Below are 56,029 nucleotides of genomic sequence, written 5' to 3' on the forward strand. Positions count from 1 at the left end.
GGCCCAGTCGTCCAGCTCGGCGACGGCGCGGGCGCGCTTGTCGCGGATGGTGTGCGTGGCGTGCCTCAGATTGGCGCGCAGGGTGGTGTTGCGCACGGCTTCGCGCGCGGCCTCGGGAAAGGCCGGCATCCCGACGAACGTGCCGCTCATGACAGGGGCTCCTCTTCCGTGCTCGCCAGGATCTCCGCGATGTGGACCGGGCGTACACCGCTCCTGAGGCGGGTCATCGTGCCCCCGATGTGCATCAGGCAGGAGTTGTCCGCGGCGCACAGGGTGTCGGCGCCCGTCGACTCGGCGTTGCGCACCTTGTCCGTGCCCATCGCCGACGAGACATCGGAGTTCTTCATCGCGAAGGTGCCGCCGAAGCCGCAGCACTCGGCCGCTCCCGGCAGCTCGCGCAGCTCAAGGCCCTTGACCGCCTGGAGCAGCCGCGTGGGGCGGTCGCCCAGGCCAAGACTGCGCAGGCCGTGGCAGGTGGGGTGGTACGTCACCGTGTGCGGGTAGTACGCCCCGACGTCGGTCACCCCGAGGATGTCCACCAGGAACTCGGTGAGTTCGTACGTCTTGGGGATCACCGGTGCCAGGGTGGTCGCGAGGCCGTCACCACGGCCCTCGGCGCGGGCCCGTTCTCCCATGCGGGGGTACAGCTCGCGGACCATCGCGCCGCACGAGCCGGAGGGCGTCACGATCGCGTCGTACTCGTCAGAGCCGAAGACATCGGAGAAATGGCGGGCGAGCGGCTCTGTCTGGTGGCGGTAACCCGTGTTGTAGTGCGCCTGCCCGCAGCAGGTCTGTGCCATCGGGAAGTCGACGTCAACCCCTAGCCTGGTCAGCAGTTTCACCACCGCTCGGCCCGTATCGGGATAGAGCGTATCGTTGACACAGGTCAGGAACAGAGCGACACGCATCGCGGGTTCCTCCTCGTCGATCATCGGATGGATGCAGCGTAAGCGCTAGGTGCGCTCTGCGGGAGTCATGCTGTCGGGACGCGTCATGCGGCGACGCGGCGTGCTGCCTCGTCCCACGCGACCCGGCGCGCGGGGTCGCCGGTCGGTTCGTAGCGGGTCAGCTGCTGGGTGCGAACCAGCAGGGCGCGCATCTCATGACGGTCCCGTATGACGCCCTGCGCTCTCGCCTGCACGAGTACGTTGCCGAGCGCCGCCGCTTCCGCGGGGCCCGCGACGACCGGCAGCCCGCAGGCGTCGGCGGTCAGTTGGCACAGCAGCGCGTTGCGGGCGCCGCCGCCGACGATGTGGACGACGTCCACGGACCGGTCCGTGAGGCGCTGGGCGTCCTCGATGGCCCGGCGGTGGGCCAGGGCAAGGGAGTCGAGGATGCAGCGCGTGGTCTCGGCGGGGGTGCCGGGGGCGGGCTGGCCCGTGGCCGCGCAGGCCCGGGCTATGCGCTGTGGCATGTCGCCGGGGGCCAGGAAGGCGGGATCGGCCGCGTCGACCAGCGAGCGCAGGGCGGGGACGCCGGCCGCCTCGTGCAGGAGCGTCTCCAGATCCGCGGCCCCGGACCCGGCGCCGGTACCGGTACCCGAATTCGGGGTCTCGGTGGCCCAAGTGCGCAGGCACTCCTGGAGCAGCCACAGACCCATGATGTTACGGAGGTAGCGAACGGTGCCGTCGATGCCCAGTTCGTTGGTGAAGTTGGCTTCGCGGCTCTCCTCGGTGCGGACGGGAGCGGTCAGCTCCAGGCCCGCAAGAGACCAGGTGCCGGTGCAGATGTAGGCGAAGTTCTCCGTCGTGGCCGGGACGGCGGCGACCGCCGAGGCGGTGTCGTGCGAGGCGACCGTCGTCACGGGGACGGGGGAGGCCAGGCCGGTGTCGTCCAGGACCTGCGGGAGCAGGTGGCCCGCGGAGTCTCCGGGACGCCGCAGGGGCGGGAACAGACCGAGGTCGATGCCGAGGCGCGACGCCACACCACGGGACCAGTCTCCTGTGCCGGGGTCGATGAGCTGCGTGGTGGAGGCGTTGGTCAGCTCCGTGCCCAGTTCGCCCGTGAGCCAGTACGTCAGGAGATCCGGGACGAGCAAGAGGTGCTTGGAGGCGCCCAGTTGAGCCGAGCCCCGGGCGGCCAGGAGTTGGTAGAGGGTGTTGAAGGGGGCGTACTGGACGCCTGTCGTCGCGTAGAGCTCGGTGGCCGGGACCGTTTTCCACGCCCGGGCCGCGATGCCTTCGGTGCGGGTGTCCCGGTAGTGCACGGGGTTGCCGAGGAGGTTGCCGTCGGCGTCCAGCAGGCCGTAGTCGACTGCCCAGCCGTCGATGCCGATCGAGGTGAGGGGAGCGGAGCCCGCGGCGCGCAGGCCGTCGAGGACTCCGGCGTACAGGGAGAGGACATCCCAGTGCAGGGTGCCTGCCGTGCGGACCGGGCGGTTGGTGAAGCGGTGTGCCTCCCGGAGGTCGAGGGTGTCGGGGCCCGCGCGGGCCACCATGACGCGTCCGCTGGAGGCGCCCAGGTCGATCGCGGCGAAGCGGTGGTGTGACCGGGGACGGGAGCGGGGTGCGGGGTTGAGGTTGGGCATCGGGGCTCGCAGGGGTTGGAGGGCGAGTGCGGGGCAAGGGGGCGGGGGCGGGGCGGGGCGGGAGGAGTGTGGGTGCGAGGGCGAGGGCGAGAGCGAGGGCGAGAGCGAGGGTGCGGGTGAGCGGTGAGCGGTGAGTGGTGGGTGGTGGGTGGTGGGTGGTGGGCGACGCGTCGTGGCTGGATCGTGCGGGGTCGTGCCGGTCCGTCCGCCCACGCCATCTCGGCACGCACGCCTCGCTGCTGCGCACCGAATGCTGTGCCCGGGCGGCGCGGCACCGGAGCGCCGTGGCTGGGCAGCGCGGCACCGGAGTGCTGTGCCGGGGTGGCGCGGCACCGGAGCGCTGCTTGGGTGGCGCGGTACCGAAGCGCTGTACCAGGGCGGCGTGGCACCGGAGTGCTGTGCCAGGGCGGCGCGGCACCGGAGTGCCGCGTGCCGTGCTCCGGGCGGGCGTACCGGCACGTCCGCGCCTCCCCCCCCCGGTTGCGCGGCCGTGGGCCGGAGGATCATCTCCGTTCGTCCCGGCAGTGAGACGCGGACGTCCCTCCGGTCGGGAGTGCGGTCGCCGACCGGAGGGGGCTGTGGTTACCTCAGGAACGCCGCCGCGACACCCGCGTCGACGGGTATGTGCAGGCCCGTCGTGTGGGTCAGGTCGCCCGCCGTCAGGGCGAAGACCGCGTTGGCCACGTGCTCGGGCAGCACCTCGCGCTTGAGGAGGGTGCGCTGGGCGTAGAACTCGCCCAGGTTCTCCTCCTCGATCCCGTACGTCGCCGCGCGCTGAGCGCCCCAGCCGCCCGCGAAGATCCCCGAGCCGCGGACCACGCCGTCCGGGTTGATGCCATTCACGCGGATGCCGAACTCGCCCAGTTCGGCTGCCAGAAGGCGGACCTGGTGGGCCTGGTCCGCCTTGGTGGCGGAGTACGCGATGTTGTTCGGGCCCGCGAACACCGCGTTCTTGGACGTGATGTAGATGATGTCGCCGCCCAGGGCCTGGTCCCGCATGACGCGGGCCGCCTCGCGGGAGACCAGGAAAGAGCCGCGGGCCATGATGTCGTGCTGCAGGTCCCAGTCGCGGGCCGTGGTGTCGAGCAGCGGCTTGGAGATGGAGATGCCCGCGTTGTTCACCACCAGGTCGACTCCGCTGAAGGCGAGAACCGCCGTGGCGAAGGCGCCGGCGATCTGCTCCTCGGACGTGACGTCCATGGGGATGGCGACGGCCTTGTCCGGGCCGCCGAGCTCGTCCGCCACCGCCGCGGCGTTCTCCGCGTTCAGGTCCGCCACCGCGACGCAGGCGCCCTCCGCCACCAGGCGGTGCGCGATCGCCTTGCCGATGCCGCTGCCCGCGCCGGTCACCAGGGCGACGCGGGTGGCCAGGGGCTTGGGCTTGGGCAGGCGCTGCAGCTTTGCCTCCTCCAGCGGCCAGTATTCGATGCGGAACTTCTCCGACTCGTCGATGGGCGCGTAGGCGGAGACGGCTTCCGCGCCTCGCATGACGTTGATCGCGTTCACGTAGAACTCGCCGGCCACGCGTGCCGTCTGCTTGTCCTTGCCGAAGGAGAACATGCCCACGCCGGGGACGAGGACGATCGCCGGGTCGGCGCCGCGCATCGCGGGGGACGACGGGTCGGCGTGCCGGGTGTAGTAGGCCGCGTACTCCTCTCGGTAGGCGGTGTGCAGCTCCTTGAGGCGGGTGACGGTCTCGTCGAGCGGCGCGGTGGGCGGCAGGTCGAGGACCAGGGGCCTGATCTTCGTGCGGAGGAAGTGGTCGGGGCAGGAGGTGCCCAGGGCCGCCAGGCGCGGGTGCTCCGTGGCGGCCAGGAAGTCGAGGACGGCGTCCGTGTCGGTGAAGTGGCCGACCTGGGGGCGGTCCTGCGAGGCCAGCGAGCGGATGTGCGGGGCCAGTTCGGCGGCCCGCTGACGGCGCGCGTCGGTGGCAAGGGGAGCGTATGCGTCCAGCGCCGGGCCGAACGGGGCGGGCTTTCCGTGCTCGGCGAGGAACGCCTCCGCCGTGCGGATGATGTGCAGGGAGTTGCGCTCGCACTCCCCGGCCGTGGCACCCCAGGCCGTGATGCCGTGACCGCCCAGGATGCAGCCGATGGCGTCGGGGTTCGCCTCCTTCACCGCGGCGATGTCCAGGCCCAGCTGGAAACCGGGGCGGCGCCACGGCACCCAGACCACAGTCGGGCCGAAGCACTCGGCCGTCAGCTTCTCGCCGTCCGCGGCGCAGGCCAGGGCGATGCCCGAGTCCGGGTGCAGATGGTCCACGTGCGGCGCGTCCACCAGGGCGTGCATGGCGGTGTCGATGGAGGGGGCCGCGCCGCCCTTGCCGTGCAGGCAGTAGTCGAAGGCGCCGACCATCTCGTCCTCGCGGTCCGGGCCCTCGTACACCTCCTTGAGTGCGTGCAGGCGGTCCAGGCGCAGGACCGCGAGGCCCGCCTCGGTGAGGGTGCCCAGGTCGCCGCCCGAACCCTTGACCCACATCAGTTCGGTGTCCGCGCCGGTAACGGGATCGGGGGCCATGCCCTTCGCCGAGGCGTTGCCGCCCGCGTAGTTCGTGTTGCGCGGGTCGGCGCCCAGGCGGTGCGCGCGGTCCAGAAGTTCCTTGACCCGTTCGTGAGTCTGTTCGTGAGTCTGCTCGTGCTGTGTCATGTCGCTCATGCCCCCCATCCGGCCTGCTCGCCGCCCACGCGGTCCTTGACGATCTGCTCCTGCCAGCCTGACTCCCGATAGGCCCGCATGGGATCCGGGTCGAGCCCCGAGTCCTCCCTGACTTCTGCCAGTAGGGGACGGACGTCGGTGTTGAAGGCGTCCATCAGGACCGCGTTGGCGGCAAGCACGTCACCGGTCCGCTGTGCCTCGGCCAGCGCGTCGCCGTCGACGAGGAGCGCCTTCGCCGTGGCCTCCTGCACGTTCATCACCGAGCGGATGATCGCGGGGATCTTCGCCTCGATGTTGTGGCACTGGTCGAGCATGAACGCCGTGTCGGGAATCAGGCCGCCGCCGCGGATGACCTCGTACATGATCCGGAAGAGCTGGAAGGGGTCGGCGGCGCCCGCCATCAGGTCGTCGTCGGCGTAGAAGCGCGAGTTGAAGTCGAAGCCGCCGAGACGGCCCTCGCGCAGCAGCGTGGCGACGATGAACTCGATGTTGGTGCCGGGGGCGTGGTGGCCGGTGTCCACGACGACCTGCGCCTTGGGGCCGAGCTTCAGGCAGTGGGCGTAGGCCGTGCCCCAGTCGGAGATGTCCGTCGCGTAGAAGGCCGGCTCGAAGAGCTTGTACTCGATGAGCATGCGCTGGTCGTCGCCGAGGCGGTCGTAGGTGGTGCGCAGGGCCTCCTCCAGGCGGTCCTGGCGGCTGCGGATGTCGTCCTGGCCGGGGTAGTTGATGCCGTCGGAGAACCAGAGCTTCAGGTCACGCGAGCCCGTCGCGTCCATGATGTCGACGCACTCCAGGAGATGGTCGAGTGCCTTGCGCCGGATCGTCGGGTCCGGGTTGGTGACCGAGCCGAGCTTGTAGTCGTCGTCCTGGAACACGTTGGTGTTGATCGCTCCGAGCCGCACCCCGCGCTCGGTGGCGTACTCCGCGAGGGCGGCGTAGTCGTCGACCTTGTCCCAGGGGATGTGCAGGGCCACCCGGGGTGCCACGCCGGTGTGGGCGTGCACCCGGGCGGCGTCGTCCAGCTTTTCGCGGGTCGTGCGGGGGACACCTGGCTGCGCGAAGACCTTGAAGCGCGTACCGGAGTTGCCGTACGCCCAGGACGGGGTCTCCAGGGCCTGGGTGGTGAGTGCCGTTTTCACGGCGTCCTTGCTGGGTCCGGCGGTCATCGCGCAGCCTTCCGAAAAGAGCGGTCGTTTGGTGTCAGTTGGTGAAGCGGTGAGTGCCGGAGGCCGCGGCGAAGACGGCGCAGCCGTCCTCCATCCGCAGGAAGTCCGCCGCGTCGTGCGTCACTTGAGTGCGCCTGTCGGCGGGTATCCACACCTCCGCCGTGGTGTTGGCGGGCAGGGTCAGGGTGAGACGGAATCCGTCGGCGTCCGTCTTCCAGTGGGTGGTGACCGGGCCGTAGAGCGCGTCGAAGCTGCTCTGCGCCTCGGTCACGCCGCCGCCGGGGCGCGGGCGGACGAGGATCTTGCGGAAGCCCGGGTCGGCCGGTGCGATGCCCGCGATGTTCGCGTACATCCACTCGCCCACCGAGCCGTAGGCGTAGTGGTTGAAGGAGTTCATGCCGGCGTCCTGGAAGCTGCCGTCCGGCTTGATGGAGTCCCAGCGCTCCCACATCGTCGTGGCGCCCTTGTCGATCTGGTAGCCCCAGCCGGGGAAGGACTTCTGGACGAGGAGGCGGTAGGCGACGTCCGTGTGGCCGGTGGCCGTCAGCACGGGCAGCAGGCGCGGGGTGCCCAGGAAGCCCGTCGAGAGGTGCCATTCCTTGGACTTGATGAGCTCCACCAGGCGGGCCGCGGCCGGTGCGCGGTCGGCGTCCGCGAGCAGGTCCATGGACAGGGCCAGGACGTACGCGGTCTGCGTGTCGCCCTTCACCCGGCCGCCACCGGTCACGTACGCGGCGCGGAAGGCGTCACGGACACTGCCGAAGAGCTTCTTGTAAGGAGCCGGGTCCTTGCCCAGCGCTTCGGCGGTCCTGGCGACCAGGTCGGCGCTGTGCGCGAAGTAGGCGGTGCCGATGACGTCCTTGGGGGTCTCGTCCTGGATGTTGAGCCAGTCTCCGTAGCCCTCGGCGGGGCGCAGATAGCCGCTGCTGTGCTTCTCCAGGTAGTCCAGCCACTTCAGCATCGAGGACCAGGACTGCTCCAGGACGCGCTTGTCCCCGTACGCCTGGTACAGCGCCCACGGGACGGTGACGCCGGCGTCGCCCCAGCCGGCCACGCCCTTGCCGAGCGTCCCGACGGACGGGGCGACATCGGGGAAGGCGCCGTCGTCGGGCTGCCCGTCGCGCAGGTCGTCCAGCCACTTGGTGAGGAAGCGCGCCGACTCCATCGTGTAGGCGGCGGTCGGCGCGAAGACGTTGATGTCGCCGGTCCAGCCGAGCCGCTCGTCGCGCGCGGGGGTGTCGGTGGGGACGGAGAGGAAGTTGCCGCGCTGGCCCCAGGTGATGTTGCTGTGCAGCTGGTTGAGCATGGGGACATTCGTCTTGAAGTCCATGGTGAAGGGCGCGGAGGTGTGGATGACGCGGCCTTTCACCGCGTCGAGCGGCGGTTTGCCCGGATAGCCCGTCACCTCGACGTAGCGGAAGCCGTGGAAGGTGAAGCGCGGCTCGTACGTCTCCTTGCCGCCGCCCTTGAGGGTGTAGGTGTCCGTGGCGCGCGCCGACCGCAGATTGGTGGTGTAGACCGTGCCGTCGGGATTGAGGACCTCCGCGTGACGCAGCCGGACCTTCGTGCCGGCCTTCCCGGAGACGGTCAGGCGGACCGCGCCGACCATGTTCTGCCCGAGGTCGAAGACGAACACGCCGGGCTTCGGCTCGTTCACCTCGCGGGCGGATATCTCGCTCTCCACGCGCGCGTGCCCGTCGATCTGGGCCACGACGGCGGCCTTGACCTTGTCGGCGGCGTCGGCGGCGAGCCACTCGGAGTCGTCGAAGCCCGCGCGTGTCCAGCCCGTGGTCTCCAGGCGGGCGTCGTACTCCTCGCCCGACAGGAGGTCGGCAGCGGTCACCGGGCCCGTCGCGGCGCGCCAGTCGGTGCCGGAGAGCACCCGGTCGACGGAGCCGTCGGTGTACGTGATCTCCAGCTGGCCCAGGAACGCGGGCCGTTCGCCGTACTGGTGCGGGCCGAACATGCCGACGTTGCCCGCGTACCAGCCGACCGCGAGCGTCACGCCGAGGGCGTTGGCGCCGGACTTGAGCTGCTTGGTGACGTCGTACGTCTGGTACTGGACCCGCTTGTCGTAGTCGGTCCAGCCGGGCGCGAGGCGGGCGTCGCCGACGCGCTCGCCGTTGAGCCAGGCGTCGTAGAGGCCGAGGGCGGTGGAGTACAGGCGGGCTCGCGCGACCTTCTTGCCGACCCGCAGGCGGAACTCGTGGCGCAGTTGGGCCGCGGGGGTGTGCTCGGGGGCGACCTTGCCCCACGGGCCCGAACCCCAGGGGGCGAGGACCTTCGAAGCGGCCCAGGAGCCGTCGTCGTAGCCCGTCGCCCGCCAGTCGCCCGAGGGCTCCTTGTCGGTGGTCTTCCATGTGCCGTCGGTGGTGAGGGTGCGTACGCCGTCGGCGGTCGTCAGTTCGAGCACGCCGAGCAGACCGGCGGGCCCGGTGGTGGCGTTGGTGGCGGAGACGGCGATGACCGAGGCGCCGGGGCGCAGTTGCCCGGTGACGTCGACGACCGCGGGGCGGCGCCAGTTGTCGGCGGCGCTGTCCGCCTCGGTGTGCGCCACCTGCGTGCCGTTCACGTACGCGGTGTAGCCGTCGTCCGCCGTCATGACCAGGCGCGCGGAGGTGACCCCTTCGGGGACGTCTACGCGGCCGCGGAACCAGCGGGTGGCCGCGGGGGCGCTGGTCGCGGGGTCGCCCTCGGGGAACCAGATCCAGGAGGCGCCGTTAAGGGCGGGCGCCCCGACGAGGGAGGCGGGCGCGCCGATCCACCGCGCCGCCCAGTCCTTCGGCGCAAAGAGCCCGGTCTCCCACCAGGAGGGCTCGCTCCACTCGGAGGCCTTGCCGGCGGCGTCCCAGACCCGCACCGACCAGTAGTAGCGCGTACGGGACGCGAGGGCGGGGCCCGCGTAGGGGACCAGGACGGAGTCGCTGGACGCGACCTTGCCGCTGTCCCAGACGTCGGGCTCGGCCAGGCGGTCGCGTGAGGTGGCCACGCGCACCTGGTAGGCGGTCTGGGACTGGCCCTCGGCGGCGGACGCCAGGGGCCAGCTCAGCCTCGGGCGCGGCACGTCGAGACCGAGGGGGTGTCCCATGTACTCCACGGTCGGTCTGGTCACGCGCAGGGAACGCCGCCCGGCGGACGGGGCGGCGGTGGCGGTGGCCGTGGGAACGGCTCCGGCGGCCACCGCCGTTCCCAGGGCGGCGGTGGCGGTGGTGCTGAGCAGTCGTCTTCTGCTGATCACAACTCGACTCCGTAACGACTCGACGATGAATCGTTTCACAGGAGGCGAAACTAGGTAGCGCGCTGGTTGCTGTCAAGAGGCCCCAGTCGCCCGGCTTTTGGTGCATCGGCTGCTCGGCCTTGTTGCGACGCGGGGCGACCGGATTTTTCAAGGCACGCCCATTGACGCCGCAGTTGGTGCGGGTTTAGCTTCCCTGGAAATTGATTGAAACCTTTCACGTCAGGTGTCCGCCGGGTGACTCCCGAAGACGCCCACCCCTGATCTCCGCAGTCAGAAGCCGCATGCCCTTCGTGACCGATCGGTGCTACCTATGAGAGAGCCCCCCGTCCTTGCCGTACAGGGCCTGAGCAAGTCCTTCGGGGCCGTGCGCGCCCTGCACGACGTCTCCCTGGAGCTGTACGCCGGTGAGGCGCACGCCCTCGCGGGCGAGAACGGCGCAGGGAAATCCACCCTCATCAAGACCCTCGCCGGGGTCCACCGGCCGGACGCGGGGGAGCTGACGCTCGACGGGTCCCCCGTCGTCTTCCACGGCCCCGGTGACGCCAGGGACGCGGGTGTCGCCGTCATCTACCAGGAGCCGACGCTCTTCCCCGACCTCTCCGTCGCGGAGAACATCTTCATGGGGCGCCAGCCCCGCCGCTCGTTGGGCCGCGTCGACCACAAGGCCGTGCACGCCGCCGCCGACGCGCTCTTCAAGCGCCTGGCCGTGGACCTCGACCCCGAACAGCCCGCACGCGGACTCTCCATCGCCGACCAGCAGATCGTCGAGATCGCCAAGGCGCTCTCCTTCGACGCCCGGGTCCTGATCATGGACGAGCCGACCGCCGCGCTCACCGGCAGCGAAGTGGCCCGCCTCTTCGGCGTCGTGCGCACCCTGCGCGAACAGGGCGCCGCGGTCCTCTTCATCTCGCACCGTCTGGAGGAGATCTTCGAGCTGTGCCAGCGCGTCACCACCCTGCGGGACGGCGGTCTGATCGCGAGCGAGCCGCTCGAAGGCCTCACCGAGGACGACCTCGTACGCCGCATGGTGGGCCGTGACCTCGACGAGCTCTACCCGAAGCAGGACACCGAGGTGGGCGAAGTCGCGCTCAGCGTCCGCCGGCTGACCCGTGAGGGCGTCTTCACGGACGTCTCGTTCGACGTGCGGCGCGGCGAGATCGTCGGGCTCGCGGGGCTCGTCGGGGCCGGGCGCAGCGAGGTCGCGCGGGCCGTGTTCGGCGTCGACCGGTGGGACGCCGGCACGGTCGAGGTGCAGGGGAAGGCGCTGCTCAACGGCGCCCCCAGCACCGCCATGGCGGCCGGGCTCGCGCTCGTCCCCGAGGACCGGCGGGCGCAGGGCCTGGTGATGGACATGTCCATCGAGCGCAACATCGGGCTCACCGGGCTGCGTACGACGGTGCGCGCGGGCCTCATGGACCGCGGCGCCGAGCGCAGCCGCTCGCTGGACTGGGCGGTGCGGCTACAGGTGAAGTACGCGCGCATCGCCGACGCCGTCGGCACCCTGTCCGGCGGCAACCAGCAGAAGGTCGTCCTGGCCAAGTGGCTGGCCACCAAGCCGCAGGTGCTCATCGTGGACGAACCCACCCGCGGCATCGACGTCGGCACCAAGGCCGAAGTGCACCGGCTGCTCTCCGAACTCGCCGCCGAGGGAGTCGCGGTCCTGATGATCTCCTCCGACCTGCCCGAGATCCTCGGTATGGCCGACCGGGTGCTGGTCATGCACGAGGGGCGGCTCACCGCCGAGATCCCGCGCGCGCGGGCCACCGAAGAGTCCGTGATGGCGGCCGCCACCGGGAGGACCGCATGAGCGTGACCACGCAGAGTCCGGCCCCCGCCGTCGATCCCGGGAAGGCCGCGGGTACGCGCCTGGTGGACCGCGTCTTCAAGATGCGCGAACTGGCCATCCTCCTTGTCTTCCTGGTGATGATCGGCATCACCCAGGCAGGCAACAGCGAGTTCCTCTCCGAGCAGGGCATCAAGGACCTGCTCCTGAACGCGACCATCCTCGTGCTCGTCGCCACGGGGCAGGCCCTCGTCGTCATCACCCGCAACGTCGACCTGTCGGTCGGCTCGACGCTGGGAATCAGCGCCTTCGCGGCGGGCAACTACCTCCAGGGCGGCGGCAACTCCACGGTCGCGATCCTCCTCGCGGTCGCGCTCGGCGTCGGCTGCGGACTGCTCAACGGAGCGCTCGTCAGCCTGGGCCAGGTGCCCGCGCTCGTCGTCACGCTCGGCACCCTCTACATCATCCGGGGCATCGACTCGATCTGGGTCGGCTCCCGGCAGATCACCGCGTCCGATCTGCCGGACGGCTTCGTCGACTTCGGCTCCGGCGGCATCTCGGCGGTGCCCTACCTGGCGCTGATCGCCCTCGCCGTCCTGGTGGTCGTCGCGTACTACCTGCGGCACTTCGGCGGCGGACGCGAGCTGTACGCGCTCGGCTCCAACCCCGAGGCCGCGCGCCTGGCGGGCATCCCGGTACGCAAGCGCATCCTGGCCGCCTACACCGCCTGCGGCGCGCTCGCCGGACTCGCGGGCGCGCTCTACCTGGCCCGCTTCGGCAACGTCGACTCCGCCACCGGCAACGGCTACGAACTCACCGTCGTCAGCGCCGTCGTGGTCGGCGGCGTCGTCTTCACAGGCGGCTCGGGCAGCGTCTACGGGGCGGCACTCGGCGCCCTGCTCCTCACGTCCATCAACAGCGTGCTGCCCGCCCTCGGCGTCAGCTCCGTGTGGGTGCTCGCCATCAACGGCGTGCTGCTCGTCCTGGCCATCGCCGTCGACCGGATCGTCGCCCTGCGCGTCGCCGATGCCCTGAAGAAGAGGAACGCCCGCCATGGCTGACTTCAAAGCTGACCCCAAGGCCCCCCGGCTCACGCTCACGCGCGCCGTCCGCTGGGACACCGTGGTCGGCGCTCTCCTTGTCGTGCTGCTCCTGATGTCGTTCTCCTTTGTCGACGGTTTCGGGAACGCCCTCAACCTGTCGTTCCTCATCGGCAATACGCTGCCCATCGCGCTGATCGCCCTGCCGATGACCCTTCTCGTCGTCTCCGGAGAGATCGATCTGTCGGTGGCCTCGACGGCGGGGCTCTCCGGAGCGGTGATGGGCGCGCTGTGGAACGCGGGCATGGCCATCGAGACGATCATTCCGCTGGTGCTCCTTCTCGGAGTCCTCTGCGGTCTGGTCAACGGCCTGCTCGTGACCCGTCTCGGGCTGCCCTCGCTCGCCGTGACCATCGGGACCATGGCCGCCTACCGGGGCATCGCGCAGATCGTCCTCGGCTCGGACGCCGTCACCGACTTCCCCTCGCAGTACCTGGACTTCGCGGCCGGACGCATCGGCGACACCTTCCTGCCGTACGCGTTCCTGCCCTTCCTCGCGCTGCTCGCGATCGCCGTCCTCGTCCTGCACGCCACGCCCTTCGGGCGCTCGCTCTTCGCCATCGGCGCCAACGAGGAGGCGGCGCGCTTCGCCGGTGTCCGCGTCAAGCGGCACAAGCTCTGGCTGTTCGTCGCCACCGGGCTCATGGCCGCGCTCACGGGCATCTTCTGGGCCCTGCACTACGCGAGTGCCCGCTACGACAACGCCACCGGGCTCGAACTGTCCGTCGTCGCCGCCGTCCTGCTCGGCGGCATCGACTTCGACGGCGGCAAGGGAACGCTGGGCGGCGCGATCGCCGGAGTCTTCCTGCTCGGCGCTCTGCAGAACGCGATGAGCCTGCTCAACGTCTCCGCCCAGTCGCAGATCGTCGTCACCGGCGTGCTGCTCGTGGTGTCCGTGCTCGGGCCGCGCGTGGCCCGCCAGATCGCCGTCGCCAGAGCGGGCCGCCGCGCCGCTGCTCCCGCCCGCTGACTCCTCGTACCGTCGAACACGTCCGAAAGGGACCAACGATGCTCTCTCCCCGCCGATCCGTCCGCCGTGCCGCCCTCGCCCGCGCCTGTGTGACCCTGGCCGCCGTCACCTCCCTCGCGCTCACCGCCACCGCCTGCGGAGGCACCACCAAGGAGTCCTCGAAGAACGACGACGCGGGCAAGGCCTCGAACGCCAAGGCCGACCCGAACGCGAAGACCAAGAAGGGCTTGACCGTCGCCTTCCTGCCCAAGCAGGTCAACAACCCCTACTTCACCGTCGCCGACAAGGGCGGCGAGAAGGCGCTCGAGGAACTCGGCTCCTCGTACAAGGAGACAGGCCCCAACAGCGCCACCGACACCAGCGGGCAGGTCTCCTACGTCAACACCCTCACCCAGCAGCAGGTCGACGCCATGGCGGTCTCCGCGCAGGACCCCGGCGCCCTGTGCACCGCCCTCAAGCAGGCCATGAAGAACGACATCAAGGTCGTCACCTACGACTCGGACACCAACCCCGGATGCCGTGACGTCTTCGTCTCGCAGTCCAGCGCCGAGGCGCTCGGCCGCACCCAGGTGGAACTGCTGGGCAAACAGCTCGACTACACGGGCGAGATCGCGATCCTCTCCGCCGCCCAGACCGCGACGAACCAGAACACCTGGATCGGCTACATGAAGAAGGAGCTGAAGAAGCCCAAGTACAAGAACATGAAGCTGGTCAAGACCGCCTACGGCAACGACGACGCCCAGCAGTCCTTCCAGCAGACCCAGGGCCTGCTCCAGGAGCACCCGAAACTGGCCGGGATCATCTCCCCGACGACCGTCGGCATCAAGGCCGCCGCCCAGTACCTTTCGGGATCGAAGTACAAGGGCAAGGTGAAGCTCACCGGCCTCGGCACGCCCAACGACATGCGCCAGTACGTGAAGAACGGCACCGTCGAGGGCTTCGAGCTGTGGGACCCGGCCAAGCTCGGCGCGCTCGCCGCGCACACCGCCGTGGCCCTGAAGTCCGGGCAGATCACCGGCAAGGAGGGCGAGAAGTTCGAGGCGGGCGACCTCGGCAGCTTCACCATCGGCGCCAAGGGAGTCGTCGATCTCGGCGAACCGACCGTTTTCGACAAGAAGAACATCGACCAGTACAAATTCTGAGGGGATCGCGTGCGGCGGTGCACGAGGCACCGCACGAGCAGAGGAACAAGGGGACGCATGGTCGGCATCAAAGACGTGGCCAAGCACGCCGGCGTGTCGGTGGGCACGGTGTCGAATGTGATCAACCGCCCGGACGTGGTCTCCGAGGAGACCCGCCACCGGGTGCGGTCCGTGATCGAGCGGCTCGGCTACGTCCGCAGCGAGTCCGCACGCCAGCTGCGCGCGGGCCAGAGCCGCATCATGGCGCTGCTCGTGCTCGACATGGGCAACCCCTTCTTCGTGGACGTCGCGCGCGGTGCCGAGCGGGCCGCGCGCGACGCGGGGCTGCGCGTCATGATGTGCAACAGCGGACAAAGTGCCTCCGAGGAGGCCGAGTATCTGGCGCTCTTCGCCGAGCAGCGGGTACGAGGCGTGCTGCTGACCCCGGCCGACGCGACGGGACGCAACATCGAGGCCTTCCGCAGGCACGCCATCCCCTTCGTCCTGGTCGACCGGGTCGCCGAGGGCGCCACCGAGTGCTCCGTCTCCGTGGACGACGTCCTGGGCGGTGCGCTCGCGGTGCGCCATCTCGTCGACACGGGGCACCGCAGCATCGCGTACGTGAGCGGCCCGCCCGGACTCAACCAGGTCAAGGACCGCAGGCAGGGAGCGCTGCAAGCCCTCGCCGAGGCCGGGCTGCCGGCGTCGGCGCTGCGGGAGCTGCCCACCGAACGCCTCGACGTGGCCGCGGGCCGCGACGCGGGCGCCCGCGTCCTCGGTCTCGCCGAGCGGCCCACGGCCGTCTTCTGCGCCAACGACCTGCTCGCACTCGGGGTGCTCCAGGCGATGTACGCGGCCGGGGTCAGCGTGCCCGAGGACATCGCCATCGTCGGCTACGACGACATCGAGTTCGCCGCCGCGGCCGTCGTCCCGCTCACCTCGGTGCGCCAGCCCGCCATCAAGATGGGCGCCATGGCCGCGGAACTGCTCCTGGAGGAGACCGAGTCGGACGCCGACCCGGAAGAGCACGGCCATCGGCGCGTGGTGCTCCAGCCGGAACTCGTGGTGCGGCGCTCCAGCCTGGTGCCCCGCTGACGGCCCCCGGGGCAGGTGTGCTGAACTGGGGCGAAGCGTCCCGTTCCGTATGCACCCAGGAGCCCTCTTGACCGCCACCGCCTCCTACCGCCAGCCCGGTGTGGTCCTCACCGACCACCGCTTCTCCGTGCCCCTCGTCCACGACGACCCGGCGGGGGAGCGGATCGAGGTGTTCGCCCGGGAGGCCGTGGCGAGCGCGCACGCGGACGGCGCGGGCCTGCCGTGGTTGGTGTATCTGCAGGGCGGCCCGGGATGCGGGGCCAACCGCTTCGTGGGCAAGGAGGCGTGGCTGGGCAGGGCCCTTCAGGACTACCGGGTGCTGCTCCTCGACCAGCGCGGAACGGGCAGCTCCACTCCGGCCACGCGCCAGACACTGCCCCTGCGCGGCGGCCCCCGGGAGCAGGCCGACTACCTCACGCACTTCCGCGCCGACTCCATCGTCCGCGACTGCGAGCTGATCCGGCGCGAGCTGACCGGCGGCGCCCCCTGGACCGTACTGGGCCAGAGCTTCGGCGGCTTCTGCGCCACCCACTACCTGTCGGCGGCCCCCGAGGGCCTGCACACCGCCGTCATCACCGGCGGCCTGCCCACGCTCGACGGCCACGCCGACGACGTCTACCGCGCCGCCTACCCGCGCATGCAGCGCAAGAGCGCCGCCCACTACGCCCGCTACCCGCAGGACGTCGAGCGCGCCCGCCGCATCGCCGCCCACCTCGCCGAGCACGAGCCGGTCCTGAACGGCGGCTACCGCCTCACCGTCGAGGCGTTCCAGTCCCTCGGCATGCTCCTCGGCACGAAGGACGGCAGCCACCGCCTGCACTACCTCCTGGAGGACGCCTTCGTGCGGACCCCGGCCGGGTTCGAGCTGTCCGACGCGTTCCAGGAACACGTGCAGGCCGAACTGTCGCTCAGGGACCGCCCCCTCTTCGCGCTCATGCACGAGTCGATCTACGGCCAGGGCGAGCGCCCCACCGACTGGTCGGCGGAGCGCGTGCGCGGCGAGTTCCCGCAGTTCGACCCCGGCAAGGCGCTCGCCGGGGACGCCCCGCTGCTCTTCACCGGGGAGGCCGTCCAGCGCTGGCAGTTCGACTGCGACCCCGCCCTGCGGCCCTTGCGCGAGACCGCCGACCTCCTCGCCGCACGCACCGACTGGGCGCCCTTGTACGACACGGCACGCCTCGCCGCGAACGAGGTGCCGGCCGCCGCCGCGATCTACCACGACGACATGTACGTGGACACCGACCACTCCCTGCGCACCGCTCGCGCCATCCGCGGCCTGCGGACCTGGGTAACCGACGAGTACGAGCACGACGGCCTGCGGATGGGCGCGCCGCGCGTCCTCGACCGGCTTCTCGCGCTCACGCGGGGCGAGGCCTGAGACGTCGGCAGGGGTGAGGTCCGGGCCCTCCGCGGCCGGGCCCCGCGCCGCTAGGCTGCGGGCATGACAGAGCCGTTGCATGCGAACGACCAGCTCACCCCCATGCCCGAGGACTGGCAGCGCGCCCTTGCCGTCGTGGCCCACCCCGACGACCTGGAGTACGGCTGCTCGGCGGCGATCGCCGGCTGGACGGACGGCGGACGCGAGGTCTCCTACCTCCTTGCCAGCCGAGGGGAGGCGGGCATCGACACTCTCGATCCGGCCACGTGCGGGCCGCTGCGCGAGCGCGAGCAGCGGGCCGGCGCGGCGGTCGTCGGCGTGTCGGCCGTGGAGTTCCTCGACCACAAGGACGGCGTGATCGAGTACGGGACACCGCTGCGCCGCGACATCGCCGCCGCGATCCGCAGGCACCGGCCCGAGCTCGTGATCACGCTCAACTACCGCGACACCTGGGGCGGCGTCGCCTGGAACACCCCGGACCACGTCGCCGTCGGGCGCGCCACCCTGGACGCCGTGGCGGACGCGGGCAACCGCTGGATCTTCCCCGAGCTGATCGAGGAGGACGCGCTCGAACCCTGGAACGGCGTGCGCTGGGTGGCCGTGGCCGGTTCCTCCTCGCCCACGCACGCGGCGGACGCGACGGCGGGCCTGGAGCGCTCGGTGCGCTCGCTCCTGGAACACCGCACCTACATCGAGGGGTTGACGCGAGAGGACCCCGAGAAGTACTGCCGCGAGTTCCTCACCGGCAACGCACAGCAGGTGGCACCGCGCTTCGGCGGGAAGCCCGCGGTGGCCTTCGAGGTCTTCAGTCGCTGAGCCGCCGCCAGTACGCTGACGGTGCGTCAGATTCCTGACGTACCGTCAGAAAGCAGGCTGGAGCTGATGCCGCATGATCGACACCATCGGCACGGACATCCCGGAGGGCGAGGAGCGGCTGCGCCTGGACATCGAGGACGGTCTGGGCATCCTCACCCTGTGCCATCCGCGCAAGCTCAACGCGTGGAGCTGGGAGGCCACGCGCCAGCTCGGCATCTTCGCCGACCGGGTCCGCTTCGACGACTCGATCAGGGCGGTGCTGCTGCGGGCCGAGGGGCGGGCCTTCTGCGCCGGGATCGACATCACCGCGCACGTCGGCGACGCGATCGGCGGCCGGTCGGGATCCGAACGCGCCCGCAACTACTACGAGGCCCTGCGCTGGGTCCACGAACGTTTCCGCGTCTTCGCGGGCCTTCCGCAGCCGATCGTCGCCGCCGTGCAGGGGTACTGCCTCGGCTTCGGCTTCGAGCTGGCGCTGATGGCGGACGTGCGGATCGCGTCGGACGACGCGGTGTTCGCGCTGCCCGAGGCGCAGATCGGTGTCGCGGTGGACGCGGGCGGCGATCTGCGCATCGCGCGTGAGGCGGGCGCGGGCTGGGCGAAGCTGCTCTCGCTCACCGGCCGCCGGATCGACGCCGCCACGGCCGAGCGGCTGCGCCTCGTCCAGATCGTCACACCGGTCGACGAACTGGCCAAGACGGCGCGCGACGTCGCCGCGGAGATCGCGGCGAACGGCCCGCTGGCCGTGCAGGGCATCAAGCGGGGCATCGACACATACGCGGACGCGGGGATGGCAGCCGCCCTCGACCAGGTCGCGATGAACGCGGCCATCACGCTGACGTCGGAGGACTCCCGCGCCGGGTACGCGGCGAAGGGGGAGCGGCGGACGGCGAAGTTCGAGGGCAAGTAGTCTCCGGCGCTGCGTCGGAGCAGGTCACGTCCCTCGGCCGGAGGGGTCCGCCACAGCCCGTGTCGCCGTCACGGGAAAGCAGGGCAGGGCGGGCCCCTGGACGCGGACGGCAGGGTGCCTTGCTACTCCCCGAAAGGCCCCCGCCCCAGCTGCTCCCGCACCGTCACCACTTCCGGGCTCACCAAGCCCCGTCGCTGCCAGTTCGCGCCGTCGACGACCAGGGTGTGGCCGGTGATGAAGCGGGCGTAGGGCGAGGCGAGGAACGTCGCGGCCCAGCCCAGTTCGCGTGGGGCGCCGACGCGCAGAGCGGGTTGGCGGGCGTCGAGCTCCCGGTGGGGGCCGTCCGGTTCGTGTTCCCTGGCGGGCGCCGCCCGGTCGAGGTTGCCGCGGATGTCGGCGGTCATGTCCTCGTGCGGCATCAGGCCCGGCACCAGGCCGTTGACCTGGATTCCGTACGGGGCCCACTCCACCGCCAGGCTCTCGACGAGGCTCTGTACGCCCGCCTTGGCAGCGGCGCTGTGCGCGAAGCCGGGGCCGCCCGTCCACGCGTACGACGCACCGATGTTGATGACGGAGCCGGGGGAGCCCGCCGCGAGATGGCGGCGGGCGAACTCGCGTGTCATCAGGAACGTCCCGGTCAGCGTGATGTCCACGACCGAGCGCCACGCGTTCGGTGACATGTCCTCCGCGGGCACGGGGAAGTTGGCCGCCGCGTTGTTGACCAGGACGCCCGGCAGACCGTACGCCTGCCGGGCCGCGTCGAACACCTCGGCGACGCGCTCCGGGTCCCGGATGTCGCACGGTACGGCCGTCACCCGCCCGCCGAGGCCCGCGAGTTCGTCCCGCGCCGCCCTCAGCCGGTCCTCCTTGCGGCCGGCGATCACCAGATCAGCGCCGAGCCGCGCGAACTCCGCGGCGATCGCCTTGCCGAGGCCGGTCCCGCCGCCGGTCACGAGCACGACCGCTCCGTCGTACGTGCCCTCCGGCAAGGCGCTCGTGCCGAGCGGGGCGGGAGCCGGAAGCCCCGGCAGAACCCTTTCGTGCGCATCGTCCGTCACGTCATCCGTCATGGCCGCATCGATATCGCGGAACGCCTCAAAGCTCCATGCTCGTACGGGACTTCAAGCCCTGCGCGACTTCACGCCCGCGTCGATGTCCGCGAGGACGAGCTCGTTGTTGATCGTGAGTCCGGCCTGGTACCCCGCGGCGGCGGCATTGATCACCTGCACCTTGGGGCCCGTCGCGTTGCCCACGGCCCACACGCCGGGAACGCTCGTGCGCCCGTCCGCGTCCACGGCCGGGTAGGGCCCGAAGGGCGTGTCCCGGGTGTCCGCGCCGAGCTGTTCAAGGAGTTCGTCGCGGGGACGCGTCCCGGCCCCCACGAACAGGACCGAGCGCGGGACCACCCGGCCGTCCGCGAGCCGCACTCCAGCAAGCCGGTCGTCCTCCACGACCAGCCCGCTCACCGCGCCTTCCACCACCGTGACCCCGGCGACGTCCAGCTTCTCCCGGTCGTCGGCGGACAACTCCGGCCCGGTGTGCAGGAACAGTGTCACGTCCTTGGACCACTGCGTGATCAGCAGTGCCTGATGGATGCCGGAGACCGGCGACGCGAGCACGCCGAAGGCCTGGTCCCGCACCTCGTAGCCGTGGCAGTACGGGCAGTGCAGTACGTCGCGGCCCCAGCGCTCGGCGAGGCCCGGCACGTCGGGAAGGTCGTCGACCAGGCCCGTGGCCACGACGACGCGGCGCGCGTGCACGCCGCGGCCGTTGCCGAGGCCGACCTCGAACTCCCCGGCACCGTCCGGCCGTACGGCCGTCACGCGGTCGTCGGCGATCTCGACCCCGTACTCCCGCACCTCCCGCCGCCCCTCGGCCAGGAACTCGGCGGGCGGCATCCCGTCCCGGGACAGATAGCCCTGCATGTGCGCGGCGGGCGCGTTGCGCGGCTCGCCCGCGTCCACGATCAGGACGCGGCGGCGCGACCGGCCCAGGACGAGCCCCGCGCTGAGCCCCGCCGCACCACCGCCGACAACGACCACGTCGTACGCGCTGCTGTTGTTGCTGTTCATCGTGACCACCTCCACGCAGACCGTCGCATCGAGTGTGAGGGATTGACAATCAAGTTTGCCGATACTGCAATAAAGGCATGGCTGACAACGATGACGACAACGTGAATCTCGACGGCGTGCTCGCCGAAGTCGGGCCCCGGCTGCGCAAGCTGCGCAAAGAACGCGGCGCGACCCTCGCGGGCCTTGCCGCCGCCACCGGCATCTCGGTGAGCACCCTCTCCCGCCTGGAGTCGGGCCACCGCAAGCCCAGCCTCGAACTGCTGCTGCCCATCGCCCGCGCCCATCAGGTCGCCCTGGACGAGCTGGTCGGCGCCCCGCCCGTCGGCGACCCGCGGGTGCGGGCCAAGCCGATCGTCCGGCACGGCCGCACGATGATCCCGCTGACCCGGCAGCCCGGCGGCCTCCAGGCGTACAAGCTGTTCGAGCCCGCCCGCTCCCTCGAACCGGACCTGCAGACCCACGAGGGATACGAGTGGCTGTACGTCCTTTCGGGGCGGCTGCGGCTCGTGCTCGCCGACCATGACGTGGTCCTCACGGCGGGTGAGGCCGCGGAGTTCGACACGCGCGTCCCGCACTGGTTCGGGTCCACGGGGGAGGGGCCGGCGGAGTTCCTCAGCCTGTTCGGGCCGCAGGGCGAGCGGATGCACGTACGGGCGCGGCCCACCCGGCGGTCCGGGCGGCAGAAGCCCGAAGAGGACTGACGAAGACGGTTCCCTGCCTGCAAGCGACCGCTTAGTATGCGACGGAGCCCGGTCTACGAAGAGCCCCGTGGAGGCCCCGCATGCAGGCATGGCAAGTGCACCAGAACGGCGAGCCGAGCGCGGTGATGCGCCTCGAAGACGTGGACCGGCCGGTGCCGGGCGACGGGCAACTGCTGCTCAAGGTCCGCGCCGCCAACATCAACTTCCCCGACGCGCTGCTCTGCCGCGGGCAGTACCAGGTCACGCCGCCCCTGCCGTTCACGCCCGGCGTGGAGATCTGCGGCGAGACCGAGGACGGACGGCGCGTGATCGCCAACCCCGCCCTCCCGTACGGCGGCTTCGCCGAGTACGCGATCGCCGACGCGGCAGCCGTGCTGCCCGCGCCCGACGCCCTGGACGACGCCGAGGCCGCGGCCCTGCACATCGGCTACCAGACCGGCTGGTTCGGCCTGCACCGCCGGGCCCGCCTCCAGGCGGGCGAGACCCTCCTGGTGCACGCGGCGGCCGGCGGCGTCGGCAGCGCGGCGATCCAGCTCGGCAAGGCGGCGGGCGCCAGGGTCATCGGTGTCGTCGGCGGTGCCGCGAAAGCCGAGGTCGCGCGCGAGCTCGGCTGCGACGTGGTCATCGACCGGCGTACGGAGAACGTGATCGGCGCCGTCAAGGAGGCCACCGGCGGCCGTGGCGCCGACGTCGTCTACGACCCCGTCGGCGGCGACGCCTACACCCAGTCGACCAAGTGCGTCGCCTTCGAGGGACGGATCATCGTCGTCGGCTTCGCGAGCGGCGTCATCCCGACGCCCGCCCTCAACCACGCCCTGGTGAAGAACTACTCGGTCGTCGGTCTGCACTGGGGCCTGTACAACGCCAAGGACCCGCAGGCGATCCTCCGCTGCCACGAGGAGCTCACCCAGCTCGCGGCCAAGGGCGCGATCAAGCCGCTCGTCAGCGAGCGCGTGCCGCTGAGCGAGGCCGCCGCCGCCGTCCAGCGGGTCGCCGATGGTGTCACCACCGGACGTGTCGCCGTGGTTCCCGGGGGTGGCGACGCATGACGGACGCCGCCGAACTGCGCAGCCGGACACAGGAGTTCCTCGCCGCGCACCCGCCCGCCACGACGGAACGCGCGGCATTCCTCAAGGCGCGCTTCGACGCCGGGCTCGCCTGGGTGCACTATCCGGAAGGGCTCGGCGGCCTCGGCGCGCCGCGGTCCCTGCAGGCCGTCGTGGACGCCGAGTTGGAGGCCGCGGGCGCACCCGACAACGAGCCGCGCCGCATCGGGATCGGCCTCGGCATGGCCGCCCCGACCATCCTGCGCTTCGGCACCGAGGAGCAGAAGCGTGGCTTCCTGCGGCCGCTGTGGCTCGGCGACGAGGTGTGGTGCCAGCTCTTCAGCGAGCCGGGCGCCGGGTCCGACCTCGCCGCCCTGGGCACGCGCGCCGTCCGTGACGGCGACACCTGGGTGGTCAACGGACAGAAGGTGTGGACGTCCGGGGCGCATGCCGCCCGGTGGGCCATCCTCATCGCCCGCACCGACCCGGATGTGCCCAAACACCGCGGCATCACGTACTTCGTCTGCGACATGACCGACCCCGGTGTCGAGGTGCGCCCGCTGCGGCAGATCACCGGCGAGGCCGAGTTCAACGAGGTCTTCCTCACCGACGTGCGTATCCCCGACGCGCACCGCCTCGGCGAGATCGGCGACGGCTGGAAGGTCGCGCAGACCACCCTGATGAACGAGCGGGTGTCCATCGGCGGCGCCCGCATCCCGCGCGAGGGCGGCTTGATCGGCCCGGTGGTCGGGGCCTGGCGCGAGCGGCCCGAACTGCGCACGCACGACCTGCACCAGCGCCTCCTGAAGCTGTGGGTGGAGGCCGAGGTCGCCAGGCTCACCGGCGAGCGGCTGCGCCAGCAGCTCGTGGCGGGGCACCCGGGGCCCGAGGGCTCCGGCATGAAGCTCGGATTCGCCCGCCTGAACCAGGAGATCAGCGGCCTTGAGCTGGAACTCCTCGGCCAGGAAGGGCTCTTGTACGAGGACTGGACGATGCGGCGGCCCGCGACAGTCGACTTCGCCGGCCGTGACGCGGGCTACCGCTATCTGCGCGCCAAGGGCAACAGCATCGAGGGCGGCACCAGCGAAGTGCTGCTCAACATCGTCGCCGAGCGTGTCCTCGGGCTGCCCTCCGAGCCGCGCACCGACAAGGACGTCGCGTGGAAGGACCTCGCCCGATGAGCACGCAGACACCCCAGACACCGCAGAGTCCGCAGCGCGACCAGCGCGACCTGCTGTACTCCGAAGAGGAGGAGACGCTGCGCTCGGTGGTGCGCGGCCTCCTCGCCGACCACTGCGACGCCACCGCCGTACTCGCCAGGACCGAGTCCGCCGAGCCGCACGACCGCGAGCTGTGGAAGGCGCTCGCGGACGGCATGGGCCTCGCCGGTCTGCTCGTGCCCGAGGAGCTCGGCGGCCAGGGGGCCACGCACCGCGAAGCCGCCGTCGTCCTGGAGGAGCTGGGCCGCGCGGTCGCGCCCGTGCCCTATCTGACCAGTGCCGTCATCGCGACCGAGGCGCTGCTGGCCTGCGACGGCGACGCGGCGAGGGAGCTCCTGGGCACGCTCGCGTCGGGACGCAGGATCGGCGTCCTCACGGTGCCGCTCGCCGCCGCTCCCGGCGACGCCCTGCCCGGCGTGCGCGCGGCGGGCGAGGCCCTGTACGGCAGTGTCACCGGGGTCGCCGACGCGCTCGCCGCCGATGTGTTCCTGGTGCCCACGAGTGCGGGTCTCTTCGCGGTGGACGCGGCGCTCGACGGCGTGAGCGTCGTCCCGCAGATCTCGCTCGACCTCACGCGGCCGCTGGCCACGGTCACCTTCGAGGGGGCACGCGCGCGTGCCGTCGGCCCGGAATCCGGGCCCGCCGTACGACGCGGGCTGCGGGCGGGAGCCGGGCTCCTGGCGTCCGAGCAATTGGGCGTCGCCGACTGGTGTCTGACCGAGACGGTGCGCCACTCGAAGGAGCGGCACCAGTTCAACCGGCCCGTCGGCTCCTTCCAGGCGCTCAAGCACCGGCTCGCCCAGCTCTGGCTGGAGGTGGTCAACATGCGCGCCACCGCCCGCAACGCGGCCGACACGCTCGCCGCGGGCAGCGCGGACGCCGATGTCGCGGCGGCTCTCGCGCAGGCCTTCGCGTCGCCCGCCACGGTGCACGTCGCGGAAGAGGCGCTCCAGTTGCACGGCGGCATCGGCATGACCTGGGAGCACCCCGTCCACCTGTACCTCAAGCGGGCCAAGGCCGACTCGATCGCGCTCGGCACGGTGGGGCGGCACCGGGAGGAGCTCGCCGCACGCGTCAATCTGCCGGCGCCCTGACCCCGGCCCGGCCTGCGGCTCTCGTCCCGTGATCCACTCGGTATGGACCGCCCGTGTTACCCGCCTCTTACCTCAGGCATAATTGCGAGCCGTTCGCAATAACGTTTGATCTTCAGTAGGGGTGTGGAGCATGAGGGCCCGATCGATACGGGGCACGGGCGCGGTAGCGGCGGCCGCCTCTCTGGCGGTCGCCGCTTCGGCCTGTTCGGCGCCGGGAGGCGGCGAGGGCGCGGGCGGCGCGAAGGGCGCCAAGGACACGGCCGTCGTCGGCATCGCGTACGAACCGGACACCCTGAGCCCGCTCCTCGGCTACGGCAAGGACGGCAACTCCAAGATCTTCGACGGTCTGCTCACGCACGACGCCGACATGAAGCTGAAGCCCGCCCTCGCGGTCGAGCTGCCCAAGGTCGGCGACGACGGCAAGACCTACACGTATCGGCTGCGCAAGGGCGTCAAGTTCAGCGACGGCAAGCCCTTCACGTCCAAGGACGTCGTCTTCACCTACGAGACGATCCTCGACAAGAAGACCAATAACGCCGCCAAGACCGAGCTCGACGCCGTCGAGAACGTCGAGGCGAAGGGCGACGACACCGTCGTCTTCCACCTCAAGTACCCCTACGCGCCGTTCGCCGAGCGCACCGTCCTGCCGATCGCACCCGAGCACATAGCCGGCAAGCAGGACGTGAACACCGGCGAGTTCACCACCAAGCCGGTCGGCACCGGCCCCTACAAGCTCGTGAAGTGGTCCAAGGGCGAGAAGCTCACCTTCAAGGCCAACCCCGGCTACTGGGGCGGCGCCCCGAAGGTCAAGAACTTCACCATGGCGATCATCAAGGACGACGACATCCGGGCCACCCGGCTCGACGCCGGTGAGCTCGACGGCGCGATCCTGCCGCCCAACCTGGCGAAGAAGTACCGAAACGACGGCAACAAGAAGACGTACGCCGCCAAGACCTTCGACTACCGCGTGGTGACGCTGCCCACCGGCAACAAGGTCGCGGGCGACACCGCCGTCCGGCGCGCCCTCGACACCGGCGTCGACCGCAAGGCCATGGTCGACTCGATCCTGGACGGCGCGGGCAAGGAGGCCTACGGCCCCGTCCCGACCGACAGCCCCTGGTTCACCAAGGGCACCGAGCGCAAGCACGACCTCGCCGCCGCCGAGAAGATCCTCGACAAGGCGGGCTGGAAGCCGGGCAAGGACGGCATCCGCGCCAAGGACGGTGTCCGGGCGACGTTCCCGCTCTGGTACCTCTCCGGAGACAAGCTCCGCCAGGACCACGCGCTCGCCTACGCCTCGGACGCCAAGAAGCTCGGCATCAGGGTCGAGGTGCAGGCCGGCACCTGGGAGGTCATCCAGCCGCGCATGCCCAAGGACGCGGTCCTCGCGGGCGGCGGCTCACCGGCCGACCCGGACTTCGACCAGTACACCCTCCTGAAGTCCTCGCTCGCCGGTGACGGCTTCAACAACATGGCGCACTACGACAACCCCGAAGTCGACAAGGCGCTCGACGAGGCCCGCGAGAGCGGCGACCACGCCAAGCGGCAGGCCGCGTACGACACCATCCAGCGCGAGCTGGTGAAGAACCCGGGCTACACCTTCCTCACCCACATCGACCACCTCTACGTCGTCGACAAGCGCTTCGGTGACCTGACCACCCAGATCGAGCCGCACGACCACGGTCTCGCGTCAGGACCGTGGTGGAACGTCGAGGACTGGCAGCCGAAGCAGTGAAGACCGCGTTCCAGAAGCTCCCCTGGGGGCCGATGGCGCGCATGACGGGACGGCGGGCCCTGTTCGCCGTCCCGGTCCTGCTCGCCGTCACCTTCGGCGTCTTCGCCATCGCCGCCGCGTCCCCCTTCGACCCCGTCAAGGCGTACGCGGGCACGGCCGGGCTCACCGCGTCGCAGGAGAACCTCGACCAGCTGCGCGTCAACCTCGGCGTCGACCAGCCGCTCGCGCAGCGCTGGTGGGACTGGCTCACCTCGGCCGTGCGCGGCGACCTCGGCGATTCGAGCACCCTGCGCCAGCCCGTCGCCGACGTCATCGGCGAACGCATCGGCTGGTCCGTGCTGCTCGCCGCCACCGCGTTCCTGCTGGCGATCCTCGTCGGCACCACGCTCGGCGTCCTCGCCGCGCGGCGCCCGGGCGGCTGGCTCGACCGGGCCGTGACCTCGCTCGCGTACACCCTCGAAGCCGCACCGCCGTTCTGGATCGGGCTGCTCGCCGTCTGGCTGTTCGCCCTGAAACTGGGGGTGCTGCCCTCGGGCGGGCTCACGGACACCGCGAGTTCGACCGTGACCGCCGGGCAGATCGCGAGCCACCTCGTGCTGCCCGCCGCCGTCCTCGCGATCTCGCAGCTCCCGTGGTTCGTGCTCTACGTACGCCAAGGGGTCGGCGACGCACTCGGTGACGACCCCGTCCGGGGCGCACGCGCGCGTGGCCTCGCCGAACGGACCGTGCTCCTCGGGCACGCACTGCGCTCGGGCATGCTGCCGGTCCTCACCCTGATCGGCTCGCGCGTGCCCGAACTGATCACCGGGGCGCTCCTGGTGGAGACCGTCTTCAGCTGGCCCGGCATCGCGGCGGCCACCGTGTCGGCGGCGACCGCCGTGGACTTCCCGCTGCTCGCCGCGCTCACCGTCCTCGCCACGGCGGCGGTGCTCCTGGGCAACCTCCTTGCCGACCTGCTGTACGGCCTTGCCGACCCGAGGGTGGGATTCGATGGCTGACACGACCTGGCGCGCCTCCCTCGGCGGGGCCGCCGAGAACCGCTCCACGCGCGCGTGGCGGGTGGGTTCGTCGGCGGTGATCGTCGCCGCGGTCGTCCTGGCCGTGCTCGTCGTGCCGCCGCTGGTGAACCTCGACGAGCAGGCCGTCAACCTCGCGGCCAAACTGCGACCGCCCTCCCGGGAGCACCCCTTCGGCACCGACGACGTGGGCCGCGATCTGCTCCTGCGCTGCGTGTACGGGCTGCGGGTCTCGCTGCTGGTGGGCGTGGTGGCGGCGGTCGTGGCGACCGTCATCGGCACGGCCGTGGGGGCGCTCGCCGCCGCGACGGGCGGCTGGGTGGACCGGGTCGTGATGCGGCTCGTGGACGTCTTCTCGTCCGTCCCGCATCTGCTGCTCGGCATCTTCATCGTGGCGATGTTCCGCCCCGGCGTATGGCCGGTGGTTATCTCCGTCGCCCTCACGCACTGGCTGTCCACGGCCCGCATCGTGCGCGCCGAGGTCCTGTCGCTGCGATCGCGTCCGTACGTCGACGCGGCCATCTCCGGCGGCGCGTCGCGGACGCGGGTCATCGTGCGCCATCTGCTGCCCGGCGTGCTGCCGCAGGCCGGACTCGCCGCCGTCCTGATGGTGCCGCACGCCATCTGGCACGAATCCGCGCTTTCCTTCCTCGGCCTCGGCCTCCCCACCCACCAGGCCAGCCTGGGCACCCTCGTGCAGAGCGCGCGCGGTTCGCTCCTGGCCGGGGACTGGTGGCCGACGCTCTTCCCCGGCCTGTTCATCATCGTGCCCACCCTGGCGATCGCGGGCCTCGCGGGCGCCTGGCGGGAACGGATCAACCCGCGGCGCCGATCGGAGCTGATGCTGTGACCGAGCCCCTCTCGTCCCCGGTGCTTTCCGTACGTGATCTCTCCGTACGGTTCCGCATGCGCGGCGACACCTTCGTATCCGCCGTCACCGACGCCTCCTTCGATCTGGCGGCAGGGGAGTGCCTGGCCCTCGTCGGCGAGAGCGGCTGCGGGAAGTCCGTCCTCGCGTCGGCGCTGCTCGGACTCCTTCCGCGGAACGCGGAGACCGCCGGTTCGGCGTTCATCGGCGACGTGGACCTGATGACCGCCGACGAGCGCACCCTGGCCCGCACCGTCCGGGGGCGGCGCGTCGGTCTCGTACCGCAGAGCCCGGCCGCGCATCTGACACCGGTGCGCACGGTCCGCGCCCAGTTGGAGGAGACCCTGCGGGAGCTGGCGGGCGTGCGCCGCCCGCAGTCGCGCAAGGCCGCCGAGGCCGCCGCCGAGCGTGCCGCGTTCCCCGCCGGGCACCTGGACCGCTACCCGCACGAGCTCTCCGGTGGTCTCGCACAGCGCGCCGCCACCGCGCTCGCGCTCATCGGCGACGCGCCGCTGCTGCTCGCCGACGAGCCGACGACGGGCCTCGACCGCGATCTCGTCGACCGCACGGTGGACGAACTGCGGCGGCATGTCGGCGACGACCGCGCGCTGCTCCTGATCACCCACGACCTGGCCGCCGCCCAGCGCATCGCGGACCGTGTCGCCGTGATGTACGCGGGCCGCATCGTCGAACTCGCCGACGCCGATGACTTCTTCGGCGCCCGGGGCCCCCGCCACCCCTACGCCCGCGGCCTCCTGAACGCCCTTCCGGAGCGGGAGTTCACGCCCATCCCCGGCATGCCGCCCGAGCTGTCCGCGCTGCCGCGGGGATGCGCGTTCGCGGCGCGCTGCCCGGCGGCGGACGAGGCCTGCGAAACCGTGCCGAAGACCGTGGACGGCGTCGCCTGTCACCACCCCCGCCCGGCGGCGGCCGTCCTGGAGGCACCCCATGCTTGAACTCCGTTCCGTCACCGCCGGATACGACCGCCGCGCTCCCGTCATGCGCGGCGTCGACCTCGCCCTCGCGCCCGGCGCCTCCGTCGGCCTGCTGGGCCCCAGCGGCTGCGGCAAGTCGACCCTGGCCCGGGTCGCCGCCCTGCTGCACAAGCCCGACGCGGGCCGCGTCCTCATCGACGGCGAGCCCGCGCGCGGCTGGCGGCACCGAGCCCCCCGCGCCCAGCGCACCGCCTTCGGCGTCGTCTTCCAGCAGCCCCGCCTCTCCGCCGACCCGCGCCTCACCCTCACGAACCTGATCGCCGAGCCGCTCCGGGCGACCGGGCGCGGGGCCGAAGCCGCCGGGCGGGTGTCGGAGCTGGCGGCCACGGTCGGTCTCGGCGCCGACCTCCTGGGCCGCAGGCCGCACGAGGTCAGCGACGGTCAGCTCCAGCGCGCCTGCCTGGCCCGTGCCCTGGTGCTCCGCCCGCGCTGGCTGATCTGCGACGAGATGACGGCGATGCTGGACGCCTCGACGACGGCGGCGCTCGTGCACGCCGTGGAGGAGTACCGGCGGGAGAGCGGCGCCGGGCTGCTCGCGGTCGGCCACGACCGGGTACTCCTGGAGCGCTGGTGCGAGCGGACCGTCCACTGGGGCGAGCTGGTCACAGGCGGTACGGGAACGGCCGAGCGCGAGCCGGACACCGAACTTGAGCCGGACACCGAACACGGGCCGGACACCGATCGTGAGGCGCAACCCGAAGTGGCCTGAGGGGCCCCGAGGGGGCGTGGGGTTCGCGGAGTTAACGCGGGGCGTCGAGAGCGCCAACTCCCTTCGCGAGGGGGTTTCTTGACGCGGGCATGGCCTCATACTCACTGAGGCCCTCTCCTCACCCCTCGCCCCTTCCGGGAGTCCGCATGGCACTCGTCACCCGTCGTAGAGCCCTCACCCTCGGTGCCGCGCTCGCCGGCACCGCGGCCGTCCCCGCGTACGCGCAGGCGAGCGAGCGCGGCCACGGACCCCGCCCCCTGGTCCGTGCCCACGCGCACAACGACTACGAGCACCCCCGGCCCCTGCTCGACGCGCTCGACCACCGCTTCGGCAGCGTCGAGGCCGACATCTACCTCGTCGACGGCGCGCTCCTGGTCGCTCACGACCCGATCGACCTCGACCCCGCCCGCACCCTCGAATCGCTCTACCTGGACCCCCTGGCGGCCCGCGTGCGCGCCAACCACGGTTCCGTCTACCGGGGCTACCAACGCACCCCCTTCCAGCTCCTGATCGACATCAAGACCGAGGGTGCGGCGACGTACCTCGAACTCGACCGCCACCTGCGGCGCTACCGGCATCTGTTCACCACGTACACGCACGGCAAGGTCCACCGCGGACCCGTGACGGCGGTGATATCCGGCGACCGGGCCGCCCGCGCGCCGATGGAGGCCCAGCGCGTGCGCCGCGCCTTCTACGACGGCCGCCTCGCCGACCTGGGCAGTGCGGCGCCCGCCTCTCTCATCCCGCTGATCAGCGACAACTGGACCCTCAACTTCAGCTGGCAGGGCGTCGGCCCGATCCCCGCCGCCGAGCGCGACAAGCTGCGCGGCATCGTCTCGGCCGCCCACAAGCGCGGGCAGCGCGTCCGTTTCTGGGCCACGCCCGACCTGGCGGGACCGGCGCGCGACGCGGTGTGGGGCGAGCTCCTTGCCGCCGGGGTCGACCACTTGAACACGGACGATCTCGCGGGCCTCGAGGCGTTCCTCGACGCTCACGGGCGGTAGAACCCGGCCCGGCGACGGCCGGGCCGGAGCAACGCCCCGGCACATAACACCCGTTCGGAGGACATGCCGGTCGCCCGGACGGTCCCTCCGCTGCGCCACACTCGGCCCAGAGCCGCGGTGCGGACGTGGCGGAGGAGGTTGTCCCGATGGCCGTTTCGGTCTCTGTGGTGCTGCTGCTGGTGATCCTCGCAGTGGTCTTTCTGCGCAATGGCGCGCTGAAGTTCTCGCACGCCCTGGTCTGTGCGCTGCTCGGCTTCTATCTGGCGAGTTCGAGCATGGCGCCGACCATCCACAACGGGGTCACGGCCGCGGCGGACATCGTCAGCGGCCTGCAGCCATGATCGTTGCGTGTTCATGAACAACTGTCATCTTTCCATGGACACTTCAAGGGTCTGGCCCTAGCTTCGGCCCATGCCGCGTCGCAGAACCCTCAGCAGCGCCCTCGCCCTGACCGCACTCACGGTCTCGGCCGTGTCCTTCGCGTATCCCGCACAGGCGGACGACATACCGAAGGCTCCGGGGCACCGGCTCGTCGACCAGTACACCGGCACACCCGCCGACGCCCGCCCGCTGCCCGGCGAACAGCCGCCCCAGCACCCGTATCTGGCCGCCAACGGCCGCAGCGGGATGCACGCGGACGCGGCGGGCAGCGGCACGTACCCCTGGAACGGACCGCTGGGGAAGAAGCCTCGGGTCAGCAGCGAGAAGATGGCGGCGCTCGGCGGTGAGTGCGCCACCGTCACCTTCGACAGGGACGGCCGCATCGTCACCGTCTGCGGCACGTTCACCGGCTTCCTGGTCAAGCTGCTCGACCCGGACACCATGGCCACGCTCGCCGAGTACAAGCTCCCGCAGCGCCCCTCCACCGTCGAGGCCATCACGCGCCTGGACTTCTCCAAGATCTTCAAGGACACCTCGGGCGGCGCCTACTCCTATCTCGACGACAAGGACCGGCTCGTCCTCGCCGACTCCCGCCAGCACATCGTCAGGCTCGCGCACGAGCAGAGGGCGGACGGCAGTTGGCGCTTCGTCGTCGACAAGGACTGGGACCTGACGGCGCACGTCCCGCACGACTGCGTGTCCTGGGCCAATCTCTACCCGAGCGGCGAATGCGACCCGGTCACCTCGGTCATGCCCGACTGGGAGGGCCGCATCTGGTGGGTGACCCGGCAGGGACGCGTCGGGACCGTCGATCCCGGATCCGGCGACATCCGCTCCGTCCGCCTCGACGGCGAGGAGATCCAGAACTCCTTCTCCGTCGCCGAGGACGGCGTGTCCATCGTCTCCGACCACGCGCTCTACAGCTTCCGGGCCGGCGCGGACGGCACCCCCGAGACCGTCTGGCGCCAGACCTACGACCGGGGGACGGGCACCAAGCCCGGCTCGGTGAACCAGGGTTCGGGCACCACACCCGACCTCTTCGGCCAGGGCGACGACGACTACGTGGCCATCACCGACAACGCCGACGACCGCATGAACGTCCTCGTCTACCGCAGGGGCGACGACGTCCCTGACGACAAGCGCCTCGTCTGCGAGGTCCCCGTCTTCGGCTCCGGCGCGTCCACCACCGACAACTCGCTGATCAGCTGGGGCAACAGCCTCGTCGTGGAGAACAACTACGGCTACGAGAACATCACCTCGCTCACCTTCGGGCGCAGCGTCGTCGGCGGCGTCAGCAGGATCGACGTACGCGAGGACGGCAGCGGCTGCGACACCGTGTGGGAGAGCGACGTCCGCGCCCCCTCGAACGTGCCCAAGCTGTCGACCGCCTCAGGGCTGCTGTACTTCTACACGAAGGAGCCCAACAGCCTCGGCATCGACGCCTGGTACCTGACGGCCGTCGACTTCCGCACCGGCGAGACCAAGTGGAAGCGCCTCGCCGGCACGGGCATCGCGTACGACAACAACTGGGCCCCGGTCACCCTCGGGCCGGACGGCACCGCGTACGTGGGGGTGTTCAACGGCCTGGTGGCGGTGCGGGACGCCGAGTGAACACCCCCGCCTCCGGCTAGCCCCGGGAGAACACGCCGATGCCATTGGCCACCGGGCGTTCCGCGCCGCCGCTGGGGTTGTTGCGTACGGTGACGGCCTGCGCGCCCGGTGCTCTGGCGACCAGGGTGGCGGAGGAGACCAGGGTGGAGGAACCGCCGCCGTCCAGGCTGAAGCCGTCCCGTGCGCCAAGACCCCGCAGGGTGTCGGCCACTTCGGCGACGGTGAGGCCCGTACGGAACTCGGGGGAGCCGTCGAGGGACAGGAGGAGCAGGCGCCGGCCGTTGTCGGAGATGCCTGCGGCCGTGCGCACGGCCGAGGTGACGGAGTCGAGGCCGGACAGCGGGGCGCCGCCCCGCAGGACCGGATAGCCGCCGAGCGCGAAGCGGAACGGCATGCGCGATTCGGCGGCCACCAGGCGGTGCCGCACGTGCACCCGGTCGCCGATCGAGAGTTTGCGCAGCTCCTGGGCGCCCGCCTCGCGTCCGACCAGGACCGTGCTGCCGGCGGCCACCGGACCGCTGCCGGGGGTGCCCGCGGACTCCACGACACGGCCGCCGCGCACCGTCACCTCATGGGTGTCCGTGCTGCAGGGGGCGCCGCGGTTCGTGTCGGTGCCGCAGGTGGAACGCACCCGCGACGTGCGGCCCCAGTCGCTGGTGAAGGCGCCGACGGAGCCCACGGGGAGGGCGTACTGATTGAGTCCGCCGAGCGGCAGACGGGTCTGGCCGACGCGTACCTGTCCGTCGAGGCGGAGGCTGTCCAGCCGGGCCCGGCCGTCGTAGCCCACGCCGAGCACGGCCTCGGTGGTGACACCCGGAGGCATCGCGGGGCCGAAGCGCTGTCCGTTGGGCACCGCCCCCTTGAGGGCGCGACCGCGGGCGACCGCCGGGCCGACGGGCGCGCCGGTGACTTCGACGCCCGGGTGCTGTGCCTCGGAGATGTTGAAGAAGTCGCCGTTGATCCCGCCGACCGCCCCCGCTCCGTCCGCGAGAGCGGATACGGCGGAACGGGCGCCCACTTCACCCGGATAGAGCAGGCCCACGCCGGTCCGGGGGTCCCTCAGGTTGATGTCGAGCACGTGCGCCCGGGCCGTGCCGTGGGAGGCCGGGATGTCGAAGTGCCAGTACTTCACGCCCGGCGCGATCCGGGAGGCCGCCGTCTTTTCTGGTGCCTCCACGCCGCCGGCCGGTGCCGCTCCCATCAGAGCCGCACCGGCCAGCGTGCCGAATGCCGTCAATACCGAGAGCGCCGCCCTCGCCGATCTGAACCGTCTTGAGGTGTGCTTGCGTCGTGTCGCCACCGTGCCCCCTGACGTCTGACTGGCCGACCAACTGCCTCAGTGTGATGGTCGGTCAGATAGTGCACCAGAGGGCAGCGCCGGACGGGTGGCTACGTGCCCACCAACCGGGAACGGATGAGGAAACGTACGCCTTCCGGGGCTTCGAGCGAGAAGCCGCTGCCGCGGCCCGGCACGACGTCGACGACCAACCGGGTGTGACTCCACACGTCGTACTGGCTCTTCGACATCCAGAAGGCGACCGGTTCGGCCACTCCATCGACCGTCAGCGACGCCAGGCACACATCCGAGTCGCCGGTCCGGAACTCGCCCTCGGGGTAGCACATGGGGGCGCTGCCGTCACAGCAGCCGCCGGACTGATGGAACATCAGCGGCCCGTGAGCCTCCCTCAGCCGCCGCACCAGATCGGCGGCGGCGGGGGTCAGCTCCACGCGCGGGGCATCGGTCATGGGCTGCCGCTCCTTGTCCCTTGTCACCGGGCCGCCGTCGAGGCGGGGGCCCAGTCAACTGCGGGCAAGGTTGCGAGGACGTTGCAGCAGGGGCCGGGACTCGAGGTGCGGAAGGGCGAGCACCGCACGGACCGCCTTGCCGTGCCGGCCGCTGCCGACGACTTCGAGGCGCGCGGCGAGGTGCCGCACCATGGCGAGCCCCCGCCCGCTGTCCCGTTCGGTGCTCGGCTTGAGGACCCGTGGGCCCTCGGGACTCGCGTCGTGGACCTCGACGGTCACTTGGTCGTCGGAGACCTCGAGGCGCAGACGGCACGGGCTGCGGCCGTGCTGGGTGGCGTTGGTGACGAGTTCGGACACGATCAGCGTGGCATCGTCCACCCGTTCGGCGTCCACTTCCTTCAGGTGCCGACGGGAGCGGGTCAGGAACGCGGAGGTCAACCTCCGGGCCCGGCCGGCCGACGCGGCTTCCTGCGGCAGTGCGTACTCAACGCGGGTGACGTGCCGATGGGCGCGCTGGTGCGCACGCATGGCGACTCACTTCCCTCCCCCGGGACGACCGGTGTGCTCGCGACGGAATGGGCTCACCGCGACGCCCCCGGCGTATCTCTTGCGTGGTCGATCCTGTCCCACCCTGATGCCCGCCCCTGCTGATCCCCAATCAGGATCCGGCAGGCGAGCATCCCGCTGCGACGCGGGAATGCGCACTGTCGTGGCCTGGACGAACACGTCCGTGGCGAACGCGCTCGTAACGAACATGCACGTAACGAACATGTTCGTTATGCTGGTCATATGACAGCTCATTCCGATGCCCCCCGCAGCCGCCGCGAGCGCCCGGCGAAGCCGGCCCTGACACGGTCCGGGATCGTGGCCGCCGCGGTGGCGATCATGCGCGCCGACGGCCTGGGCAAGGTGACCATGCGCCGCCTCGCCCGGGAGCTCGACACCGGCCCCGCCTCCCTCTATGTCTACGTCCGCAACACCGCCGAGCTGCACGCGGCGATCCTGGACGAGCTCCTCGGCGCGGTGGAGGCGGCGCCGGCCGACGGTGACTGGCGCGAGCGCCTGGAGCAGGTGCTCACCTCCTACACCGAGGTGCTCTTCCGGCACCGCGGTCTGGCCAAGGCCGCACTGGTGGCCCGGCCGCGCGGTGAGCACTACCTGCGGCTCATCGAAACGCTGCTCGCCCTGCTGGACGAGGGTGGGGTCCCGCCGGGTCAGGCTGCCTGGGGCGTCGACCTGCTGCTGCAGTACGCCACCGCTACCGCCGCCGAGCATGCCCCCGGCGACGGGGACGCCGAGGTCGCCCGTGAGGAGTGGGACGCGGTCGCCGGCGCCCTGCGGGGAGCCTCCGCGCAGACCCACCCGCACGTCGCCGGCCTTGCCGGGGAGCTCGTGTCCGGCAAGCCGGAGACCCGCGTCTCCTGGGGCTTCCGTGTGCTGATCGACGGAATTCTGCACACGCCAATCCCGGAGGGCAGCACCGGCGACACCCGCAACTGAGCGCGGACACCCCGCCGCCCCCCACCATCAGCAAGGAGCAACGCCATGACCACACGCCACCCCCACCACCCGCACCGCCCCCATCACCCCATAGCCATCGTCGGCGCGGGTCTCGGCGGCCTCACCCTGGCCCGTGTCCTGCACGTCAACGGCATCGACGCCGCCCTGTACGACCTGGAGGCCTCACCGGCGGCCCGCGGCCAGGGCGGCATGCTCGACATCCACGAGGAGACCGGACAGGCCGCTCTGCGCGCCGCCGATCTCTACGAGGAGTTCCGCGCGCTCGTCCACCCCGGCGGCGAGGCCATGCGCGTCCTGGACAAGGACGCCGTGGTCCGGCTGGAGGAGGCGGACGGTGGCGACGGCGGCCGCCCCGAGGTCGAGCGCGGCCAACTGCGCGACCTCTTGCTCGGATCGCTGCCCGACGGGGCCGTGCACTGGGGCGCGAAGGTCACCGGGGCGCGCCCGCTCGGCGGCGGCCGCCACGAGGTGACCCTGGCCGACGGCTCGGCCTTCACCACCGACCTGCTGATCGGCGCGGACGGTGCCTGGTCGCGTATCCGGCCCCTGGTCTCGGCGGCCACCCCTGCCTACTCCGGTGTCTCCTTCGTCGAGGTGGACCTCCTCGACGCCGATGCCCGCCACCCGGAGAGCGCCGCCGTTGTGGGTGGCGGCATGTTCATGGCCCTCGGCGAGGGCAAGGGATTCCTCGCCCACCGCGAGATCGACGGCAGCCTGCACGTCTACACCGCCCTCCAAGTCCCGGAGGGCTGGATCTCCTCCGTCGACTTCACGGCCACGGAGCTTGCCAAGGCCGTCGTCCTGGAGCACTTCGCCGACTGGGACAAGAGTCTGCAGGCGCTGATCGCCGACGCCGACGGCGCGCTGACCCCGCGCCGCATCCATGCCCTGCCGATCGGCCACCGCTGGGAGCGCGTCCCGGGTGTCACGCTGCTCGGTGACGCGGCCCACCTCATGTCCCCCTTCGCGGGGGAGGGCGCCAACCTCGCCATGTTCGACGGTTCGGAACTCGCCGGTGCCTTGGCCGCGCACCCCGGCGACACCGAAGCCGCGCTCGCCGCCTACGAGGAGGCGCTGTTTCCGCGCGGCGAGAACGCAGCCGCCGAGTCCGCCGACAGCCTCGTCCGCTGCTTCCGGGCCGACGCGCCGCAGGGCCTGCTCGACATGTTCGCGGGCAACTAGCCTTCGCGGCCGGGTGGTTGGCGGCCGGCCCGGCCACTGAGGCGCCCGGGCGCCGCGCTCCATCAGGGAATGCGCGCCACGGCGGCGTAGATCCCGCTCTCCTCCTGCTTCGGCTGCGCGGTGTCCCTGAACCACTCCGGGGCCGTCACCAGGCCCGGCTCCACGATGTCGAGCCCGTCGAAGAAGCGGCTGACCCCGGCGCGGTCGCGGAAGCCGAGCTGGATGCCGCCCTTCGCGTACTCCGCGGTGACCTGCGCGGAGAGCTCCGGGAAGATGTCGGACGAGGCGTGCGAGAGCACCAGGTGACTGCCCGTGGGCAGGGCGTCGACCAGCGTGCGCACGATGCCGTACGGGTCCTGGTCGTCGGGCAGGAAGTGCATGAGCGCGATCAGCGAGAGGGCGATCGGGCGCTCGAAATCCAGCAGGCCGCGGGCGTGATCGAGGATCTCGAGCGGCTCGCGGACGTCCGCCTGCAGGTAGTCGGTCATCCCCTCGGGGTGACTGACGAGGAGGGCTTCCGCGTGGCGGAGCACGATGGGGTCGTTGTCGGTGTAGACGACCCGCGCCGACGGCACGATGCCCTGGACGATCTGATGCAGATTCGGCGCGGTGGGGATGCCGGTGCCGATGTCGAGGAACTGGGTCATGCCCTGGGAGGCGAGCCAGGCGGCGGCACGGTTCATGAACTCGCGGTTCTGCCGCGCGCCTTCCTTCGCCTCGGGCGGCAGCTTCTCGCCCACCGCCTCGTCGACGGGGTAGTTGTCCTTGCCGCCGAGCAGCCAGTCGTAGACGCGCGCGGGATGCGGGTTGCTGGTGTCGATCGTCGGCCTGGGCACACCTGCGGTCATGACGCACTCCGTTGCTGCTGAGAGACGCTCGGGAAGCCGCAGTCTGCCACAGCAACATGACCTTGGGCATGGGTTGTTGGGGCTACGGTCGACGCAGGTCGCGAAGGGTTGCGGAGGGTCGCCGCTGCCTCACGGCCGGTAGAGATCGGGCAGGAGCGCCGCTGCCGCAGCGGGCGGAACACGACGCCGTCGCGACGGTATTTCCCGGGCCCGCAGTCGGTCGCGCCTGCCGCGTTCCGCGGCGCGGCGGCACGCGGGCTGCGCGGCGGCCCCGCACCGGGTCGACGCCCGCTCCTGCGGGATCTTCATGAGCGTCGACCCGGCCCTCGCGGCGCTGGTGGGCGGCCGTGATCAGCCCACGCCGAGCTGCCGCGTCGCCGCCTCGACCGTCTGGGCGAGCAGCACGGCGATGGTCATCGGACCGACGCCGCCGGGGACGGGGGTGATCAGGCCCGCGCGGTCCCTGGCGGTGTCGAAGTCGACGTCGCCGACGTTGCCCTCGTTGTAGCCGGCGTCGATCACCACGGCGCCGGGCTTGATGTCCGCGCCGGCGATGAAGCGCGGCTTGCCGACCGCGGCGATCAGGACATCGGCCTGCCGCACGATCGAGGGCAGATCGGCGGTGCGCGAGTGGCAGTACGTGACGGTCGCGTCCCTGCCCAGGAGCAGCATGCCCGCCGGCTTGCCCAGGATGGCGCTGCGGCCCACGACCACGGCGTGCTTGCCGGTGAGGTCGACGTCGTACTCGTCGAGCAGGCGCATGATGCCGCCGGGGGTGCAGGACACGAAGCCGGGTAGGCCAAAGCCCATCGCCGCGAACGAGTGCATGGTGACGCCGTCGACGTCCTTGGCCGGTGCGATGGCCTCGAAGGCGGCGCGCTCGTCGATGTGGGGCCCCACCGGATGCTGGAGCAGGATGCCGTGCACGGTCGGGTCCTCGGAGAGAGCGGTGATCGTCTCCACCAGGCCGGCGGTGGAGACCGAGGCGGGCAGGGCCACGTGCCGTGACTCGATGCCCGCCTTCTCGCAGCGGGCGCGCTTCATGCGGACGTACGTCACCGAGGCGGGGTCCTCGCCGACCAGGACGGTCGCCAGGCAGGGGGACGACCCGGTGCGGCGGCGGATGTCCGCGGCGGTCGCGGTGGTGGTTTCGAGGATGCGGCGGGCGAGGCCGGTGCCGTCCATGAGGCGAGCTGTCTGCGTCCGGGGCATGTGCCACTCCTGAGCTTCAGGGGGAATTGCCCAGGCGCGCGGCGGCGACATGATGTCAGGCCGCTCCCCGGTGGTACTCCACCTCAGCGCCAGTCACGGCCCGCCTCTCACCCTAAGGGACGGTTCGGCCCGGGAGGGCGCAGGTGCTCTGGATGTAGCTGAGCTTAACGGAAGTTCAGAACTCTTTGCTTGTCCTTTCAGGTCGGCGGCGGCAGGGTTCACTGAAGCGGCCGCAGAACACCGGATGACGACGGCCCCGACAAGGAGGGCCGACGATGAACGGCGTCACCGGACGAACCCGGGCAGCGGTAAGAGTGGGCGTGCTCGCCCTCCTGTGGGGATCCACCTTCCTCTGGATCGAACTGGCCCTGGAGGGCCTGACACCCGTGCAGGTCACGCTCCTGCGCTGCGCACTCGGCGCGGCGACCCTGATGCTCCTGCTCTTCGGCACCCGCGGCCGTCTGCCCGCCGACCGTGCGACGTGGAAGCACATCTTCGTCGCCGCCTTCTTCTGCAACGCCCTGCCCTTCGGCCTCCTCAGCGTCGGACAGCAGACGGTCGACTCCGGGGTGGCGGGCGCCCTGAACGCGACGACACCGCTGTGGTCCGTCCTGATCGGCCTCGCCATCGGCACGGAGCGCGGACTGCGCCCCGTCCGTCTCGCCGGACTCCTCCTCGGTTTCGCGGGTACGTCGCTGATCTTCGCCCCGTGGCAGCAGTCGGGGATGACGAGTTGGGGCGCCCTCGCGATCCTGGGCGCCGCGGCGAGCTACGCCGTCGGTTTCGCGTACATGGGGCGCCACCTCGTCGGCAAGGGCATGCCCACCCTCTCCCTCTCCGCGGCCCAGCTCGTGGCGGCCACGGGTCTGACGGCGCTCGCCCTGCCGGTCGGCGGTACGGCGACGGTCCACGTGGCTCCCGCGACCGTGCTCGCCGTGGTCATCCTGGGGGTCTTCGCCACCGGCGTCACCTTCCACCTCACCTACCGGATCATCGCGGACGAGGGCGCCACGAACGCGGCGACGGTCGGCTATCTGCTGCCGGTGGTCTCCGTGGCCCTCGGCGCCGTCGTGCTCGGCGAGGACTTCAGCCTCCGGGTGGCCGCGGGGATGGTGGTCGTCCTGCTCGGAGTCGGTATGACGCGTCGGCAGAAGCAGCTGCCGGACCGGCGGCCGGACCCCCAGTGTGATGTCCGAATTCCGCCAGCATCCAAGGTCGCGACACCGCACCGTTGAAGCGGAAGGAAGCAAGGAGAGGCAAGGAAAAGGAAAGAGGGAGGCCGCCATGACCGTCCACACGACCGTCGCCAGCCCGCTCGGCGAGCTGCTGCTGGTGGGGGAGCCGACACGGGACGGCGTCTCGCTGACGTCGCTGTCCATGCCCGGACAGCGGAACGCCCCGGCGGTACGGACCGGCCGGCCCCGCGACCCCGAGCGCTTCACCGGCATCACACGACAACTGGCCGCCTACTTCGCCGGTGAACTCACCGCGTTCGACATCGAGTTCACCCCGGGCGGCACCGACTTCCAGCAACGCGTCTGGCAGGCACTGGAGCGGATCCCGTACGGCACGACGACCACCTACGGCGCACTCGCCGAGCGGCTCGGCGTGGACCGAGCCCGCGTCCAGGCCCTGGGTGCCGCGATCGGCGCGAACCCGCTGCTCCTGGTGCGCCCGTGCCACCGCGTCATCGGCGCGGACGGCTCCATGCGCGGCTACGCGGGCGGCGTGGAGCGCAAGGTACGCCTCCTCACCCACGAAGGCGCCATGCAGCCCACCCTCGTCTGATCTGCCCTCCTCGCCGCACCCGCACGACCACGAAGGGCCCCCGACCATGACCGACACGACGCAACCGGCACATGCCGACGCGGGCGCGCGCGTCGCCGCCGAAGATTGGGACGCGCTGACCGCCGAGCTCGACGAGCACGGTCACGCCCTCACCGGCCGGCTCCTGACCCCCGAAGCGTGCCGTGACATCGCCGCCCTGTACGACGAGACCGACCGATTCCGCTCGACCGTCGACATGGCCCGCTACCGCTTCGGCTCCGGCCAGTACCGCTACTTCACCCACGAACTGCCCGACACCGTAAGGGAGTTGCGCGAGGCCTTCTACCCCCGGCTGCTGCCCGTCGCCCGCGACTGGGCGGCGAGGCTCGGCAAGCCCGCCCCCTGGCCCGGGAGCCTGGGGGAGTGGCTGGAGATGTGCCACGCGGCCGGGCAGGCCAAGTCCGCGCAGATTCTCCTGCGGTACGGCCCCGGTGACTGGAACGCCCTGCACCGCGACGTCTTCGGGGACATGCTCTTCCCGCTCCAGGTCGTCATCGGTCTCGACGCGCCCGGGACCGACTTCACCGGCGGCGAGTTCGTCATGACCGAGCAGCGCCCCCGCGCCCAGTCCCGCGCCTCGTCCACCACCCTGCCGCAGGGCCACGGGCTCATCTTCACCACCCGCGACCGTCCCGTCGCCTCCAAGCGCGGCTGGTCGACCGGACCGATGCGGCACGGCGTGAGCACCGTCCGCTCCGGTCGGCGGCACACGCTGGGCCTGGTCTTCCACGACGCGGCGTAAGTCCTGGTCGCCGAGCCGCCGAGCCGCCGAGCCGCCGAGCCGCCGAGCCGCCGAGCCGCCGAGCCGCCGGACCCGCGTACGCACCCGCTGTACGGGCCGGACGGAAGGCCGTACTCCAGCCGCACGCCGGGCGCCCCCGGCGGGCACCCCTGGCGGACACCGCCCCCGTGCGGTCTGCCTGCCCGCTCAGTACGCTCGCCGTACAGCAGACCCAGAAAGCACCGGCACACCATGAGCATCCTGAAGGACCGGGAAACCTCCCGCTCGCCCCTGATCGGCGCCGCCGATCTCGCCGCCCACGCCGACCTGCCCGCGCCCGCCGCGCACACCGAAGCCGAACTCGCCTCCCTCATCGGCCTGTTGACCCTGCCCGGGGCGCGCATCGAGACCGTCGCCGTCGGTCATAGCCGCGACACCGCGTCCCGTGCCGCCGCCGAAGCCTTCGCCGACGCCTGGACGGCCCGCGGCGGCACGGTCCTCGCCACGGTGAGCTGGCCCGAGACGGCCGCGTCCTGGCTGCGCCCCGCGCAACGCCTGACCGCGGAGCTCCCGGACGCTTGGGTCCTGGCCGCGGCGCCGCTCGGCCTCGCCCAGCTGGCCCGCCGCCTGCGCCGCTCCACCGACTGGGACCCGGCCCGCAGCTACGCCTTCGCCGGCCTCCAGGACTCCCGCATGCCCGCGCTCGCCGGGGCCGATGTGCTGCACGGCCTGCGCGGTGCCAGCGCCGACGGCGGCACCTGGGTCGTACGCCATGGCCGGCTCATCGCCCACCCGCCCGCCGAGGAGTCCGTGTGAGCGCCCTGATCCCCCGCCCCACCACGGAGATCGCCCCCGGCGCCGTGCACGTACCGCAGTGGCTCACCTTGCAGCAGCAGCGCGAACTGGTCACGGCGTGCCGCGGCTGGGCCACGGGGCCGGTGCCGATCCGCCACACCGCACTGCCGCGCGGCGGTGTCATGTCCGTGCAGACGGTGTGTGTGGGCTGGCACTGGCAGCCCTACCGCTACACCCGTACCGCCGGTGACGTGAACGGCCGGCAGGTCGCCCCGTTCCCGGAGTGGCTGGTCGAACTGGGGCGCCGGGCGCTGACGGCCGCGTACGCGGACGCTTCGGCCGCCGCGGCCTATACGCCGGACACAGCCCTGATCAACTTTTATGACGGGCAGGCCAGAATGGGCATGCACCAGGACAAGGACGAGCGGTCGCCGGCCCCGGTCGTCTCCCTGTCCATCGGCGACACCTGTGTCTTTCGCGTGGGCAACACAGAGACCCGTACCAAGCCCTACACCGACGTCGAGCTGGCCTCCGGAGACCTGTTCGTCTTCGGCGGCCCCTCGCGCTACGTCTTCCACGGCGTGCCCAAGGTGTACGAGGGCACCGCCGACCCGGCGTGCGGTCTGGCCTCGGGCCGCCTGAACATCACGATGCGGGTCACCGGCCTGACCGGGTGAGTGACCGGGGCGGCTACTCGAACCGCGAGACGTCGCCCGCGCCGCGGCGCACGATCTCGGCCTCGCCGTCGGAGAAGTCGATGACCGTGGTCGGGCTCGTGCCGCAGTCGCCCGAGTCGACCACGGCGTCCACCTGGTGGTCGAGCCGCTCCTTGATCTCCCAGCCCTGGGTCAGCGGCTCCTCCTCGTCGGGCAGGAGCAGGGTGCTGGAGAGCAGCGGCTCGCCGAGCTCGGCGAGCAGTGCCTGCGTGACGACATGGTCGGGGATGCGGACGCCGACGGTCTTCTTCTTGGGGTGCAGGAGCTGGCGCGGCACCTCCTTCGTCGCGGGCAGGATGAAGGTGTAACTGCCGGGCGTCGCCGCCTTGATCGCACGGAACACGTCGTTGTCGATGTGCACGAACTGGCCCAGCTGCGCGAAGTTCTCGCACACCAGGGTGAAGTGGTGGCGGTCGTCGAGGTTCCGGATCTTGCGGATCCGGTCGAGGCCTTCGCGGTTGCCCAGCTGGCAGCCCAGCGCGAAACAGGAGTCCGTCGGATACGCGACGAGCGCGCCGGAGCGGATGCTGTCGGCCACGGTGCTGATGCTGCGCGGCTGGGGGTTGTCGGGGTGCACGTCAAAATACTTGGCCATCCGCCGAGCGTACGTGATCGCCTCAGCGGTCCCCGGCTTCCCCGGGGCGCGCACCCGGGCCGCCCGCCCGGTGCGGGCCGCTAGTCGTCGTCGACGACGGTGATCAGCGCGAGCGTGATGTTGTCGGGGCCGCCGGCGTCGATGGCGGCTCTCCACAGCTCGAAGACCGCGCGGCCGCCGTCGTGGGCCGTCAGCAGCTCGTCGAGGGTTTCCTCGGGCACGGGGTCGGTCAGACCGTCCGTGCACACAAGGAAACGTTCACCCCCGACGAGCGGCACCGTGCTGACGTGCGGGGTGACCGCGCTGAACCGGAGCGCGCCGCCGAGTGCCTGCGTGACGATCGACGTGGTGCGCCGGCCCGGCGCGGGCGGCGGGCTGTCGTCCACGCTCACCTGGCGCAGCGTGCCCGGGGCGCCGGGGCGGCTGACGTCGAGCACGCGGCTGTCGCCGACGTTGAACACGATCAGCTCGGAGCCGAGGACCACGACCCCCGCGACCGTGGTGCCCATGGTGGCCAGCTCCGGATCGTGCTCGGCGGCGTCGTACACGGCGTGATTGCAGGCGTTGAGCGCGTCGCGAACGGCCTGCTCGCTGTCCAGCAGCGGCCCGAGCGACGCGAGGCGCCGCGCGACGAGGCCGCTGGCCACCTCGCCGCCGGGCTGGCCGCCGATGCCGTCGGCGACCGCGACGACGAGGGGATTGCCGAGCGGGAAACCCAGGGTCTGCGGGTTCTCGCTCGTGGTCCCGCACAGTGTCCACGGGCCGACGGCCAGGCTGTCCTCGTTCTGATCGCGTACGAGCCCGGGGTGGCTCAGCGCGGTGACTGTGGTGTACGGCATCCTGGTCCGCCTCTCCGCAACGGCAGGCGTATCTCGCACCACCATTGTCGCGCCGCGAGCCGCCCGCGGCTCAGTTGCTGCCCGTGGTCACCCTCTGCCGGGCGGTGACCGGGCGTGCCATGGTGGGGGATCGGCTGGTCTGGACCAGTCTTCGGTCGCGGTGAGGAGCGTACGCATGCGCGGTACAACGGTCTTGCCCGGTGAGGGGAACAGCGGATTACCCGGCGGTGAAGGCATGCCGACCCATCGCCTGGAGGTGCCCATGCCCAATGCGCTGCCGTTCGCCATCGGCACGTTCGACACCATCGGGCCGATGTCGCGTGCCCCGTTCCCGCACCGGCACACCTTCCACGAGATCGTCCACATCACCGGCGGCACCGGCGAGCACGTCGTCGATCTGGGGCGCTTCGCGCTGCGGCCGCCGAACCTGTGTTTCGTCGCCCCCGGCCAGGTCCACCACTGGGAGGGTGTCACCGGACTCGCGGGGCACGTCATCCTCTTCACCGACGACTTCCTCCTGGACCACCCGGCGGACCGCTCCGCGTTGCGCGTGCTCGGACGGCGCTCCTGGCTCGAATTGCCCGGCGAGGCGGCCGAGCGGACCGAGCGGCTCATCGCCGAGCTCGACGGCGAGTACCGGGCGGGGGCCGACGGTTTCCAGAGCGTGCTGCGGGCCCTGCTGCACGTCCTCGTGGTGCGGTCGGCGCGGCTGCCCGCACGGCATCCGGCCGCCGCGGGGGTCGAGCCGCGTTCGCGGTCCGGCTCGGTCGCCGCGGAGTTCGTGGCCCTGCTGGGCACCCCGGAAGGCGCCCTGCTGTCCGTGCACGCGTGCGCGCGGCATCTGGGCGTGTCGGTGAGCTACCTCGGCGAGGCGGTGAAGGCCTCCACCGGCCGCACACCGGGCGAACTGATCCGGCAGGCCCGCGTGCACGAGGCCAAACGCCTGCTGCTGCGTACCGAGTTGTCGGTACGTCAGGTCGCGGCGCGGGTCGGCTTCGGTGACCCGGCCTATTTCTGCCGCTTCTTCCGCCGCGAGACCGGCGCGCGGCCCGGAGACTTCCGGCGCGGCGGCGGCGATATTCACCACGACCACCGCCTTGAGTCCATCGCCCGCGCCCATCGCCGCGCATAGCTTCGGTGCCGATCCGGAACCCACCCCACCCCCCTGGAGGAGCGATGGAGCACGAGAGCGGCACGACCGGTGACGGCACGGGCGACGGCGGCGGCGACCCGGGCAACAGAGGCGGCAACAGCGGCGGTCCGAGTCGCAAGACCGTCCTGAAAGCGGCCGCCGCGGTGGGCATGGCCCTGCCCGTGGCCCTCATCGGGGTCCCCGCCCTCGCCAGGACCGCGGGGGAGCGGGGCGTCACGCCCGAGGCGACCCCGGCCTGCGACGACGGCGACGACCCCACACCCCCGCAGATGGAGGGGCCCTACTTCAAACCCAACTCCCCCCGGCGCACCTCGCTCCTGCAGCCCGGCACACCGGGCACCCGGCTCACCGTCACCGGCTACGTCTTCGGGCGTGCCTGCCTGCCGATATCCAGGGTCCTGCTGGACTTCTGGCAGGCCGACACCTACGGGACCTACGACAACACGGGATTCCGTTTCCGGGGGCACCAGTTCACCGACGCGACCGGCGCGTTCCGGCTCACCACGATCGTGCCCGGCCTGTATCCGGGCCGCACCCGGCATCTGCACGTCAAGGTGCAGGCACCCGGCCGCCCGGTTCTCACGACGCAGCTGTACTTCCCCGGCGAACCGCGCAACAACACGGACCCGCTCTTCGACGCCCGGCTGCTCATGAACGTACGCACCGTCGGAAACGCGAAGGAGGCGGACTTCGACTTCGTGCTGAACGTGCCGCAGTAGCCCGCCCGCGGGGGCGGCTTCCTCAGTCGCCCCCGCCGCCTCCTCCGCCGCCCCCGCAGCCGGAACCCCCCGAGTCGCAGTGGTCGGAGGAGTCAATGCCGTTCTCCAGGGCGTTGCCCATGCGGAGCAGTTTCCGGCCGAGACCGGACGGAATCAACTGCGCCTCCATGACACCGCGCCGGACGGTGCCCTTGGGCAGGACCTCGGGGCCGCCGCACACGTACGCCGGCAGGTTCTCGTCCTCCTCGGCCGCCAGGAGCCGCTGTTTGCCGACCCGGGTCAGCTGGTGCCTGGCCCTGGTCACCAGACCCCACTCGGCGAGCCGGTCGGCGATCTGTGCCACCTCGTCGGACTCCCGCAGCTCCGCGCACACGGACGCCGTGCCGCGGTTGCCCCGGCACGCGGCGACCAGGGCGCGCTCGACCGGATGTGCCGGCGGCTCCCCGTCCACGGCGTCCACGGCGTCCACGGCGCGCACCCGCGACGCCCTGAGCCTGAGCAGCCCGCCCTCGGCAAGCGCGATCAGCGCGCACTCGACCACCCGCCGCGGCCCGCCCGCCAGATACGCGACGTCGTACACATCAAGGGCCCGCCGTGCTCCCACCGCCGTCGTGGCCCGCCTGAAGTACATCCGCATGCCCCCGCCCCCTTCGGACACCCCGTCTTTCGGCTGTGGTGCCCGACGGCGGGAGCGCACATCCCTCCCCCGGCCGCTTCAGAGCAAAACTTGAGGGTCCCGGCCTCACCCGCCTCTCTTGACAGCGACCGCCCCACGGCGACGCTTCACGGCCGACGACCTGACGCGAGTGGCCGCGTCGCGCCGGATGCCGGCAGCGGACGAGTAGCCCCCTTCGGCAGCAACCCGGGACTGATCCAGATCGACGGTTGGGAGACGATGCCGCCCGGCGACGTCTGCCAGGCCGTCCAGCGTTCGGCCTATCCCGACCGGTACGCGCAGTGGGAGCAGTTCGCCCGCGACCTGCTCGCGCAGGAAGGGCCCTCGGTCCCGCCGATCCCCTGACCAGTGAAAGATCCGCGACTGTGGGTGGCGACGGAACGTGCGCCACCCACAGTCCTCTCGGCCGTCGTTCCGGGGTAACGGCGGCAGCCTCAGCGGCACCGACTCCGCTGAGGCCGAACAGGGGCAGGGTCTGGGCAACCCTGCCGGCCTCAGGCGCGTGGCGGACATGAACGAGCTGAGTCACCCTTTGCTTCCGCCCGAACGGGGTCCGCGGATGCACCGGTCCGCGAAAATTTTTCACCCCTCGTCCTGGACGTCCTCCAGGCGGACCCGCAGAGTGCGGATGCCGCGCCGCGCATGGCTCTTGACCGTGCCCAGCGGCCAGCCGGTCCGCTCGGCGATCTGGGGGTGGGTGAGGTCCTCGTAGAACGCCAGGCGCAGCACTGTCCGCTGCGGGGCCGGAAGCATCGCCAACTCCTGTGTCAGCAGCGCCCGGTCGACCGCGTAGTCCATTCCCTCGGTGGCGCGGTGGTCCATGGTCGCGTACTGCGCTCCGACCCCCTCGACCAGCGCCGCCCGGCGGGTGCGCGCCTCCAGCGCGTCCGCGATCCTGTGCCGGGTGATGCCGGTCAGCCAGGCTCCGGGACTGCCGAGTTCGGGCCGGTAGCAGGACCGGCCGCGCCAGGCGGCGAGGAACACCTGCTGGGTGATGTCCTCCGCGTCACGGCTGTCGCCGAGCGCGCGCTGGGCCAGGACGTGCACCAGAGGGCCCCAACGGCGGTACGCCGAAGTGAGGTCGGCTTCGTCGCCGCCGGCCGGGCCCGCGTCCGGACCGGTGGTCACCGGAGTGCTCATCGCCGCTTCGTCAGCTCCTCCCGACGATCACAATCGTCGTCCGACCGGACAGAAACACGCAGTCGCGCCGTACCCTCGGCCGCGATCCGGTCATCCTGAAAACAGCCGCTCGCGCACGGCAACTCGCATCGGTTGTGCGTCGTATCGTGACCGGATGAGCGAGGGCAAGCACCGCGAGCGGGACGACCGGCCGGCGGGCGGCGGAGTCACCACCGGTGAACTGGCGCGGCGCCTGGGGGTGTCACCCACGACATTGCGCACCTGGGACCGCAGATACGGTCTGGGCCCTGCCCGACGCGATCCCGGTCATCACCGCCGCTGGTCGGAGCGGGACATCGCCGTCCTCGCGGAGATGGGGCGCCTCACCTCGGCGGGAGTGCCGCCGGCCGAGGCCGCCGGGGAGGCGCTGAAGCTGCTCGACCCCGGGACGGCCGCCGAGTCCGCGCCCGGCTCGGTCATCCGCACGGCTCCCGTGCCGCGAGCGAGGCGGTCCGCACGGCCGGTACCGCCGCATGCGCCCGACGCGCTCGTCCGCCGGCGAAAGGGCCTCTCGCGCGCCGCCGTACGGCTCGACGCGCCCACCATGCAGGAACTGCTGGCCGACGTGGTGGAGAGCGAGGGCCTGGTCACCGCGTGGCAGGAGGTGATGGTGCCGACCCTGCACGCGGTGGGCCGCAAATGGGAAGAGGCCGGTGACCGCTACGTGGAGGTGGAGCACCTGCTGTCCTGGCACATCTCCCGCACCCTGCACCGCTGCGCCACCGAGGCCGAGGACCCGGCCCCGTCGAGCGCGCCGGGAGCGCGGGCGCCCCTCGTGCTCGCCTGCGTACCGGGCGAACAGCACTGCCTGCCGCTGGAGGCGCTCAGCGCGGCCCTCGGCGAACTCGGCATCCCGCAGCGCATGTTCGGCGCGGCGGTACCGGTCGAGGCGGTCTCGGCCGCCGTGCGCAGGACGGGCCCGCCGGTCGTCGTCCTGTGGGCGCAGGCCCGCTCCACCGCGAGTGTCCCGCTGGCCCGGCACATCGCCGACACCCGCTGGGGGGTACGAGGTGCCCGTGGCCGGCCCGTGGTCATGCTGGCCGGGCCCGGCTGGGCCGGTCCCGCGGTGCGCGGTGCGCTGCGCCCCGGCAGCCTGCGCGAGGCGCTGTCCCAGATCGGCAGAGTGCGCGCGTCCGCCTGACGCCGGGGCCATCGCTCACCGGTGGTTCAGGCCGCCGCCTCCAACGGCGTGCGCAGAGCGCTGCGTTCGTCGCGCCAGGCGGACAGGAGCCGGGCGCCCAGGCGGTCCTCCAGGAAGCCCGTGGCCTCGATGCCGAAGACCACGTCGGACTCCAGGCCGGGTTCGCTCGCCAGGAGGCCGCCGATCACGTCGCGGCGCACCACCTGCTCGTGCACGGCGTCCGCCTCCACGTGCTCGTCGTAGAACCGCTCGGCCGCCTGCCCCGCGCCGCACCTGCGCATCGCCTTGGCCAGGCGCCGCGAACCCGGCGACGAGGTCACCTCGACGGCGGCGAAGTGACCGATGAGGGCGCCGCGCAGCGATCGGTGCAGGCCGAGCAGGGACATCAGATTGACCGTCGCGAGCACCTCGGCGGGCGCGGCGTCCAGGTAGTACCCGTACGCCGTCTCCAGGGCGAGGTCCTCCATGAGGTCGGCGTACAGCTGTGCGTGGATCTCCTCGGGGCGTCCGGCCCCGAACTCGTCGAACTCGACGGCCACCATGCCCGCCTTGGCGCGGCCGTGCAGCCGCGGGATGACCCAGGCGTGCGGGTCGGCCTCCTTCAGGTGGTACAGCGAGCGGGCCGCCGCGTACTCCCGCAGCTGCCACAGCTCGCCGTCGCGCTGGAGATGGTGGCCGACGCTGGTGCGGCTGTACCCGACGGGCTCCACGAGGAGCTCGGCCAGGGCGTGCTCGGCGCTGTCCGTGGACCGGCAGTTGGCGCGCAGGGCGCCGAGGAAGCGTCCTTCGAGCGCGCGGCGCAGACCGAGCAGCTCGGGGTCCCATTCGAGGTCCTCGCGGACACCGTCGAAGCCTTGGTAGTGCAGCTCGTAGAGCAGGTAGAGGGCGAGCTGGAGATCGTCGCCGTAGGGGTCGGCGTCGTGGGTGTCCAGGGACAGGGGGCCCGGGCTCCCGCCGCCGCGCAGTGTGTCGACCACCAGGCGGGACAGCGTGCCGCGGGGCTCGGGAAGGGGAGGGCTCGTGCGGCGTGACTCGCGGGGGGCGTCGTGCGTGGCGAGGCTCTGGATCTCAGCGGGCATCGGTTGATTCCTCCCCTTCGGAGTCCTGGTCGTGGTCCTTGCCGGTGCGGGTCGTGGTCCGGGCGTCGGTGCCGGTTTCCGGTTCGGCGTCGGGCGGGGCGTTCTCGTCCCTCCTGACGCGGCGGCGGTGGCTGGTGTCGCACCACGGGTAGGTCCGGCTGCGGCGGCAGGTGCAGATCGCGGCGGTGAAGCGCCGGGAGGCGATGACCCGGCCGTCGTCCCCGACCACTTCGACGGGTCCCTCGACGAGCAGGGGCCCCTCGGGGTCGATGGTGACGCGGCGGGGCCGCTGCTCTCGTGCGGTTTGCGCGGGCTCAGGTGCGTTCGGCACGGATGACCACCAGCTCTTCCATGTGCTCGCCGTCCTCGCCGTCCAGCATTCCCCGCCCGCGCAGGTAGGAACGGCGCGAGCGCAGGACGGGGCCGAAGGGGATCCGGGCCTGGTCGGCGACCGTGGTCTCCAGGCCCTCCTCCGTGAGGCGGCGCACGGTGGCGTCCGGGTCGCACAGCGCCGAGTGGACCAGGAGCAGCACGCCTCCGGGGCGCAGGGCCGCGGGGGCCGCGGCGCAGATCCGGTCGATCACCGCGCGGCCGTCCTGCCCCGCGTCCCAGGAACGGGCGGGGCCGCGCCGGGGCGGCCGCACGGAGGGGGAGGGCACGTACGGGGGATTGCTCGCCACCACGTCGTAGGTGCGGCCGGGCACGGCGGCCGTGAGGTCGCCCCGCAGGACCGTGATGCGCTGCCGCGTCACCATCGCGTTGAGGCGGGCGGTCAGGACGGCGCGCCGGGCGATGTCCACCGCCGTCACCCTGGCGCCGAGCCGCGCCGCGTGGACGGCCAGCGCGCCGCTTCCGGTGCCCAGGTCCAGTACGTCGGTGTCCGGGCCGATGGCCTCGCGGCCGAGCGCGCGGGCGAGGAGCTCCGTGTCGTCCTGCGGTGCGTAGACCCCGGGGAGGGTCAGCAGGCGTCCCGGGGCAGCCGGGACGGTCGTGTCGGCGACCATCACTCACCTCCGCTCGTCGTGGACCGCGGGGAGCCGAACCCGCTCCCGCCAGGCCCTCTCACCACATTCCGCTGTTCCGGCACCGGCCACCACTCGGGTGATGACGCACGGTGACAAATCGGGGCGACTGCACGCACCTGTGGCCTCATGAGTTCCTTTGGATGCTCGGCGCTCGCTCGCGCGACTTTCGGTCCCCAGGTGCCCGGTGATCCGTGCCGCACACGTGAGAGGTCCGCGGAAGCCGCGGACACGGCACCGCGCCGGGCGGGGGACAGGGGCGGGGATTGCGCCGGTGCAGCCCGGGTACGCGGCCATCCCTGCCACCCGGTGCAACAGCTGTGGGTGCCCCGAGACAGAAAGGGCGTCATGCCGCGCAACATCTTCGTACTGGGCCTCGACGAGGCCAACCTGCCGACACTGCGTGCCGTTCCCGGCGCGCAGGACTACGTCTTCCACCCTCTGCTGACCGTGGAGGAGCTGCAGGAGGGCGAGGTGTCGGTCCCCGGGCTGCTCGCCGAGGCGGAGCGGGTCCTGGACGCGTTCGACGGCCACATCGACGCGATCGTGGGTTACTGGGACTTCCCGGTCAGCACGCTGGTGCCGATCCTCAGCGAGCGCTACGGCACGCGCAGCACCAGTCTCGACTCCGTGGTCAAGTGCGAGCACAAGTACTGGAGCCGTCTGGAGCAGCGGAAGGTCACCGACGCTCATCCGCCCTTCGGCCGTGTCGACACGGAGAGCGACGATCCCAAGCCGCCCGAGGGCATGGACTTCCCGATGTGGCTCAAGCCCGCGCTGTCCTACTCCTCGGAACTGGCGTACGGGGTCAAGGACCAGGAGGAGTTCTCCGAAGCGGCCGCCCGTATCCGTGAGGGGATGGGCCGCATCGGGCGGCCGTTCGAGGACATCCTCGGCCGCGTCGAGCTGCCCCCGGAGATGGCCGACGTGGGCGGCCAGGTCTGCCTGGCCGAAGGCGCGCTCAGCGGCATCCAGGTCGCGGTCGAGGGCTACGTCCATGAGGGCGAGGTCACCGTCTACGGCATCATCGACTCGATCCAGTACCCCGACTCACCGTGCTTCCTGCGCCACCAGTACCCGTCGCGGCTCCCCGAGCCCGTGCTGGAGCGGCTGCGGGACATCTCGGAACGGGTGATGCGTCGAATTGGCATGAACGCGGCGACTTTCAGTATCGAGTACTTCTACGAGCCGCGGTCCGACGAACTCAACCTCCTGGAGATAAACCCGCGCCACTCCCAGTCACACGCGGAGATGTTCGAGTACGTCGACGGCGTGCCCAACCACCACTGCATGCTGAGCCTCGCACTCGGCAAGGACCCCGAGCTGCCCTACCGCAAGGGCGAGTACGCCACGGCGGCCAAGTGGTACTACCGCTGGTTCGCCGACGCCACGGTGCACAACGTGCCCTCGCGCAAGGACATCGAGAGCATCGAGCGCCGTATCCCCGGGGTGCGCATCGACGTGGTGCCCGAGGAAGGCCAGCGCCTGTCGGACATCTCCCAGCAGGACAGCTACAGCTACGAAGTGGCCCACATCTTCACCGGAGGGGACAGTGAGGAGGACATGCGGGCCAAGTACGACCAGTGTGTGGCGGCCCTCGGACTCACCTTCGACGAGGCCGAACCCGGCGGCCGCGAGACGAAGAACGACTGAACCACCGTCACCACCGCAACACGAAGGAGCGTCCCCGGTTTGCGCTACGTGAACGACCTTCCGTACGAGACCAAGGAAGAGGAGAACGTCACCATCCCCGTGGCGGACGGAACCCGCCTCGCGGCCCGCATCTGGCGGCCGACGTCCTCCGACCAGGATCCCGTCCCCGCGATCCTGGAGTACATCCCCTACCGCCAGCGCGATCTGACCGCCGAGCGCGACTCCATCCACCACCCGTACATCGCCGGGCACGGATACGCGTGCGTCCGTGTCGACATTCGCGGCACCGGCGACTCCGAGGGCGTGCTCAGGGACGAGTACCTGGAGCAGGAGCAGACCGACGCCGAGGACGTCCTGGCCTGGCTCGCCGACCAGCCCTGGTGCGACGGCACCACCGGCATGATGGGAATCTCCTGGGGCGCCTTCGCCGCGCTCCAGGTCGCCGCGCGGCAGCCGGAGAGCCTGCGCGCCATCGTCATCGCGTCCTTCACCGACGACCGGTACGCCGACGACATGCATTACATGGGCGGCGCCCTCCTGTCGGACAACCTCGCCGAGGCGGGCACCATGTTCGCCTACGGCACCATGCCCCCGGATCCGGCCGTGGTCGGGGACCGGTGGCGCGACATGTGGCACGAGCGGATGGAGGGCACCCGGCCCTGGGTGCTCGAATGGCTGCGGCACCAGCGGCGCGACGACTACTGGCGGCACGCGTCGGTCTGCGAGGACTACCAGGCCGTACGCTGCCCCGTCCTCGCGTCGAGCGGCTGGGCGGACGGCTACTCGAACGCCGTGACCCGGCTGCTCGGCAACCTGGACGTGCCGCGCAAGGGCCTGATCGGCCCCTGGTCCCACAAGTTTCCGCACCTCGGCGAGCCAGGGCCCGCCATCGGCTACCTCCAGGAAGTGGTGCGGTGGTGGGACCACTGGTTGAAGGGCGCCGACAACGGCGTCATGGAAGGCCCGATGCTGCGGACGTGGATGCAGGACAGCGTGCCGCCCTCCACGTCGTACGAGGAACGCCCCGGCCGCTGGGTGGGGGAGCCGTCCTGGCCCTCCCCGCACATCACTCCCGTCAAGCGGCGCCTCACGCGCCACGGGCTCTCCGCGCCGCTCACGGCTGCGGAGGCGTCGGCCGGCGACGCGGGTCCCGGTGAGGGTCTCTCCGTCCAATCACCGCTGTCCGTAGGCCAGTTCGGGGGCAAGTGGGCTTCCTACAACGCGCCCCCCGACCTGCCCTACGACCAGCGTGAGGAGGACGGTGGCTCGCTGGTCTTCCAGACCGACCCGCTGGTCGAGCGCACGGAGATCCTGGGTTCGGCCACCGTCGAACTCGACCTGGCGGTCAGCGAACCCGTCGCCATGGTCGCGGCCCGCCTGTCCGACGTGGCCCCCGACGGCAGCGCCACCCGCGTCAGTTACGGCCTGCTCAACCTCACCCGCAACGACGCGCACAGCGATCCCCGCCCCCTCGAACCCGGCCGCCGCTACCGCGCGGTCATCCCCCTCAACGGCGTCGCCCAGGCCTTCCCGCCCGGTCACCGCATCCGCCTCTCGCTCTCCACGTCGTACTGGCCGCTGGCCTGGCCGCCGCCCAAGCCGGTGCTCATGACCGTGTACGAGGCGTCGAGCACCCTGACGCTCCCGGTCCGCCCGGTGGAGGAGCCCGACGCGGTGCCCGCGCGGCCCTTCGACGAACCGGAAGGCACACGGCCGCGTACCTCGACCCAGCTGGTCGCCCCCGAGGAGCGCTGGCAGGTCAAGCGTGACCTGGTCGACTACGCCGCGGAGCTGGAGATCGTCAAGGACCGGGGCACCGTGCGCATCGACGACATCGGCCTCGATGTCGGCCGCCGGGCCTACGAGCGCTACAACTCCGTGGCCGAGGACTTCACCTCCGCCACCGGGGAGTCGGCCTGGACGATGTCCTTCCGCCGCGACGACTGGGACGTACGGGTGGAGACCCGCACCGTCCTCAGCTGCGACGAGGGCCACTTCATGGTGGACGCCACCCTGGACGGATACGAGGGCGACCGACGGGTGTTCTCGCGGACCTGGAACGAAAAGGTGCCCCGCGACTTGCTGTGAGCGGGCTGCCGAATTCGCGGCGGCGAGACGGCCGGAAGTTTCTGTTTGGCCCCCATTCGGCAGGGCACCCGATGCGTTGGAGGTTGATCATCCCCTCCCGCCATGA

Annotated in this window: 51 protein-coding genes, 2 pseudogenes and 1 riboswitch (1 of these 54 only partly in view); of the genes and pseudogenes, 33 read left to right on the forward strand and 20 right to left on the reverse strand. The window is 71.6% G+C overall.

All coding sequences use genetic code 11. From position 1 onward, the window contains the following. The 6 genes from IE226_RS15480 to IE226_RS15505 all read right to left on the reverse strand — a co-directional run. Positions 1-150: the 5' portion of a LutB/LldF family L-lactate oxidation iron-sulfur protein gene (locus IE226_RS15480; RefSeq protein WP_190081767.1), read on the reverse strand. 1,338 nt of this gene lie to the left of the window's left edge; 150 of the gene's 1,488 nt are visible here — the first part of the coding sequence; it begins with the start codon at positions 148-150; the stop codon falls past the left edge of the window. Further along, on the reverse strand, positions 147-908 hold the full coding sequence (locus IE226_RS15485) for a (Fe-S)-binding protein (RefSeq protein ID WP_190081768.1): 762 nt from the start codon (positions 906-908) through the stop codon (positions 147-149). Before IE226_RS15485 ends, IE226_RS15480 begins: the two co-directional genes overlap by 4 nt. Before the next feature lie 83 nt (positions 909-991). Then, positions 992-2,527, reverse strand: coding sequence for a rhamnulokinase (locus tag IE226_RS15490; RefSeq protein ID WP_190081769.1), 1,536 nt, complete (start codon positions 2,525-2,527; stop codon positions 992-994). Between the two features lie 582 nt (positions 2,528-3,109). After that, a complete protein-coding gene (locus IE226_RS15495; protein ID WP_229871026.1) occupies positions 3,110-5,173 on the reverse strand; it encodes a bifunctional aldolase/short-chain dehydrogenase in 2,064 nt (687 codons plus the stop codon). Positions 5,174-5,178: 5 nt separating this feature from the next. Next, positions 5,179-6,348 carry an L-rhamnose isomerase gene (rhaI, locus tag IE226_RS15500; RefSeq protein WP_190081771.1) on the reverse strand — a complete coding sequence of 390 codons (1,170 nt, stop codon included), beginning with the start codon at positions 6,346-6,348 and terminating at the stop codon, positions 5,179-5,181. A 34-nt stretch (positions 6,349-6,382) separates the two neighbouring features. Continuing rightward, positions 6,383-9,586, reverse strand: a complete 3,204-nt coding sequence (locus IE226_RS15505) for an alpha-L-rhamnosidase (protein WP_190081772.1) — start codon at positions 9,584-9,586, stop codon at positions 6,383-6,385. 310 nt (positions 9,587-9,896) lie between these two features. On the opposite strand from IE226_RS15505, the gene IE226_RS15510 reads away from it, so the two are divergent. From IE226_RS15510 to IE226_RS15545, 8 genes are all read left to right on the forward strand, one after another. Next, complete coding sequence (locus IE226_RS15510) at positions 9,897-11,393, forward strand: sugar ABC transporter ATP-binding protein (protein ID WP_190081773.1); 1,497 nt, start codon at positions 9,897-9,899, stop codon at positions 11,391-11,393. Then, positions 11,390-12,430 (forward strand): ABC transporter permease, encoded by a 1,041-nt coding sequence (locus IE226_RS15515; protein WP_190081774.1) that lies wholly within the window; start codon positions 11,390-11,392, stop codon positions 12,428-12,430. The genes IE226_RS15510 and IE226_RS15515 overlap by 4 nt, the downstream gene beginning before the upstream one ends. Beyond that, positions 12,423-13,439, forward strand: a complete 1,017-nt coding sequence (locus IE226_RS15520) for an ABC transporter permease (protein ID WP_190081775.1) — start codon at positions 12,423-12,425, stop codon at positions 13,437-13,439. The genes IE226_RS15515 and IE226_RS15520 overlap by 8 nt, the downstream gene beginning before the upstream one ends. A 38-nt stretch (positions 13,440-13,477) precedes the next feature. Further along, positions 13,478-14,581: a rhamnose ABC transporter substrate-binding protein gene (gene rhaS / locus IE226_RS15525; protein ID WP_190081776.1), complete on the forward strand. Its 1,104-nt coding sequence runs from the start codon at positions 13,478-13,480 to the stop codon at positions 14,579-14,581. Positions 14,582-14,638: 57 nt separating this feature from the next. Continuing rightward, entirely contained in the window at positions 14,639-15,655 is a 1,017-nt protein-coding gene (locus tag IE226_RS15530; RefSeq protein ID WP_190081777.1) for a LacI family DNA-binding transcriptional regulator, read from the forward strand. A gap of 49 nt (positions 15,656-15,704) precedes the next feature. Further along, complete coding sequence (locus IE226_RS15535; RefSeq protein ID WP_190081778.1) at positions 15,705-17,033, forward strand: alpha/beta fold hydrolase; 1,329 nt, start codon at positions 15,705-15,707, stop codon at positions 17,031-17,033. Positions 17,034-17,096: 63 nt separating this feature from the next. Further along, positions 17,097-17,849, forward strand: a complete 753-nt coding sequence (locus IE226_RS15540) for a PIG-L deacetylase family protein (RefSeq protein ID WP_190081779.1) — start codon at positions 17,097-17,099, stop codon at positions 17,847-17,849. A gap of 73 nt (positions 17,850-17,922) precedes the next feature. Beyond that, complete coding sequence (locus tag IE226_RS15545; RefSeq protein ID WP_190081780.1) at positions 17,923-18,759, forward strand: enoyl-CoA hydratase/isomerase family protein; 837 nt, start codon at positions 17,923-17,925, stop codon at positions 18,757-18,759. Between the two features lie 122 nt (positions 18,760-18,881). On the opposite strand, the gene IE226_RS15550 is transcribed toward IE226_RS15545, so the two are convergent. Together IE226_RS15550 and IE226_RS15555 are read right to left on the reverse strand one after the other, a co-directional pair. Further along, positions 18,882-19,829: an SDR family oxidoreductase gene (locus IE226_RS15550; protein ID WP_190081781.1), complete on the reverse strand. Its 948-nt coding sequence runs from the start codon at positions 19,827-19,829 to the stop codon at positions 18,882-18,884. 51 nt (positions 19,830-19,880) lie between these two features. Further along, positions 19,881-20,831 carry an NAD(P)/FAD-dependent oxidoreductase gene (locus tag IE226_RS15555; protein ID WP_190081782.1) on the reverse strand — a complete coding sequence of 317 codons (951 nt, stop codon included), beginning with the start codon at positions 20,829-20,831 and terminating at the stop codon, positions 19,881-19,883. Positions 20,832-20,908: 77 nt separating this feature from the next. Here IE226_RS15555 and IE226_RS15560 point away from each other — a divergent pair, with 77 nt between their 5' ends. The 12 genes from IE226_RS15560 (at position 20,909) to IE226_RS15615 (ending at position 33,211) form a co-directional block, all read left to right on the forward strand. Beyond that, positions 20,909-21,532, forward strand: a complete 624-nt coding sequence (locus IE226_RS15560) for a helix-turn-helix domain-containing protein (RefSeq protein ID WP_190081783.1) — start codon at positions 20,909-20,911, stop codon at positions 21,530-21,532. 80 nt (positions 21,533-21,612) lie between these two features. Further along, positions 21,613-22,581 (forward strand): NADPH:quinone oxidoreductase family protein, encoded by a 969-nt coding sequence (locus tag IE226_RS15565; protein ID WP_190081784.1) that lies wholly within the window; start codon positions 21,613-21,615, stop codon positions 22,579-22,581. Continuing rightward, positions 22,578-23,759: an acyl-CoA dehydrogenase family protein gene (locus IE226_RS15570; RefSeq protein ID WP_190081785.1), complete on the forward strand. Its 1,182-nt coding sequence runs from the start codon at positions 22,578-22,580 to the stop codon at positions 23,757-23,759. The genes IE226_RS15565 and IE226_RS15570 overlap by 4 nt, the downstream gene beginning before the upstream one ends. Beyond that, positions 23,756-24,892 carry an acyl-CoA dehydrogenase family protein gene (locus IE226_RS15575; protein WP_190081786.1) on the forward strand — a complete coding sequence of 379 codons (1,137 nt, stop codon included), beginning with the start codon at positions 23,756-23,758 and terminating at the stop codon, positions 24,890-24,892. Before IE226_RS15570 ends, IE226_RS15575 begins: the two co-directional genes overlap by 4 nt. 130 nt (positions 24,893-25,022) lie before the next feature. Then, entirely contained in the window at positions 25,023-26,627 is a 1,605-nt protein-coding gene (locus tag IE226_RS15580) for an ABC transporter substrate-binding protein (RefSeq protein ID WP_190081787.1), read from the forward strand. Between the two features lie 32 nt (positions 26,628-26,659). After that, positions 26,660-27,625 (forward strand): ABC transporter permease, encoded by a 966-nt coding sequence (locus IE226_RS15585; RefSeq protein ID WP_190081859.1) that lies wholly within the window; start codon positions 26,660-26,662, stop codon positions 27,623-27,625. Beyond that, complete coding sequence (locus tag IE226_RS15590; RefSeq protein WP_190081788.1) at positions 27,618-28,493, forward strand: ABC transporter permease; 876 nt, start codon at positions 27,618-27,620, stop codon at positions 28,491-28,493. The genes IE226_RS15585 and IE226_RS15590 overlap by 8 nt, the downstream gene beginning before the upstream one ends. A 56-nt stretch (positions 28,494-28,549) precedes the next feature. Next, positions 28,550-29,467, forward strand: a complete 918-nt coding sequence (locus tag IE226_RS15595) for an ABC transporter ATP-binding protein (RefSeq protein ID WP_190081858.1) — start codon at positions 28,550-28,552, stop codon at positions 29,465-29,467. Next, positions 29,460-30,215, forward strand: a complete 756-nt coding sequence (locus IE226_RS15600) for an ABC transporter ATP-binding protein (RefSeq protein ID WP_190081789.1) — start codon at positions 29,460-29,462, stop codon at positions 30,213-30,215. Before IE226_RS15595 ends, IE226_RS15600 begins: the two co-directional genes overlap by 8 nt. A 146-nt stretch (positions 30,216-30,361) precedes the next feature. After that, positions 30,362-31,219 carry a phosphatidylinositol-specific phospholipase C/glycerophosphodiester phosphodiesterase family protein gene (locus IE226_RS15605; protein ID WP_190081790.1) on the forward strand — a complete coding sequence of 286 codons (858 nt, stop codon included), beginning with the start codon at positions 30,362-30,364 and terminating at the stop codon, positions 31,217-31,219. Between the two features lie 146 nt (positions 31,220-31,365). Then, positions 31,366-31,560, forward strand: coding sequence for a hypothetical protein (locus IE226_RS15610; RefSeq protein ID WP_190081791.1), 195 nt, complete (start codon positions 31,366-31,368; stop codon positions 31,558-31,560). A 70-nt stretch (positions 31,561-31,630) separates the two neighbouring features. Next, on the forward strand, positions 31,631-33,211 hold the full coding sequence (locus IE226_RS15615) for a hypothetical protein (RefSeq protein ID WP_190081792.1): 1,581 nt from the start codon (positions 31,631-31,633) through the stop codon (positions 33,209-33,211). 16 nt (positions 33,212-33,227) lie between these two features. Here IE226_RS15615 and IE226_RS15620 read toward each other — a convergent pair whose 3' ends face one another. The 3 genes from IE226_RS15620 to IE226_RS15630 form a co-directional block, all read right to left on the reverse strand. Then, positions 33,228-34,412 carry a phosphodiester glycosidase family protein gene (locus IE226_RS15620; protein ID WP_190081793.1) on the reverse strand — a complete coding sequence of 395 codons (1,185 nt, stop codon included), beginning with the start codon at positions 34,410-34,412 and terminating at the stop codon, positions 33,228-33,230. A 188-nt stretch (positions 34,413-34,600) separates the two neighbouring features. Beyond that, positions 34,601-34,957 carry a DUF779 domain-containing protein gene (locus tag IE226_RS15625; protein ID WP_190081794.1) on the reverse strand — a complete coding sequence of 119 codons (357 nt, stop codon included), beginning with the start codon at positions 34,955-34,957 and terminating at the stop codon, positions 34,601-34,603. A 54-nt stretch (positions 34,958-35,011) separates the two neighbouring features. Next, positions 35,012-35,485: an ATP-binding protein gene (locus IE226_RS15630; RefSeq protein WP_190081795.1), complete on the reverse strand. Its 474-nt coding sequence runs from the start codon at positions 35,483-35,485 to the stop codon at positions 35,012-35,014. A 261-nt stretch (positions 35,486-35,746) separates the two neighbouring features. Here IE226_RS15630 and IE226_RS15635 point away from each other — a divergent pair, with 261 nt between their 5' ends. Continuing rightward, positions 35,747-36,457 carry a TetR/AcrR family transcriptional regulator gene (locus tag IE226_RS15635; protein WP_190081796.1) on the forward strand — a complete coding sequence of 237 codons (711 nt, stop codon included), beginning with the start codon at positions 35,747-35,749 and terminating at the stop codon, positions 36,455-36,457. A gap of 45 nt (positions 36,458-36,502) precedes the next feature. Continuing rightward, on the forward strand, positions 36,503-37,660 hold the full coding sequence (locus IE226_RS15640; RefSeq protein ID WP_190081797.1) for an FAD-dependent oxidoreductase: 1,158 nt from the start codon (positions 36,503-36,505) through the stop codon (positions 37,658-37,660). Positions 37,661-37,722: 62 nt separating this feature from the next. On the opposite strand, the gene IE226_RS15645 is transcribed toward IE226_RS15640, so the two are convergent. Beyond that, positions 37,723-38,508: an SAM-dependent methyltransferase gene (locus tag IE226_RS15645; RefSeq protein WP_190081798.1), complete on the reverse strand. Its 786-nt coding sequence runs from the start codon at positions 38,506-38,508 to the stop codon at positions 37,723-37,725. 351 nt (positions 38,509-38,859) lie between these two features. Further along, positions 38,860-39,720 carry a bifunctional 5,10-methylenetetrahydrofolate dehydrogenase/5,10-methenyltetrahydrofolate cyclohydrolase gene (locus IE226_RS15650; RefSeq protein ID WP_190081799.1) on the reverse strand — a complete coding sequence of 287 codons (861 nt, stop codon included), beginning with the start codon at positions 39,718-39,720 and terminating at the stop codon, positions 38,860-38,862. Positions 39,721-39,741: 21 nt separating this feature from the next. Beyond that, positions 39,742-39,827: riboswitch (ZMP/ZTP riboswitch) on the reverse strand. 168 nt (positions 39,828-39,995) lie between these two features. Between IE226_RS15650 and IE226_RS15655 the strand changes: the two genes are divergently transcribed. From IE226_RS15655 to IE226_RS15675, 5 genes are all read left to right on the forward strand, one after another. After that, on the forward strand, positions 39,996-40,955 hold the full coding sequence (locus tag IE226_RS15655; RefSeq protein ID WP_190081800.1) for a DMT family transporter: 960 nt from the start codon (positions 39,996-39,998) through the stop codon (positions 40,953-40,955). 49 nt (positions 40,956-41,004) lie between these two features. Next, a complete protein-coding gene (locus tag IE226_RS15660) occupies positions 41,005-41,508 on the forward strand; it encodes a methylated-DNA--[protein]-cysteine S-methyltransferase (protein WP_190081801.1) in 504 nt (167 codons plus the stop codon). Positions 41,509-41,554: 46 nt separating this feature from the next. Then, complete coding sequence (locus tag IE226_RS15665) at positions 41,555-42,289, forward strand: 2OG-Fe(II) oxygenase (RefSeq protein WP_190081802.1); 735 nt, start codon at positions 41,555-41,557, stop codon at positions 42,287-42,289. A gap of 231 nt (positions 42,290-42,520) precedes the next feature. Next, a complete protein-coding gene (locus tag IE226_RS15670) occupies positions 42,521-43,084 on the forward strand; it encodes a type 1 periplasmic-binding domain-containing protein (protein ID WP_190081803.1) in 564 nt (187 codons plus the stop codon). After that, positions 43,081-43,740, forward strand: a complete 660-nt coding sequence (locus tag IE226_RS15675; protein WP_190081804.1) for an alpha-ketoglutarate-dependent dioxygenase AlkB family protein — start codon at positions 43,081-43,083, stop codon at positions 43,738-43,740. The genes IE226_RS15670 and IE226_RS15675 overlap by 4 nt, the downstream gene beginning before the upstream one ends. Before the next feature lie 13 nt (positions 43,741-43,753). On the opposite strand, the gene IE226_RS15680 is transcribed toward IE226_RS15675, so the two are convergent. Both IE226_RS15680 and IE226_RS15685 read right to left on the reverse strand, forming a co-directional pair. Then, positions 43,754-44,374, reverse strand: coding sequence for an L-threonylcarbamoyladenylate synthase (locus IE226_RS15680; protein ID WP_190081805.1), 621 nt, complete (start codon positions 44,372-44,374; stop codon positions 43,754-43,756). An 80-nt stretch (positions 44,375-44,454) separates the two neighbouring features. Further along, positions 44,455-45,213 carry a PP2C family protein-serine/threonine phosphatase gene (locus IE226_RS15685; protein ID WP_190081806.1) on the reverse strand — a complete coding sequence of 253 codons (759 nt, stop codon included), beginning with the start codon at positions 45,211-45,213 and terminating at the stop codon, positions 44,455-44,457. Positions 45,214-45,388: 175 nt separating this feature from the next. Here IE226_RS15685 and IE226_RS15690 point away from each other — a divergent pair, with 175 nt between their 5' ends. After that, complete coding sequence (locus tag IE226_RS15690) at positions 45,389-46,345, forward strand: helix-turn-helix transcriptional regulator (protein ID WP_190081807.1); 957 nt, start codon at positions 45,389-45,391, stop codon at positions 46,343-46,345. Positions 46,346-46,389: 44 nt separating this feature from the next. Continuing rightward, positions 46,390-47,082 (forward strand): annotated as a pseudogene (locus IE226_RS15695) (dioxygenase family protein); the annotation flags it as partial. Between the two features lie 25 nt (positions 47,083-47,107). Here the strand turns inward: IE226_RS15695 and IE226_RS15700 are convergent. Further along, positions 47,108-47,722 (reverse strand): TIGR04222 domain-containing membrane protein, encoded by a 615-nt coding sequence (locus IE226_RS15700; RefSeq protein WP_229870984.1) that lies wholly within the window; start codon positions 47,720-47,722, stop codon positions 47,108-47,110. 219 nt (positions 47,723-47,941) lie between these two features. Between IE226_RS15700 and IE226_RS15705 the strand changes: the two are divergent. Further along, positions 47,942-48,106 (forward strand): annotated as a pseudogene (locus tag IE226_RS15705) (peptidoglycan-binding protein); the annotation flags it as partial. A 237-nt stretch (positions 48,107-48,343) separates the two neighbouring features. Here the strand turns inward: IE226_RS15705 and IE226_RS15710 are convergent. Continuing rightward, positions 48,344-48,901, reverse strand: coding sequence for an RNA polymerase sigma factor (locus tag IE226_RS15710; RefSeq protein ID WP_190081809.1), 558 nt, complete (start codon positions 48,899-48,901; stop codon positions 48,344-48,346). 154 nt (positions 48,902-49,055) lie between these two features. Between IE226_RS15710 and IE226_RS15715 the strand changes: the two genes are divergently transcribed. Continuing rightward, complete coding sequence (locus tag IE226_RS15715; RefSeq protein WP_190081810.1) at positions 49,056-50,081, forward strand: MerR family transcriptional regulator; 1,026 nt, start codon at positions 49,056-49,058, stop codon at positions 50,079-50,081. A 26-nt stretch (positions 50,082-50,107) separates the two neighbouring features. Here IE226_RS15715 and IE226_RS15720 read toward each other — a convergent pair whose 3' ends face one another. From IE226_RS15720 to IE226_RS15730, 3 genes are read right to left on the reverse strand one after another with little or no spacing between them, the layout of a single operon-like run. After that, positions 50,108-51,160, reverse strand: coding sequence for an iron-containing redox enzyme family protein (locus tag IE226_RS15720; RefSeq protein WP_190081811.1), 1,053 nt, complete (start codon positions 51,158-51,160; stop codon positions 50,108-50,110). Next, positions 51,150-51,491 carry a CDGSH iron-sulfur domain-containing protein gene (locus IE226_RS15725; protein ID WP_190081812.1) on the reverse strand — a complete coding sequence of 114 codons (342 nt, stop codon included), beginning with the start codon at positions 51,489-51,491 and terminating at the stop codon, positions 51,150-51,152. Before IE226_RS15725 ends, IE226_RS15720 begins: the two co-directional genes overlap by 11 nt. Beyond that, a complete protein-coding gene (locus IE226_RS15730; RefSeq protein ID WP_190081813.1) occupies positions 51,475-52,164 on the reverse strand; it encodes a HemK2/MTQ2 family protein methyltransferase in 690 nt (229 codons plus the stop codon). Before IE226_RS15730 ends, IE226_RS15725 begins: the two co-directional genes overlap by 17 nt. A gap of 366 nt (positions 52,165-52,530) precedes the next feature. On the opposite strand from IE226_RS15730, the gene IE226_RS15735 reads away from it, so the two are divergent. Next, positions 52,531-53,835 (forward strand): ATP-grasp domain-containing protein, encoded by a 1,305-nt coding sequence (locus IE226_RS15735; protein WP_190081814.1) that lies wholly within the window; start codon positions 52,531-52,533, stop codon positions 53,833-53,835. A 39-nt stretch (positions 53,836-53,874) separates the two neighbouring features. Then, the gene (locus IE226_RS15740) at positions 53,875-55,923 is read left to right on the forward strand and encodes a CocE/NonD family hydrolase (protein ID WP_190081815.1); all 2,049 of its coding nucleotides are present in this window, start codon (positions 53,875-53,877) and stop codon (positions 55,921-55,923) included. The last annotated feature ends 106 nt before the right edge of the window (positions 55,924-56,029 follow it).

It is taken from the genome of Streptomyces longisporoflavus (assembly GCF_014649775.1).
Lineage (GTDB): Bacteria > Actinomycetota > Actinomycetes > Streptomycetales > Streptomycetaceae > Streptomyces > Streptomyces longisporoflavus.

Coding starts and splice junctions, on each gene's coding strand:
- IE226_RS15485 (WP_190081768.1), bottom strand. CDS start 908: ATGCGTGTCGCTCTGTTCCTGACCTGTGTCAACGATACGCTCTATCCC.
- IE226_RS15490 (WP_190081769.1), bottom strand. CDS start 2,527: ATGCCCAACCTCAACCCCGCACCCCGCTCCCGTCCCCGGTCACACCAC.
- IE226_RS15495 (WP_229871026.1), bottom strand. CDS start 5,173: ATGACACAGCACGAGCAGACTCACGAACAGACTCACGAACGGGTCAAG.
- rhaI (WP_190081771.1), bottom strand. CDS start 6,348: ATGACCGCCGGACCCAGCAAGGACGCCGTGAAAACGGCACTCACCACC.
- IE226_RS15510 (WP_190081773.1), top strand. CDS start 9,897: ATGAGAGAGCCCCCCGTCCTTGCCGTACAGGGCCTGAGCAAGTCCTTC.
- IE226_RS15515 (WP_190081774.1), top strand. CDS start 11,390: ATGAGCGTGACCACGCAGAGTCCGGCCCCCGCCGTCGATCCCGGGAAG.
- IE226_RS15520 (WP_190081775.1), top strand. CDS start 12,423: ATGGCTGACTTCAAAGCTGACCCCAAGGCCCCCCGGCTCACGCTCACG.
- rhaS (WP_190081776.1), top strand. CDS start 13,478: ATGCTCTCTCCCCGCCGATCCGTCCGCCGTGCCGCCCTCGCCCGCGCC.
- IE226_RS15530 (WP_190081777.1), top strand. CDS start 14,639: ATGGTCGGCATCAAAGACGTGGCCAAGCACGCCGGCGTGTCGGTGGGC.
- IE226_RS15535 (WP_190081778.1), top strand. CDS start 15,705: ATGCACCCAGGAGCCCTCTTGACCGCCACCGCCTCCTACCGCCAGCCC.
- IE226_RS15540 (WP_190081779.1), top strand. CDS start 17,097: ATGACAGAGCCGTTGCATGCGAACGACCAGCTCACCCCCATGCCCGAG.
- IE226_RS15545 (WP_190081780.1), top strand. CDS start 17,923: ATGATCGACACCATCGGCACGGACATCCCGGAGGGCGAGGAGCGGCTG.
- IE226_RS15550 (WP_190081781.1), bottom strand. CDS start 19,829: ATGACGGATGACGTGACGGACGATGCGCACGAAAGGGTTCTGCCGGGG.
- IE226_RS15555 (WP_190081782.1), bottom strand. CDS start 20,831: ATGAACAGCAACAACAGCAGCGCGTACGACGTGGTCGTTGTCGGCGGT.
- IE226_RS15560 (WP_190081783.1), top strand. CDS start 20,909: ATGGCTGACAACGATGACGACAACGTGAATCTCGACGGCGTGCTCGCC.
- IE226_RS15565 (WP_190081784.1), top strand. CDS start 21,613: ATGCAGGCATGGCAAGTGCACCAGAACGGCGAGCCGAGCGCGGTGATG.
- IE226_RS15570 (WP_190081785.1), top strand. CDS start 22,578: ATGACGGACGCCGCCGAACTGCGCAGCCGGACACAGGAGTTCCTCGCC.
- IE226_RS15575 (WP_190081786.1), top strand. CDS start 23,756: ATGAGCACGCAGACACCCCAGACACCGCAGAGTCCGCAGCGCGACCAG.
- IE226_RS15580 (WP_190081787.1), top strand. CDS start 25,023: ATGAGGGCCCGATCGATACGGGGCACGGGCGCGGTAGCGGCGGCCGCC.
- IE226_RS15585 (WP_190081859.1), top strand. CDS start 26,660: ATGGCGCGCATGACGGGACGGCGGGCCCTGTTCGCCGTCCCGGTCCTG.
- IE226_RS15590 (WP_190081788.1), top strand. CDS start 27,618: ATGGCTGACACGACCTGGCGCGCCTCCCTCGGCGGGGCCGCCGAGAAC.
- IE226_RS15595 (WP_190081858.1), top strand. CDS start 28,550: ATGCGCGGCGACACCTTCGTATCCGCCGTCACCGACGCCTCCTTCGAT.
- IE226_RS15600 (WP_190081789.1), top strand. CDS start 29,460: ATGCTTGAACTCCGTTCCGTCACCGCCGGATACGACCGCCGCGCTCCC.
- IE226_RS15605 (WP_190081790.1), top strand. CDS start 30,362: ATGGCACTCGTCACCCGTCGTAGAGCCCTCACCCTCGGTGCCGCGCTC.
- IE226_RS15610 (WP_190081791.1), top strand. CDS start 31,366: ATGGCCGTTTCGGTCTCTGTGGTGCTGCTGCTGGTGATCCTCGCAGTG.
- IE226_RS15615 (WP_190081792.1), top strand. CDS start 31,631: ATGCCGCGTCGCAGAACCCTCAGCAGCGCCCTCGCCCTGACCGCACTC.
- IE226_RS15620 (WP_190081793.1), bottom strand. CDS start 34,412: ATGGGAGCGGCACCGGCCGGCGGCGTGGAGGCACCAGAAAAGACGGCG.
- IE226_RS15625 (WP_190081794.1), bottom strand. CDS start 34,957: ATGACCGATGCCCCGCGCGTGGAGCTGACCCCCGCCGCCGCCGATCTG.
- IE226_RS15630 (WP_190081795.1), bottom strand. CDS start 35,485: ATGCGTGCGCACCAGCGCGCCCATCGGCACGTCACCCGCGTTGAGTAC.
- IE226_RS15635 (WP_190081796.1), top strand. CDS start 35,747: ATGACAGCTCATTCCGATGCCCCCCGCAGCCGCCGCGAGCGCCCGGCG.
- IE226_RS15640 (WP_190081797.1), top strand. CDS start 36,503: ATGACCACACGCCACCCCCACCACCCGCACCGCCCCCATCACCCCATA.
- IE226_RS15645 (WP_190081798.1), bottom strand. CDS start 38,508: ATGACCGCAGGTGTGCCCAGGCCGACGATCGACACCAGCAACCCGCAT.
- IE226_RS15650 (WP_190081799.1), bottom strand. CDS start 39,720: ATGCCCCGGACGCAGACAGCTCGCCTCATGGACGGCACCGGCCTCGCC.
- IE226_RS15655 (WP_190081800.1), top strand. CDS start 39,996: ATGAACGGCGTCACCGGACGAACCCGGGCAGCGGTAAGAGTGGGCGTG.
- IE226_RS15660 (WP_190081801.1), top strand. CDS start 41,005: ATGACCGTCCACACGACCGTCGCCAGCCCGCTCGGCGAGCTGCTGCTG.
- IE226_RS15665 (WP_190081802.1), top strand. CDS start 41,555: ATGACCGACACGACGCAACCGGCACATGCCGACGCGGGCGCGCGCGTC.
- IE226_RS15670 (WP_190081803.1), top strand. CDS start 42,521: ATGAGCATCCTGAAGGACCGGGAAACCTCCCGCTCGCCCCTGATCGGC.
- IE226_RS15680 (WP_190081805.1), bottom strand. CDS start 44,374: ATGGCCAAGTATTTTGACGTGCACCCCGACAACCCCCAGCCGCGCAGC.
- IE226_RS15685 (WP_190081806.1), bottom strand. CDS start 45,213: ATGCCGTACACCACAGTCACCGCGCTGAGCCACCCCGGGCTCGTACGC.
- IE226_RS15690 (WP_190081807.1), top strand. CDS start 45,389: ATGCGCGGTACAACGGTCTTGCCCGGTGAGGGGAACAGCGGATTACCC.
- IE226_RS15700 (WP_229870984.1), bottom strand. CDS start 47,722: ATGCGGATGTACTTCAGGCGGGCCACGACGGCGGTGGGAGCACGGCGG.
- IE226_RS15710 (WP_190081809.1), bottom strand. CDS start 48,901: ATGAGCACTCCGGTGACCACCGGTCCGGACGCGGGCCCGGCCGGCGGC.
- IE226_RS15715 (WP_190081810.1), top strand. CDS start 49,056: ATGAGCGAGGGCAAGCACCGCGAGCGGGACGACCGGCCGGCGGGCGGC.
- IE226_RS15720 (WP_190081811.1), bottom strand. CDS start 51,160: ATGCCCGCTGAGATCCAGAGCCTCGCCACGCACGACGCCCCCCGCGAG.
- IE226_RS15730 (WP_190081813.1), bottom strand. CDS start 52,164: ATGGTCGCCGACACGACCGTCCCGGCTGCCCCGGGACGCCTGCTGACC.
- IE226_RS15735 (WP_190081814.1), top strand. CDS start 52,531: ATGCCGCGCAACATCTTCGTACTGGGCCTCGACGAGGCCAACCTGCCG.